This is a genomic window from Microbacterium sp. TW_SC_2 (genome assembly GCF_055361165.1).
The window spans coordinates 1,585,248-1,642,918 of the sequence record NZ_CM143952.1 but is presented as its reverse complement, the minus strand read 5'-3'; the positions used below and the strand labels follow the sequence as shown (position 1 = coordinate 1,642,918).

General features: G+C 69.1%; 51 protein-coding genes and 1 tRNA gene (2 of these 52 cut by a window edge). 50 read left to right on the top strand and 2 right to left on the bottom strand.

What is annotated here, in order from left to right:
• From ACWA14_RS07715 to ACWA14_RS07500, 44 genes are all read left to right on the top strand, one after another.
• Positions 1–838: the 3' portion of a replication-associated recombination protein A gene (locus ACWA14_RS07715; RefSeq protein ID WP_463797353.1), read on the top strand. Its footprint begins 509 nt before the window's first position; only the last 838 of its 1,347 coding nucleotides appear in the window; its start codon lies beyond the left edge, outside the window; its stop codon occupies positions 836–838.
• Positions 839–1,005: 167 nt separating this feature from the next.
• Entirely contained in the window at positions 1,006–1,635 is a 630-nt protein-coding gene (rpsD, locus tag ACWA14_RS07710; RefSeq protein ID WP_136056777.1) for a 30S ribosomal protein S4, read from the top strand.
• Positions 1,636–1,744: 109 nt separating this feature from the next.
• Positions 1,745–1,933, top strand: coding sequence for a hypothetical protein (locus ACWA14_RS07705; protein ID WP_463797351.1), 189 nt, complete (start codon positions 1,745–1,747; stop codon positions 1,931–1,933).
• Positions 1,934–1,985: 52 nt separating this feature from the next.
• The gene (alaS, locus tag ACWA14_RS07700) at positions 1,986–4,646 is read left to right on the top strand and encodes an alanine--tRNA ligase (protein WP_463797350.1); all 2,661 of its coding nucleotides are present in this window, start codon (positions 1,986–1,988) and stop codon (positions 4,644–4,646) included.
• Entirely contained in the window at positions 4,643–5,116 is a 474-nt protein-coding gene (gene ruvX / locus ACWA14_RS07695) for a Holliday junction resolvase RuvX (protein WP_463797349.1), read from the top strand. The genes alaS and ruvX overlap by 4 nt, the downstream gene beginning before the upstream one ends.
• 2 nt (positions 5,117–5,118) lie before the next feature.
• The gene (gene mltG, locus ACWA14_RS07690) at positions 5,119–6,639 is read left to right on the top strand and encodes an endolytic transglycosylase MltG (protein WP_463797348.1); all 1,521 of its coding nucleotides are present in this window, start codon (positions 5,119–5,121) and stop codon (positions 6,637–6,639) included.
• Positions 6,640–6,643: 4 nt separating this feature from the next.
• Entirely contained in the window at positions 6,644–7,456 is an 813-nt protein-coding gene (locus tag ACWA14_RS07685) for a shikimate dehydrogenase (protein ID WP_463797346.1), read from the top strand.
• A 67-nt stretch (positions 7,457–7,523) separates the two neighbouring features.
• The gene (gene aroC, locus ACWA14_RS07680; RefSeq protein WP_463797344.1) at positions 7,524–8,753 is read left to right on the top strand and encodes a chorismate synthase; all 1,230 of its coding nucleotides are present in this window, start codon (positions 7,524–7,526) and stop codon (positions 8,751–8,753) included.
• Complete coding sequence (locus ACWA14_RS07675) at positions 8,737–9,255, top strand: shikimate kinase (protein ID WP_463797342.1); 519 nt, start codon at positions 8,737–8,739, stop codon at positions 9,253–9,255. The genes aroC and ACWA14_RS07675 overlap by 17 nt, the downstream gene beginning before the upstream one ends.
• Positions 9,252–10,340 (top strand): 3-dehydroquinate synthase, encoded by a 1,089-nt coding sequence (aroB, locus tag ACWA14_RS07670; RefSeq protein ID WP_463797339.1) that lies wholly within the window; start codon positions 9,252–9,254, stop codon positions 10,338–10,340. Before ACWA14_RS07675 ends, aroB begins: the two co-directional genes overlap by 4 nt.
• Positions 10,337–10,774, top strand: a complete 438-nt coding sequence (aroQ, locus tag ACWA14_RS07665) for a type II 3-dehydroquinate dehydratase (protein ID WP_463797338.1) — start codon at positions 10,337–10,339, stop codon at positions 10,772–10,774. The genes aroB and aroQ overlap by 4 nt, the downstream gene beginning before the upstream one ends.
• Before the next feature lie 73 nt (positions 10,775–10,847).
• Complete coding sequence (gene efp, locus ACWA14_RS07660; RefSeq protein ID WP_463797336.1) at positions 10,848–11,408, top strand: elongation factor P; 561 nt, start codon at positions 10,848–10,850, stop codon at positions 11,406–11,408.
• Positions 11,409–11,411: 3 nt separating this feature from the next.
• Positions 11,412–11,822, top strand: a complete 411-nt coding sequence (nusB, locus tag ACWA14_RS07655) for a transcription antitermination factor NusB (RefSeq protein WP_463797334.1) — start codon at positions 11,412–11,414, stop codon at positions 11,820–11,822.
• A gap of 53 nt (positions 11,823–11,875) precedes the next feature.
• The gene (locus tag ACWA14_RS07650) at positions 11,876–15,184 is read left to right on the top strand and encodes a DEAD/DEAH box helicase (RefSeq protein ID WP_463797332.1); all 3,309 of its coding nucleotides are present in this window, start codon (positions 11,876–11,878) and stop codon (positions 15,182–15,184) included.
• A gap of 128 nt (positions 15,185–15,312) precedes the next feature.
• A complete protein-coding gene (locus ACWA14_RS07645; RefSeq protein ID WP_463797331.1) occupies positions 15,313–16,893 on the top strand; it encodes a Rieske 2Fe-2S domain-containing protein in 1,581 nt (526 codons plus the stop codon).
• Positions 16,894–16,971: 78 nt separating this feature from the next.
• A complete protein-coding gene (gene pyrR, locus ACWA14_RS07640; RefSeq protein ID WP_463797329.1) occupies positions 16,972–17,502 on the top strand; it encodes a bifunctional pyr operon transcriptional regulator/uracil phosphoribosyltransferase PyrR in 531 nt (176 codons plus the stop codon).
• Positions 17,499–18,464 carry an aspartate carbamoyltransferase catalytic subunit gene (locus tag ACWA14_RS07635; RefSeq protein WP_463797328.1) on the top strand — a complete coding sequence of 322 codons (966 nt, stop codon included), beginning with the start codon at positions 17,499–17,501 and terminating at the stop codon, positions 18,462–18,464. The genes pyrR and ACWA14_RS07635 overlap by 4 nt, the downstream gene beginning before the upstream one ends.
• A complete protein-coding gene (locus ACWA14_RS07630) occupies positions 18,461–19,765 on the top strand; it encodes a dihydroorotase (RefSeq protein ID WP_463797326.1) in 1,305 nt (434 codons plus the stop codon). The genes ACWA14_RS07635 and ACWA14_RS07630 overlap by 4 nt, the downstream gene beginning before the upstream one ends.
• Complete coding sequence (locus ACWA14_RS07625) at positions 19,762–20,289, top strand: PH-like domain-containing protein (protein WP_463797324.1); 528 nt, start codon at positions 19,762–19,764, stop codon at positions 20,287–20,289. The genes ACWA14_RS07630 and ACWA14_RS07625 overlap by 4 nt, the downstream gene beginning before the upstream one ends.
• Complete coding sequence (gene carA / locus ACWA14_RS07620) at positions 20,286–21,431, top strand: glutamine-hydrolyzing carbamoyl-phosphate synthase small subunit (RefSeq protein WP_463797322.1); 1,146 nt, start codon at positions 20,286–20,288, stop codon at positions 21,429–21,431. Before ACWA14_RS07625 ends, carA begins: the two co-directional genes overlap by 4 nt.
• Positions 21,431–24,718 carry a carbamoyl-phosphate synthase large subunit gene (carB, locus tag ACWA14_RS07615; RefSeq protein ID WP_463797320.1) on the top strand — a complete coding sequence of 1,096 codons (3,288 nt, stop codon included), beginning with the start codon at positions 21,431–21,433 and terminating at the stop codon, positions 24,716–24,718. The genes carA and carB overlap by 1 nt, the downstream gene beginning before the upstream one ends.
• Positions 24,715–25,557, top strand: coding sequence for an orotidine-5'-phosphate decarboxylase (gene pyrF, locus ACWA14_RS07610; protein ID WP_463797319.1), 843 nt, complete (start codon positions 24,715–24,717; stop codon positions 25,555–25,557). The genes carB and pyrF overlap by 4 nt, the downstream gene beginning before the upstream one ends.
• Positions 25,550–26,458, top strand: coding sequence for a guanylate kinase (gene gmk, locus ACWA14_RS07605; protein WP_463797317.1), 909 nt, complete (start codon positions 25,550–25,552; stop codon positions 26,456–26,458). Before pyrF ends, gmk begins: the two co-directional genes overlap by 8 nt.
• Before the next feature lie 64 nt (positions 26,459–26,522).
• Positions 26,523–26,780: a DNA-directed RNA polymerase subunit omega gene (gene rpoZ / locus ACWA14_RS07600; protein ID WP_045280265.1), complete on the top strand. Its 258-nt coding sequence runs from the start codon at positions 26,523–26,525 to the stop codon at positions 26,778–26,780.
• A gap of 90 nt (positions 26,781–26,870) precedes the next feature.
• Positions 26,871–28,064: a methionine adenosyltransferase gene (gene metK, locus ACWA14_RS07595; protein ID WP_463797315.1), complete on the top strand. Its 1,194-nt coding sequence runs from the start codon at positions 26,871–26,873 to the stop codon at positions 28,062–28,064.
• A 16-nt stretch (positions 28,065–28,080) separates the two neighbouring features.
• Entirely contained in the window at positions 28,081–30,075 is a 1,995-nt protein-coding gene (locus ACWA14_RS07590) for a primosomal protein N' family DNA-binding protein (RefSeq protein ID WP_463797314.1), read from the top strand.
• Positions 30,076–30,093: 18 nt separating this feature from the next.
• A complete protein-coding gene (fmt, locus tag ACWA14_RS07585) occupies positions 30,094–31,014 on the top strand; it encodes a methionyl-tRNA formyltransferase (RefSeq protein WP_463797312.1) in 921 nt (306 codons plus the stop codon).
• Complete coding sequence (locus ACWA14_RS07580; RefSeq protein ID WP_463797311.1) at positions 31,011–32,507, top strand: RsmB/NOP family class I SAM-dependent RNA methyltransferase; 1,497 nt, start codon at positions 31,011–31,013, stop codon at positions 32,505–32,507. The genes fmt and ACWA14_RS07580 overlap by 4 nt, the downstream gene beginning before the upstream one ends.
• 4 nt (positions 32,508–32,511) lie before the next feature.
• A complete protein-coding gene (rpe, locus tag ACWA14_RS07575; RefSeq protein ID WP_463797308.1) occupies positions 32,512–33,192 on the top strand; it encodes a ribulose-phosphate 3-epimerase in 681 nt (226 codons plus the stop codon).
• A complete protein-coding gene (locus tag ACWA14_RS07570; RefSeq protein ID WP_056417561.1) occupies positions 33,189–33,452 on the top strand; it encodes a phosphoribosyl-ATP diphosphatase in 264 nt (87 codons plus the stop codon). The genes rpe and ACWA14_RS07570 overlap by 4 nt, the downstream gene beginning before the upstream one ends.
• A 38-nt stretch (positions 33,453–33,490) precedes the next feature.
• The gene (gene hisG / locus ACWA14_RS07565) at positions 33,491–34,333 is read left to right on the top strand and encodes an ATP phosphoribosyltransferase (RefSeq protein ID WP_463797306.1); all 843 of its coding nucleotides are present in this window, start codon (positions 33,491–33,493) and stop codon (positions 34,331–34,333) included.
• Positions 34,333–35,094 (top strand): imidazole glycerol phosphate synthase subunit HisF, encoded by a 762-nt coding sequence (gene hisF, locus ACWA14_RS07560; protein ID WP_463797304.1) that lies wholly within the window; start codon positions 34,333–34,335, stop codon positions 35,092–35,094. Before hisG ends, hisF begins: the two co-directional genes overlap by 1 nt.
• Positions 35,091–35,468 carry a phosphoribosyl-AMP cyclohydrolase gene (gene hisI, locus ACWA14_RS07555; RefSeq protein ID WP_463797302.1) on the top strand — a complete coding sequence of 126 codons (378 nt, stop codon included), beginning with the start codon at positions 35,091–35,093 and terminating at the stop codon, positions 35,466–35,468. Before hisF ends, hisI begins: the two co-directional genes overlap by 4 nt.
• On the top strand, positions 35,465–36,145 hold the full coding sequence (locus ACWA14_RS07550) for a Trp biosynthesis-associated membrane protein (RefSeq protein ID WP_463797298.1): 681 nt from the start codon (positions 35,465–35,467) through the stop codon (positions 36,143–36,145). Before hisI ends, ACWA14_RS07550 begins: the two co-directional genes overlap by 4 nt.
• Before the next feature lie 47 nt (positions 36,146–36,192).
• Positions 36,193–36,438 (top strand): HGxxPAAW family protein, encoded by a 246-nt coding sequence (locus ACWA14_RS07545; protein WP_463797295.1) that lies wholly within the window; start codon positions 36,193–36,195, stop codon positions 36,436–36,438.
• On the top strand, positions 36,438–37,214 hold the full coding sequence (gene trpC, locus ACWA14_RS07540) for an indole-3-glycerol phosphate synthase TrpC (protein ID WP_463797291.1): 777 nt from the start codon (positions 36,438–36,440) through the stop codon (positions 37,212–37,214). Before ACWA14_RS07545 ends, trpC begins: the two co-directional genes overlap by 1 nt.
• Positions 37,211–38,479: a tryptophan synthase subunit beta gene (gene trpB / locus ACWA14_RS07535; protein ID WP_463797289.1), complete on the top strand. Its 1,269-nt coding sequence runs from the start codon at positions 37,211–37,213 to the stop codon at positions 38,477–38,479. Before trpC ends, trpB begins: the two co-directional genes overlap by 4 nt.
• Complete coding sequence (trpA, locus tag ACWA14_RS07530) at positions 38,476–39,279, top strand: tryptophan synthase subunit alpha (protein ID WP_463797287.1); 804 nt, start codon at positions 38,476–38,478, stop codon at positions 39,277–39,279. The genes trpB and trpA overlap by 4 nt, the downstream gene beginning before the upstream one ends.
• Before the next feature lie 10 nt (positions 39,280–39,289).
• Positions 39,290–40,330, top strand: coding sequence for a prolipoprotein diacylglyceryl transferase (gene lgt, locus ACWA14_RS07525; protein WP_463797286.1), 1,041 nt, complete (start codon positions 39,290–39,292; stop codon positions 40,328–40,330).
• Positions 40,331–40,470: 140 nt separating this feature from the next.
• A complete protein-coding gene (gene gltB / locus ACWA14_RS07520) occupies positions 40,471–44,994 on the top strand; it encodes a glutamate synthase large subunit (RefSeq protein WP_463797394.1) in 4,524 nt (1,507 codons plus the stop codon).
• Positions 44,987–46,453, top strand: a complete 1,467-nt coding sequence (locus ACWA14_RS07515; RefSeq protein ID WP_463797284.1) for a glutamate synthase subunit beta — start codon at positions 44,987–44,989, stop codon at positions 46,451–46,453. Before gltB ends, ACWA14_RS07515 begins: the two co-directional genes overlap by 8 nt.
• A gap of 62 nt (positions 46,454–46,515) precedes the next feature.
• Positions 46,516–47,967: a pyruvate kinase gene (gene pyk, locus ACWA14_RS07510; protein ID WP_463797282.1), complete on the top strand. Its 1,452-nt coding sequence runs from the start codon at positions 46,516–46,518 to the stop codon at positions 47,965–47,967.
• A 122-nt stretch (positions 47,968–48,089) separates the two neighbouring features.
• Complete coding sequence (locus tag ACWA14_RS07505; protein WP_463797278.1) at positions 48,090–48,905, top strand: alpha/beta fold hydrolase; 816 nt, start codon at positions 48,090–48,092, stop codon at positions 48,903–48,905.
• Positions 48,899–49,600: an esterase/lipase family protein gene (locus ACWA14_RS07500; protein WP_463797276.1), complete on the top strand. Its 702-nt coding sequence runs from the start codon at positions 48,899–48,901 to the stop codon at positions 49,598–49,600. Before ACWA14_RS07505 ends, ACWA14_RS07500 begins: the two co-directional genes overlap by 7 nt.
• A gap of 2 nt (positions 49,601–49,602) precedes the next feature.
• On the opposite strand, the gene ACWA14_RS07495 is transcribed toward ACWA14_RS07500, so the two are convergent.
• A tRNA-Leu gene (locus tag ACWA14_RS07495) sits at positions 49,603–49,685 on the bottom strand.
• A 100-nt stretch (positions 49,686–49,785) separates the two neighbouring features.
• Here ACWA14_RS07495 and ACWA14_RS07490 point away from each other — a divergent pair.
• A complete protein-coding gene (locus ACWA14_RS07490; RefSeq protein ID WP_045280282.1) occupies positions 49,786–50,406 on the top strand; it encodes an ANTAR domain-containing response regulator in 621 nt (206 codons plus the stop codon).
• On the top strand, positions 50,406–50,969 hold the full coding sequence (locus ACWA14_RS07485; RefSeq protein WP_463797273.1) for a GNAT family N-acetyltransferase: 564 nt from the start codon (positions 50,406–50,408) through the stop codon (positions 50,967–50,969). Before ACWA14_RS07490 ends, ACWA14_RS07485 begins: the two co-directional genes overlap by 1 nt.
• On the opposite strand, the gene ACWA14_RS07480 is transcribed toward ACWA14_RS07485, so the two are convergent.
• The gene (locus tag ACWA14_RS07480) at positions 50,944–51,372 is read right to left on the bottom strand and encodes a hotdog fold thioesterase (RefSeq protein ID WP_463797271.1); all 429 of its coding nucleotides are present in this window, start codon (positions 51,370–51,372) and stop codon (positions 50,944–50,946) included. The genes ACWA14_RS07485 and ACWA14_RS07480 overlap by 26 nt on opposite strands.
• A gap of 44 nt (positions 51,373–51,416) precedes the next feature.
• Here ACWA14_RS07480 and polA point away from each other — a divergent pair, with 44 nt between their 5' ends.
• The 4 genes from polA to ACWA14_RS07460 all read left to right on the top strand — a co-directional run.
• Positions 51,417–54,050 carry a DNA polymerase I gene (polA, locus tag ACWA14_RS07475; RefSeq protein WP_463797269.1) on the top strand — a complete coding sequence of 878 codons (2,634 nt, stop codon included), beginning with the start codon at positions 51,417–51,419 and terminating at the stop codon, positions 54,048–54,050.
• Positions 54,051–54,119: 69 nt separating this feature from the next.
• Positions 54,120–55,796, top strand: coding sequence for a DUF885 domain-containing protein (locus tag ACWA14_RS07470; RefSeq protein WP_463797268.1), 1,677 nt, complete (start codon positions 54,120–54,122; stop codon positions 55,794–55,796).
• A gap of 53 nt (positions 55,797–55,849) precedes the next feature.
• Entirely contained in the window at positions 55,850–56,884 is a 1,035-nt protein-coding gene (locus ACWA14_RS07465) for an LLM class flavin-dependent oxidoreductase (RefSeq protein ID WP_463797266.1), read from the top strand.
• A 48-nt stretch (positions 56,885–56,932) separates the two neighbouring features.
• Positions 56,933–57,671, top strand: partial view of an MFS transporter gene (locus ACWA14_RS07460; protein WP_463797264.1) — the 5' portion only. Its footprint extends 614 nt past the window's final position; 739 of the gene's 1,353 nt are visible here — the first part of the coding sequence; the start codon lies at positions 56,933–56,935; its stop codon lies off the right edge, out of view.

Sequence of the window (57,671 nt, the reverse complement as noted above, 5' to 3'; positions counted from 1 at the left end):
CGACGACATCGGGGTGCTCGTGGACCGCGCGGTGAGCGATGCCCGCGGCCTCAACGGCGTCGTGACGCTGAGTGAGGAGGCGCGATCCTCTCTCATCCGTCTCGCCTCCGGCGACGCACGTCGAGCGCTGACCGGTCTCGAGGCGGGTTCGGCGGTGGCGCTGTCGCACACGACGAAGTCGGCGAAGAAGAACGCCCCGGTGCCGGAGGTGTCGGCCGATGACATCGCCCAGGCGGTCGACCGGGCGCTGCTGCGGTACGACCGTCAGGGGGACGAGCACTACGACGTGATCAGCGCGTTCATCAAATCGATCCGGGGATCCGACCCCGACGCCGCGCTGCACTATCTCGCCCGCATGATCGAGGCGGGGGAGGATCCGCGGTTCATCGCGCGCCGGCTGGTCATCTCGGCCTCGGAAGACGTCGGCCTGGCCGATCCCCAGGGGCTCGTGATCGCTGTCGCGGCGGCCGACGCCGTGGCGTTCATCGGAATGCCGGAAGGACGGATCCCGCTCGCGGAGGCGACGGTGTACCTCGCGACGACGGCCAAGTCGAATGCCGCCTACACCGGCATCGACGCGGCGATCGCCGACATCCGCACGGGCGGGTTCGGTCGCGTCCCCCTGCATCTGCGCGACGCGCACTACCCGGGAGCCAAGCGGCTCGGCCACGGTCGGGGCTACGTGTATCCGCACGACGCCGAATACGGGATCGTCCCGCAGCAGTACCTTCCGGACGAGCTCCAGGGCCGCCAGTACTATCAGCCGAAGACGCTCGGCACCGAACGGGACATCTCCGCGCGACTGGAGCGCATCCGACGGATTCTCGGCGATCGATGACCGTCGGCCGGATCTGTTAGACTTGATCGGCTCGAAACCGTGTTTTCGGGCATCTCCTCGTTCACATCCCACCTTGACGGCGCCCCGGCGTGCGCTCCAAGGCAGAACGCGGACGATACGTCCGTGAGTCGTGAAAGACGCGACCACGTCATCGGAAGGACAGCTTCGTGACCACGAAGTCCCAGGACCGCCGCAAGGTTCGGCTCAGCCGCGCCCTCGGCATCCCGCTCACCCCGAAGGCCGCCCGCTACCTCGAGAAGCGTCCCTACGCTCCGGGTGAGCACGGCCGCACCAAGCGCAAGGCCGACAGCGACTACGCCGTCCGTCTGCGTGAGAAGCAGCGTCTGCGCGAGCAGTACGGCATCCGCGAGAAGCAGATGCGCAACACCTTCAACGAGGCACGTCGTCACGACGGCCTGACCGGTGAGAACCTGGTCGAGCTGCTCGAGATGCGTCTCGACGCGCTCGTCGTGCGTTCGGGCTTCGCCCGCACCACGGCACAGGCTCGTCAGCTCGTCGTGCACCGTCACATCCTCGTCGACGGCCAGCTCGTCGACCGCCCGTCGTTCCGCGTGAAGCCGGGTCAGCTCATCCACGTCAAGGCCAAGAGCGAGGGCACCGAGCCCTTCCAGGTCGCAGCCGCCGGCGGTCACGCCGAGGTCCTGCCTCCCGTTCCCGGCTACCTCGAGGTCGAGCTCGACAAGCTCCAGGCTCGCCTGGTCCGTCGCCCGAAGCGCGCCGAGGTCCCCGTGACCTGCGAAGTGCAGCTCGTGGTCGAGTACTACGCGGCTCGCTGAGCGAAGCACGCAATCACGCAAGAGGCGTCGGGGGTTCCCGACGCCTCTTGTCGTTTCCACCTACGATGGATACACCGCGCCTTCGCGGATACAGGGCAAGGATGGCGTCATGAAGAACATGCAGTGGTTCCTGATCGGTGTGATCGGCGGCTTCGTCGCCGCTCACTTCATGAACAAGGACCCGCGTGGACACGACATCCTCGCCGAGGTCGACGCCCGCATCAACGGGTTCACGGCGATCATCGGCGATGCCTACCGCGAGCAGGAGGCACGGCTCACGGAGCCGGGCAAGAACTGAATCCACGCCGCGCCTCGGCGCAGCATCTTCACGCAAGGACACCCGGACCCTCATGAAAACTGCGGAGATCGCGCAGCGCTATCTCGACTTCTTCGAGAAGAACGACCACGTCATCGTCCCCTCCTCCTCGCTGGTCAGCGAAGACCCGACGCTGCTGTTCACGGTCGCCGGCATGGTGCCGATGATCCCGTATCTGACCGGCGTGGTGCCCGCACCGCATCCCCGCATCGCGGATCTGCAGAAGTGCATCCGCACCAACGACATCGAAGAGGTCGGCCGGACTGCGCGCCACGGCACGTTCTTCCAGATGCTGGGCAACTGGTCCTTCGGCGACTACTTCAAGGAGGGCGCGATCCGCTACGCCTGGGAGCTGCTCACGAGCTCCGAAGCGGATGGCGGACTCGGTTTCGACGAGAAGGACCTCTGGGTCACGGTGTACGAGACCGACGATGAGGCCGAAGCGATCTGGCGCGACACCATCGGCCTGAAGCCGGAGCGGATCCAGCGACTCGGCCGCGCCGACAACTACTGGAACACCGGACAGCCGGGCCCCGGCGGGCCGGACTCGGAGATCTTCTTCGATCGCGGACCGTCGTACGGCAAGGACGGCGGCCCCGCAGCCGACGACACCCGCTTCCTCGAGATCTGGAATCTCGTGTTCATGCAGGACTTCATCGAGAACATCCGCGGCAAGACCGAGTTCGACATCGTCGGCGAGCTGCCGATGAAGAACATCGACACCGGCATGGGTCTCGAGCGCGTCGCCTTCCTCAAGCAGGGCGTCGAGAACATGTACGAGAGCGACCAGGTGCGCCCGGTCCTCGACCGTGCTGTCGAGCTCTCCGGACGTCGTTACGGTGTGGACCACCAGGACGACGTGCGCTTCCGTGTGATCGCCGATCACGTGCGCTCCTCGCTCATGCTGCTCTCGGACGGGGTCCGTCCGTCGAACGAGGGCCGCGGGTACATCCTGCGTCGCCTGATGCGCCGCTCCGTCCGTGCCATGCGCCTGCTGGGCGTCGACGAGCCGGTGTTCCCGGAGCTGTTCGCGACGTCGCGTGACGCGATGAAGTCCGCCTACCCGGAGCTCGAGAAGGACTGGCCGATCCTGTCTGCCTCCGCCTTCGCGGAAGAGGAGACCTTCCGCCGCACGCTCGCGCAGGGATCGACCATCCTCGACCTCGCGCTCGACGAGACGAAGAAGGGCGGCGGCACGACCCTCAGCGGGCCGGAGGCCTTCCTCCTGCACGACACCTACGGCTTCCCGATCGATCTCACGCTCGAGGTCGCCGAGGAGGCCGGGCTGGATGTCGACCGCACCGCGTTCGACTCCCTGATGCAGGAGCAGCGCTCGCGCGCCAAGGCCGACGCCCTGGGTCGCAAGCGCCAGCTCGCCGATGTCTCCATCTACCGCGATCTGCGTGCACTGGGCGAGACCGGTTTCGACGGGTACACCGCTCTCGAGGTCGAATCCCGCATCCTCGGCATCCTCGTCGACGGGCTGCCGGTGCGCAGCGCCGCGGAAGGCCAGATCGCGGAGGTCGTGCTCGCGGAGACGACGCTCTACGCCGAGTCCGGAGGACAGGTCGCCGACAAGGGCACCATCGTCGGTCCCGGTTTCGAGCTCGAGGTCCTCGACGTGCAGCGCCCCGTGCCCGGACTCATCAGTCACACCGTCGAGGTCAGCCGCGGCAGCGTCGCTGTCGACGATGCCGCCACCACGGTCGTGGACGCCGCGAACCGCCGCGCCGCACGCCAGGCGCACTCCGCGACGCACCTCGTGCACGCGGCCCTGCGCGACACGCTCGGACCGACCGCGACGCAGGCCGGTTCGCTGAACCGCGCCGGCTACATGCGCTTCGACTTCAACTGGTCGCAGGCGCTGTCGGGGGAGACGCGTTCCGAGATCGAGGAGATCACGAACCGCGCGGTACAGGACGCCCTCGAGGTCACCACCCGCGTCATGTCCCTGGACGAGGCCAAGGCCGCCGGCGCGATGGCCCTCTTCGGCGAGAAGTACGGCAGCGTCGTGCGGATGGTCGACATCGGAGGTCCCTGGTCCCGAGAGCTCTGTGCAGGCACCCATGTGGGGTCCAGCGCCGAGATCGGGCTGGTCAGCGTGGTCGGCGAGTCGTCGGTCGGCGCGTCCAACCGGCGCATCGAAGCCCTCGTCGGCGCGGACGCCTTCCGCGACCTCGCCGCCGAGCGCGCACTCGTCTCGCAGCTCTCCAGCTCGCTGAAGACGCCGCGCGAGCAGCTGCCGGAGCGCATCGCCGACCTGGCCGCGAGTCTCAAGGCGGCCGAGAAGCGCATCGCTCAGTTCGAAGCCAAGGAGCGCGCAGGTCAGGTCCCCGCCATCGCGGAGGCCGCGGCTCGCGTCGGAGCCTTCCGAGTCGCGTCGCAGTCGCTGGGTGACGTCGCTTCGGCCGACGACGTGCGCGAGCTGGTCCTCGGCGTGCGCGAGCGTCTCGGCTCGGATGCCGCCGTGGTGGCTCTGGGAGCGATCGTGAACGGCCGACCGGTCGTCGTGATCGCGACGAACGACGCCGCACGCTCCGCCGGGGCGAAGGCCGGCGCGCTCGCGAAGCGGGCCGCCGGAGTGCTCGGAGGTGGAGGCGGCGGTCGCGACGACGTCGCCCAGGGCGGCGGGACGGATTCGGCGGCGCTGTCGGCGGCGCTGGATGCCATCGCCCAGGAGCTGCGCGCAGCGTGAGCGGATTCCGCCGCGGAGTGCGGCTCGGAATCGACGTGGGTCGTGCGCGCGTCGGGGTCGCCCGCTGCGACCCCGACGGCATGCTCGCCGTCCCCGTCGAGACGGTGCCGCGCTCGGAGACCTCGATCGATCGTCTGCTGGAGCTGGCGCGTGAGTACGAGCCGCTCGAGTTCGTGGTCGGGCTTCCGGTCAACATGAAGGGCAGCGACACCGCGTCGACGGTCGACGCGCGCGATTTCGCGCAGGAGATCCAGACGCGCTCGAAGGTCCCGGTCCGGCTCGTGGACGAACGTCTGAGCACGGTGACCGCGCACGCCGCACTGAGATCTTCCGGGAGATCACAGAAGAACTCTCGTAGCATTGTGGATCAGATCGCCGCTGTCGTCCTTCTGCAGCAGGCGATCGACACGGAGAAGAGCACCGGGAACCCGGCCGGTGCCACGATTCCGCCAGACGAGGAGCTCGCCTGAACATGGCCGAACGCGAGGGCGATCCCGCCCAGAACGACGCAGATTCCCGCCTGGGCGATCTGTTCTCGAATCTTCCCGACCCGGTCCTGCAGAGTCCGACGGTCGACAACAGCGAACCGACTCCCGGATCGCGCCGTGCGGCGCGCGAGGCGGCCGGTGCGCGGCAGACTCCGCCCGCTGCGGCGGACCAGCAGGTGCCGACGCCGGGCGAACCCGACCGGAGTCTCCCCGTCGCCGACGCACAAGAGGGTGAGTCCACCCCGCGGGCGACGCCCGCGGTGCCGTCGACGTCGAGCGGATCCGCTGCGGCGGACGACGCCAACCCCTTCGTCGTGGGCGCTCCCGCGACGACGGCCTCGGCCACCTCGGCAGCCTCTGCCGGGCCGGTGCTCGGCGGCGGCCTCGACGAGCTCTTCGTGGCTCCGGACGAGGAGCGCAACCGCGCCCGCGCGCCGAAGAGGCGTCGTACCGGATGCCTGATCGGGCTGATCATCGTGCTCGCCGTGCTCGGCGGCATCGCGGCGGGCGGCGCGTGGGTGTGGAACACCTACGGCGACCGGATCAGCGATGCGCTCGGCTGGGGCGAGCCCAAGGACTGGGAGCCGGGCATGGCGACGGGCGAGGCGCTCGTCACGATCCGGTCGGGCGACACGGGTGCTCCGGTCTCGACGACGCTCTTCGAGGCGGGCGTGACGAAGACCGAGGACGTCTTCTACGACTACCTCGTCGCGGAGGACCCGACCGCCGTCTTCTACCCCGGCGTCTACAAGCTCCAGCAGAAGATGACCGCGGCCGACGCTCTCGCCGCGCTGCAGAACGAGGACAACAGGCTCGCGAACACGGTGTCGATGGGGGAGGGCGCCACCATCGCATCCTCGCTGTCCGGCATGGCGGAGACGCTCGGCATCCCGGTGGAGGACTTCGAGGCCGCCGTCGCCGACCCGGCCGCCTACGGCGTCACGGCGCAGAGCCTCGAGGGATGGCTGTTCCCGGCGGTCTACGAGTTCGATCCCGAGGTCACGGCGACCCAGGTCATCCAGCGCATGGTCGATCGCACCCGGGAGTCGCTGGCCGCCGCCGGGGTCCCCGAGGCCGACGCTGAGCGGATCCTCACGATCGCATCGATCATCCAGCGCGAGGGACGCACGGACGACTTCGCCAAGGTGTCGCGAGTCATCCAGAATCGCCTCGACATCGACATGATGCTGCAGATGGACTCCACCGCGCAGTACGGCTACGGCTCGCTGCACGAGGGCGTGGTCTCCAGCTCCGCCGAGGCGCTCGCGGACCCGAACCCGTGGAACACCTATGTCAACACCGGCCTTCCCGTGACGCCGATCGCGAGCCCGAACGACGCGGCGATCGACGCGGCGATGCATCCGGCGGACGGCCCCTGGCTGTACTTCGTCACGATCGATCTCTCGACCGGAGAGACCCAGTTCTCCGAGACGTACGAGGAGCACCAGGCGGGAATCGAGAAGTGGCAGGCGTGGTGCCGGGAGAACCCGGATGCCGGATGCTGACGCCGTGAGCCGGTCTCGTCTCGCGGTATGGGGCGACCCGATCGCCCACTCGAAGTCGCCGGCCCTGCATGCCGCCGCCTACGCGGTGCTGGGACGGGACTGGACATACGAGCGACGCCGGGTGGCGGAGTCGGAGTTCAGCGCGGCCCTCGGATCGCTGGGCGACGACTGGCGCGGGTTGTCCCTCACGATGCCGCTCAAGGAGCAGGCCTTCCGCGCCGCGATGACGCGGGACCGACATGCCGAGCTCACGGGCGCGGTGAACACGCTGCTGCTGGGACCGGTGATCGCCGGCTTCAACACGGATGTCGGCGGCATCGTCGATGCTCTCGGCGAGGCGGGAATCTCGACGGCGCCCTCGGTGCGGATCCTCGGCGCCGGCGCGACCGCGGCCTCGTCCTTGGTCGCCGCGGCGGAGATGGGCGCCTCGCACGTCGAGGTCCGCGCCCGTCGGCCGGAACGTGCCGCCGGTCTCGCCGACCTCGGTCCGCGCCTCGGAGTCACCGTCACCACCGCACCGCTCGACGCGCCCACTGAGGCCGTCGATCTCACGATCGCCACACTCCCGAGCGGAACCGCGTTGGACCCCGACGTCGCCGATCATCTCGCGGCAGCCGGGGGAGCGCTGTTCGACGCCGCCTACGCGCCCTGGCCGTCCGCACTGGCCACCGCCTGGGGCGCAGGCCCCGTCATCTCCGGGCTCGGGATGCTGCTGCATCAGGCGGTGCGCCAGATCCGCATCTTCCATCAGGGCGACCCCGACGCGGCGTTGCCCGACGAGGCAGGCGTTCTCGCGGCGATGCGCGCGGCTCTCTGAGCGCACCGCCACCTCCCACGGCGACATGCGGCGCGGCACAGCGCCCCGGGCATGGGAGACTGGAGCAATGCTCCGCGTGCTCACGGCCGGCGAATCGCACGGCCCAGAACTCATCGCCGTCATGGAGGGTCTGCCCTCCGGCGTCCCCGTCTCGTCCGAGGCCATCCAAGCCGACCTCGCCCGGCGCAAGCTGGGCTACGGTCGCGGTTCTCGCATGAAGTTCGAACAGGACCAGCTCACGATCTCCGGCGGCGTGCGCCACGGCAAGACGCTGGGCAGCCCGGTCGCCCTGCGCATCGGCAACACCGAGTGGCCGAAGTGGATCGAGGTCATGAACCCCGAACCCATCGAGATCACCGACAAGTCGCGCGGCCGCAGTGCTCCGCTGACGCGTCCGCGTCCGGGCCACGCCGATCTGGTCGGCATGCAGAAGTACGACTTCGACGAGGCGCGGCCGATCCTCGAACGGGCCAGCGCTCGAGAGACCGCCGCCCGCGTGGCGCTCGGAGCGATCGCGCGCTCGTTCCTCTCCGAACTCGGCATCCGCCTCGTCAGCCACACGCTGTCCATCGGTCCCGTCCGCGTGCCCGACGGCGCGGCGCTCCCGACCCCGGACGACGTCGACGCCCTCGACGCCGATCCGCTGCGCTGCTTCGACGCGGCGACCTCCGCCCGGATGGTCGCCGAGGTGGACGACGCGAAGAAGGACGGCGACACGCTCGGCGGCATCGTCGAGGTGCTCGCCTACGGTCTTCCGCCGGGACTCGGCTCGCACGTGCACTGGGACCGCCGTCTCGACGCGCGTCTCGCGCAGGCGCTGATGAGCATCCAGGCGATCAAGGGCGTCGAGGTGGGTGACGGATTCGAGACCACGCGCCGCCGCGGTTCGGCCGCCCACGACGAGCTCTTCGCGACCGACGGCGGCATCACGCGCGGCTCGGATCGCGCCGGCGGCACCGAGGGCGGCATGTCCACGGGGACCGTGCTGCGGGTCCGCGCCGGGATGAAGCCGATCGCCACCGTCCCGCACTCTCTGCGCACGATCGACGTCTCGACGGGCGCCGATGCCACAGCGCATCATCAGCGCTCCGACGTGTGCGCGGTACCCGCTGCAGGTGTCGTCGCCGAGGCGATGGTCGCGGTCGAGCTCGCGAACGCGGTCCTGGAGAAGTTCGGTGGCGACAGCATCCGCGAGACGCGTCGCAACCTCGAGGGGTACCTCGCCGGTATTCCGGAGGAGCTGCGCACGACCCCGGCGTCCGAGGCAGCGCTCATCGCGCATGACGAGCGCGGCTGACCCGCTCACGCTGGTGCTCGTCGGCCCGATGGCCGCGGGCAAGACCAGTGTGGGACGACGCGTCGCCCGACGACTCGGCGTGCCCTTCATCGACACGGACAAGCGAGTCGCCCGGGAGCATGGTCCCATCGCGACGATCTTCGCCGAGCACGGCGAGGAGCACTTCCGTCGCCTCGAGCGTGCGGCCGTGGCGGCGGCTCTCGAAGAGGGCGGTGTGATCTCGTTGGGCGGGGGTGCGGTCACGGACGCAGGCACCCGAGAGCTGCTGCGGGCGCACCCGGTGGTGTTCCTCACCGTCTCGCCGGACGCCGTGGCCGATCGGATCCGCGGGGCGAGTCGCCCGCTTCTCGCCGGCGACGACCCGATCGCGCAGTGGAAGAAGATCTTCGCGGAACGCCGCGACTGGTACGACGAGGTCGCATCCGCCACATTCGACACCTCGCGGCTGCCGATGCAGCGCATCGCCGCGGACATCGTGACATGGAGAGAAGAGCAGGGATGAGCACCACCACCATCAGCGTCACCGGGAACGACCCGTACGACATCACGATCGGACGGGGGATCCTCGACCAGGTGTCGGCGTCGCTGTCCCCGGGCGTGCGCAAGGTCCTCATCGTGCACCCGCCCACCCTGGCCGTGCGAGCGGCGGAGCTGCGTGATCGCCTGCTCTCCGACACGGGCTCCGGAGCCCGCGAGGTCCTCCTCGCCGAGATCCCGGATGCCGAACAGGGCAAGCGCATCGAGGTCGCGGCCTTCTGCTGGCAGGTCATGGGCCAGGCCGACTTCACCCGCACCGATGCCGTGGTCGGCTTCGGTGGCGGTGCCGTGACCGACCTCGCCGGATTCGTCGCGGCGACCTGGCTGCGCGGCATCGAGGTGGTGCACGTGCCGACCACGGTGCTCGGGCTCGTGGACGCGGCCGTGGGCGGCAAGACGGGGGTGAACACCGCGGAGGGAAAGAACCTCGTGGGGGCCTTCTGGGCGCCGCGTGCCGTGATCGGCGACCTCGACGAACTCGCCAGCCTCAGCCCGAACGAGGCCACCGCAGGCTACGCCGAGGTGGTCAAGGCCGGTTTCATCTGGGCGCCGGAGATCCTCGACATCATCGAGGCCGACCCCGTGCGGGCCGTCGATACCACGACCCCCGAGTTCCGCCGCGCCATCGAGCTCGCGATCGACATGAAGGCGCAGGTGGTCTCCAGCGACTTCCGCGAGGCCGGACAGCGGGAGATCCTCAACTACGGGCACACGCTCGGTCACGCCATCGAGCACGCGGAGCGCTACCGCTGGCGCCACGGAGCGGCGATCTCGGTCGGCATGCTGTTCGCGGCCGAGCTGTCCCGGCTCGCGGGACGGTTGTCCGATGACGCCGCCCTCCGGCATCGCTCGATCCTGGAGTCGCTGGGGCTGCCCACGTCCTACCGGGCCGGGGCCTGGCCGCAGCTGCTCGCGACCATGCAGCGCGACAAGAAGAGCCGTGGCGGCATGCTGAGGTTCATCCTGCTCGACGACATCGCGAAGCCCACGGTGCTGCAGGCGCCCGACGAATCGCTGATGTTCGCGGCCTACCAGGAGGTCGGCGAGTGACGCGCCGCATCCTGCTCGTCAACGGACCCAATCTCAACCTGCTCGGCACGCGGGAGCCCGAGGTGTACGGCACCGCGACCCTGGCGGATGTCGAGGCGCTCACCGCGTCGGCCGCCGCCGAGTTCGACGTGGAGGTGCGGGCGATCCAGAGCAACCACGAGGGCGTGCTGATCGATGCGATCCACGCGGCGCGCGAGGACTGCCTCGCGATCGTGATCAACCCCGGCGGTCTCACGCACACCTCGGTCTCCTTGCGGGATGCCCTCACCGGGGTCGCGCTGCCGTTCGCCGAGGTGCACATCTCCGACGTGTACGCGCGTGAGGACTTCCGCCATCACTCGTACCTGCACGACGTCGCGCGGGTGCGCGTGATCGGCGAGGGCGTCGAGGGGTATGCGAGCGCCGTGCGTCGGCTTCTCGCCCTCATCCCGTAGAATCGACTGTCGGCCGTGCCTGAGTCTGTCTCCGGGCGCCGAGAAAACCACACACGAACGGAACCAGCAGCGCATGGCATCTACCGCAGACATCAAGAACGGCGTCGTCCTCAGCATCGACGGGCAGCTTTGGAACGTCATCGAGTTCCAGCACGTCAAGCCCGGCAAGGGTGGCGCGTTCGTGCGGACGAAGCTCAAGAACGTCGTGTCGGGCAAGGTCGTCGATCGCACCTACAACGCCGGCGCCAAGATCGAGATCGAGAACGTCGACCGCCGCGACTACACGTACCTGTACGCCGACGGCGAGAGCTTCGTGTTCATGGACACCTCGGACTACGACCAGATCACCGTGGGCGCGGCGACCGTGGGCGATGCGAAGAACTTCCTCCTCGAGAACCAGCAGGTCACGATCGCGCTGAACAACGGCAACCCGCTGTACATCGACCTCCCGGCATCCGTCATCCTCGAGGTGACCTACACCGAGCCCGGTCTGCAGGGTGACCGCTCGTCCGCCGGCACCAAGCCCGCGACCGTCGAGACCGGATACGAGATGCAGGTTCCCCTGTTCGTCGAGACCGGCACGAAGATCAAGGTCGACACCCGCACCGGTGACTACCTCGGTCGCGAGAAGTAAGGCGTGAGCGCCCGGACGAAGGCGCGTAAGCGCGCTCTCGACATCCTGTTCTCCGCCGATGTGCGCGGCGACGAGCTCACCGTGACGCTGGCGGCGGAGGCGAAGCGCGCGGCGAGCGAGCCCGCCCGCGAGGCCTCCTGGCTGTACGCCCGCGAGATCGTCGACGGAATCGTCGATCACCGCGACGAGGTCGACGAGCAGATCACCACGCACAGTCGCGATTGGAAGATCGATCGCATGCCGGCGGTCGACCGAGCACTGCTGCGCATCGGAGTGTGGGAGCTGCTGTACAACGACGAGGTTCCGACCGCCGTCGCGATCGACGAAGCCGTGGAACTCGCCAAGGAGTTCTCGACCGACGACTCCGGTGCATTCGTGCACGGAGTCCTGGCCAGGGTGGCCCGCTCCGCCTGACCGTTCCGTCCGAGTCGCTGCTCCGTGTCGGATGCCGCGGGAAGGATGCCTGCATGCCCGCACCTCACGTCGCCCTCCGCGATCTCCTGCAGATCACAGACGCCGGTGGGTACGCGCGCGGTCTGGCGTACTTCCGCGAGGGCCATGTGCGCGAGGTCTTCTGGGATGAGGATCGGCAGGAGCTCGAAGGCCGGGTGACCGGAAGCAACGACGCGGAGTACCTCGTCGAGGTCGGCTTCGTGTCGTCGAACGGCGCGCGGCACGTCCGTTCGACCCGGTGCTCGTGTCCGGTGCGCACCGGGTGCAAGCATGTCGTCGCCGCGCTGCTCGCCTCGAACGTGCAGGAATACGCCCAGCAGGCGGGTGCGCGGGCATCCGATTCCGCGTCGGCGCCGATCGTCTCCCCGCGGCCGTCCACGATCGCGGAGCCGGTCGTACCCTCCTGGCGAGCCCTGGTCGATCCGGGTGCGACCGCGCAGAAGCGCTCCCTGGCCCTCGGGGTCGAGCTCCGCCATCGGGAATCCCGCGGGGACAACCACTGGGCACCGCGGGCCGTGCGTCCCGCGACCCCGCGAGACCTCGCGCGCTCGACAGGAGAGCTGCTGCTGGCGATCCGCCCGCTGATGCGCAGCACCCAGACCGGCTCGTGGATCCAGGGGAACGTGACCTGGGATGCGGTGCGACGGGATGCCTCCCAGTACGGACGCGCGCAGACCCGCTGGTTCAGCGACCTGCTCAGCATCTCGCGCGACTCGCTGCTCTCGGGCAACGCCGGCGATTGGCTGGTCGTGGATCAGATCGAGTCCGGACTGCTGTGGGGACACCTGCGCGCCGGCGCCGCGCTCGGCATCCCGCTCGCGACCGTGCAGAAGAGCGCCGACGTCCGGCTGGCCGACTCGGCGGAGATCTCGGCGCGGATCGCCCGCGACGACCAGGGCGCCCTGACGGTCGCTGCCGCCGCCACGATCGACGGCCAGGAGGTCGCCGCGTCCGATGTGCACCCGATCGGACGCAGCGGGGTGTATTCCGCCGTCCTGAGCGGCAGTCGTATGCGGATCACGCTCGCGGAGGTCCCGCTGAGCCCGCAGGTCCGCGCCCTGGTCGACGCGAAGCGGCCGCTCTCAGTGCCCGCGGACGAGGAAGAGGCGTTCATCGCCGAGGCCTATCCCGTGCTCGCCCGACGGACCGTCGTGCAGACGTCCGGAGACGTGTCCCTCCCGGAGATCCCGGCGCCCGAGCCGTTGCTGAACCTCGCCTTCGAGCGCGGCGACGTCGTCCGCTACTCGTTCGCCTGGTCCTATCGCGGATTCGGAACGACCCCCTTCGCGGCCGGTGCGCAGGCCGTGCGCGATCCGGGGGCGGAAGCCGTGCGCCGTGCCGCGCTCGAGGAGGTGTGGGAGGAGCATCTGACGCGCCGGTTCACTCCGACGGGTTCGTTCCACGACACCGACGCCGCGTCGTTCGTGGCCGACGTGGTGCCGGCGTTCGAGGCGATCGGGGTGACGGTCGTCACCACCGGCGCCCGCAAGGAGTACCGCGAGCTCACCGGCGTCCCGGAGGTGACCGTGTCGACCGTCGAGACGGCGGACTCGGACTGGTTCGATCTGGGCATCATCGTGACGATCGACGGCAGGAACATCCCGTTCGGGCCGCTGTTCACGGCGCTCAGTCGGGGGAAGAAGAAGCTCCTGCTCTCGGACGGCGGCTACTTCACGCTGGCGCACCCGGCTCTCGATCGCCTCCGCGAACTCATCGACGAGGCGGGAGCGCTCGACGAGTGGGAGACCGGTCCACGGATCAGCCGCTATCAGACCGACCTCTGGGAGGAGTTCGAGGATCTCGCCGACGAGGCTCTGCCCGCGGTGAGCTGGCGCTCGACCGCCGAGGGGTTGCGGCAGGCGACAGGTGTGCCGGAGACCCCGGTACCGGTATCGCTGCGCGCCGAGCTGCGGCCGTACCAGAAGTCCGGATTCGACTGGCTCGCCTTCCTCTGGAAGCACCGTCTCGGCGGGATCCTCGCCGACGACATGGGTCTGGGCAAGACGCTCCAGCTGTTGACGTTCGTGCAGCACACGCGCGACGCCGGCGAGAGCCGTCCTTTCCTGGTGCTGGCGCCGACCTCCGTGCTGAGCACGTGGAAGACCGAGGCGGCGCGATTCACCCCCGAGCTCCGCGTCGCCGTCGTGGAGAGCACGAGCGGAACCCGACGCGGAACGCTGGCGGGTGCGGCATCCGGTGCGGACATCGTCGTGAGCTCGTACACGGTGGCGCGACTCGACGAGAAGGAGTTCGGGGAGGTCGAGTGGGCGGGCCTCATCCTCGACGAGGCACAGTTCGTCAAGAACCCGAAGACGAAGCTGCATCGCGCGATCTCGACGTTCCACGCCGATGTCACGTACGCCGTCACCGGCACCCCGATGGAGAACAGCCTCTCCGATCTGTGGTCGCTGCTGAAGCTGGCCGCGCCCGGACTGTTCCCCTCGGCGCGGAAGTTCCGGGAACGGTATATCCAGCCCATCGAGAAGGGCAAGGTCCCCGAGAACGAGGAGGGCGGGGAATACCGCCGCCGCCGACTCACCCAGCTGCGGCGTCGCATCCGTCCGCTGATGCTGCGGCGCACGAAGGAGATCGTCGCCTCGGACCTGCCGCCGAAGCAGGAGCAGGTGCTCGAGGTCGAGCTCAGCCCCGAGCATCGCGCGCTCTACGACGTCGTGCTGCAGCGCGAGCGGCAGAAGGTGCTGGGACTGCTCGACGATCTCGATCGGAACCGCTTCATCGTCTTCCGTTCCCTGACCCTGCTGCGCATGCTGAGTCTCGCCCCCGGCCTGGTCGATGAGGACGACGCCGACATCGGATCCCGCAAGCTCGACACGCTCGTCGAGCGCGTCGTCGAGCTGCAGGCCGAAGGCCACCGGGCTCTCGTTTTCAGCCAGTTCACGTCCTTTCTCGACCTCGCGGCCGCTCGCCTGCGGGACGCGGGCATCCCGTATGCGCACCTCGACGGGTCGACCCGGCGCCGACAGGACGTCGTGGACGGGTTCCGGGCGGGTGAACAGGTGGTGTTCCTGATCAGTCTGAAGGCGGGTGGGTTCGGTCTCACGCTCACGGAAGCCGACTACGTGTTCCTCCTCGACCCCTGGTGGAACCCGGCGGCCGAGGCCCAGGCGATCGATCGCACGCACCGCATCGGCCAGACCAGTCAGGTCTTCGTGTACCGCATGATCGCGGCGGGCACGATCGAGGAGAAGGTCCGCGACCTGCAGCAGCGCAAGGCGCGCCTGTTCACGGCGGTGATGGACGACGAGGCGTTGTTCGCCCAGTCGCTGACCGCCGCGGACATCCGCGGACTGTTCGACGACTGAGCACCGCAGGGGAGCGGGACCCCTTTTCCCCGGCCGGTCAGACCGGCCGTCCAGAGAGGCGTCGGTAGACTCGAACCGTCCACAGCAAGCGTCGAACAGGCGCCGGAGGATGCACCAGGAGGAGCGCAATGCGGATCACGGGACTCGGCCACGCCGGGATGTTCATCGAGACGGTCGGCGGCAACATCATCTGCGACCCCGTGCTCGGTCCCTCGTTCTTCGGATCGTGGTTCCCGTTCCCCGACAACCGCGGTCTCGATTGGGAGCGCTTCGGCCGCGAGGCGGACTTCCTCTACATCTCGCACCGCCACCGCGACCACTTCGATCCCGCCCTGCTGCAGCGGTACATCCGCAAGGACATCGAGGTGCTCCTGCCGGAATACCCGATCGACGACCTCGAGCGGGACATCCGCGCCCTCGGGTACACGAACATCACCTATGCCCCGGCCGGCGAGGTCATCGAGCGCGGCGCGCTGAAGATGATGATCACCCCCCTGCGTGCGCCGAGCGACGGTCCGATCGGCGACAGCTCGCTCAGCGTCGACGACGGCACCGGCTCGATGCTGAATCAGAACGACTCGCATCCGCTCGACCTCGAGAAGCTCCTCGACTTCGGCACCCCCGATGCGTACTTCACCCAGGTTTCCGGCGCGATCTGGTGGCCGATGGTCTACGACCTGCCGCTCGATGCCAAGCAGAACTTCGCCCGCCTCAAGCGGGAGGCGCAGAACAAGCGCGCGATGTACTACATCGAGAAGGTCGACGCCCCGCACGTGTTCCCGATGGCCGGGCCGCCCATGTTCCTGCGCGATGATCTGTTCGACTTCAACGGACTGGGGAAGAACGGCGAGTCGATCTTCACGGACCAGAAGCAGTTCCTGGCCCACATGAAGGAGCTCGCGCCGCAGTACGACGGTCAGCTGTTCGTGCCGGGGACGGTCGTCACGGTCGAGGGCGGACAGGTCAGCAGCGAGCAGTCGCTGTACACCGAGGCGGAGCTCGCGCACATCTTCGACGACAAGTGGGACTACCTCGAGTCGCAGCGGGCGAGTCGTCAGCAGGAGATCCGCGATGAGGAGGCCTCTCGCGCGGAACCGCTCCCGCCCGAGGAGATCCTCGCGGCGCTGAAGGAGTGGTGGGAGCCGCTGCTGAAGAAGTCGCGCACGATCCGGCTCGGTGTCGGCGGGAGCGTCCGCTTCCGCATCGGCGAGCTCGACATGGTCGTCGACTTCCCGCGGGCGAAGGTGCGCGAGTACGCGGGGGAGGAGTGCGTCTACTGGTACACGATCCCCGCAGATCTGGTGTCGACCAACATCCGCGATCACGAGATCGACTGGTCGAACTCGATCTTCCTCTCGCTGCAGTTCCAGGTGGGGCGCAGCGGCAAGTTCAACGAGTTCCTCACGACGTTCCTGAAGTGCCTGTCGGTGGACCGCATCGAGTACGTCGAGAACTGGTATCAGGAGCAGACGGACCAGACCGAGGATGCCGAGATCGGCGAATGGACCGTGCAGCGCCGCTGCCCGCATCTGCGCGCCGACCTCACGCGCACCGGAACGGTCGACGAGGACGGCGTGCTCACCTGCAGCATGCACGACTGGAAGTGGGACCTGAAGACCGGTCGCTGCCTCTCCACCAGCGGACACCCGATCCGTTCCTCGAAGACCGTCGACGGCGTGACGGAGGAGGCGCTCGCCCCGGCGAGCTGAGTTCCCCCGCCACTCCGATAGACTGGGGAGGCAAGCAACCTTTAACACCGTCCTGTGAGGCGGAGAAGGGAGCGGTCGATGAGCACACGCACTGTGCTGCATGACGCCGATATCTCGCGGGCACTGACCCGTATCGCGCACGAGATCCTCGAATCGAATCGGGGCGCGGAGAACATCGTCCTGCTGGGCATTCCGACCCGCGGCGTGACTCTCGCCCGTCGTCTCGGCACGCTGATCAGCGACATCGCCGGCGTGCCCGTGGCCGTGGGCGCTCTGGATGTCACGCTGTTCCGCGATGATCTCGCCCAGCACCCGACGCGGTCGCCGCGGCCGACCGACATCCCCGACGGCGGGATCGACGGCAAGGTCGTCGTGCTGGTCGATGACGTGCTGTTCTCCGGACGCAGCATCCGCGCGGCGCTCGACGCCATCCAGTCCATCGGTCGACCCTCGGCGGTGCGGCTGGCGATCCTGGTGGACCGCGGCCATCGCGAGCTCCCGATCCGCCCGGACTTCGTCGGCAAGAACATCCCCTCCGCGCGCACGGAGCGCGTCAACGTGCGGCTCGTCGAGGACGACGGGTCCGAGGAGGTGACGATCGGCGCATGAGGCACCTTCTCGACACTCACACGCTCAGCCGCTCGGCAGCGCTGCGCATCCTCGATGTGGCCGAGGACATGGCCGACACGCAGTCCCGCGAGGTGAAGAAGCTCCCCACCCTTCGTGGCAAGACCGTGGTGAACCTGTTCTTCGAGGATTCGACGCGCACGCGCATCTCGTTCGAGGCCGCGGCGAAGCGGCTCTCGGCCGACGTCATCAACTTCGCCGCCAAGGGCTCCAGCGTCTCGAAAGGCGAGAGCCTGAAGGACACGGCGCAGACGCTCGAGGCGATCGGCGCGGATGCCGTCGTCGTGCGTCACCCCGGCTCGGGCGCCCCGCAGACCCTCGCGACGAGCGGATGGATCTCCGCCGGCGTCGTGAACGCCGGAGACGGTACGCACGAGCACCCGACTCAGGCGCTGCTCGACGCGTTCACGATCCGCAAGCGCCGCTTCGGCGCCGACAGCCGCGGACGGGATCTCTCCGGCGTGCGGGTGGTCATCGTCGGAGACGTGCTGCACTCCCGGGTCGCGCGTTCGAACGTCTGGCTGCTCGCCACCCTCGGCGCTGAGGTCACGCTCGTGGCACCGCCCACACTCGTGCCGCAGAACGTCTCACTCTGGCCGGCCCATGTCGTGTACGACCTCGACGCGGCACTCGCGGAGGGACCGGACGCGGTCATGATGCTGCGGATCCAGCTGGAACGGATGAACGCGGCGTATTTCCCGACTGAGCGGGAGTATTCCCGGCGGTGGGGACTCGACGCGCGGCGCGTGGCGGGGCTCCCGGACGGTAGCATTGTGATGCACCCCGGGCCCATGAACCGCGGTCTGGAGATCTCCTCGGAAGCCGCCGATTCGCACCGATCCACGGTGCTCGAACAGGTGGCCAACGGGGTGTCCGTGCGCATGGCGGTGCTGTACCTGCTGCTGGCAGGAGAACGAGACGACGAACGAGGGGGAGACCTGTGAACGAGACCCTCGTCATCACCGGTGCACAGCTGGTGGGCGCGGAGAGCGCCGACATCATCATCGACGACGGCGTGATCGTCGAGATCGGAACGGGCCTGAGCCGCGCGGGTGCCCGCGTCATCGATGCCGCCGGGCTCGTCGCCCTGCCGGGGCTCGTCGACCTGCACACGCATCTGCGCGAGCCGGGGTATGAGGCGTCCGAGACGATCCTGACCGGAACGCGTGCAGCGGCGTCCGGCGGCTTCACGGCGGTGTTCGCGATGCCGAACACCTCGCCGGTGGCCGACACGGCCGGCGTCGTCGAGCAGGAGCTCGCGCTCGGTGAGGCCTCCGGGTACGCCGCGGTGCAGCCGATCGGCGCCGTGACCGTCGGGCAGAAGGGCGAGCGCCTGGCCGAGTTGGGCGCGATGGCCACTTCCCGCGCGCAGGTGCGGGTGTTCAGCGATGACGGCTTCTGCGTGTTCGATCCGCTGATCATGCGACGCGCGCTCGAATACGTGAAGTCGTTCGGCGGAGTCATCGCGCAGCACGCGCAGGATCCGCGGCTCACGGAGGGCGCCCAGATGAACGAGGGCGTCGTCTCGGCCGAGCTCGGTCTGACCGGGTGGCCCGCCGTCGCGGAGGAGTCGATCATCGCGCGCGATGTGCTGCTCGCCGAGCACGTCGGCTCGCGCCTGCACGTCTGCCATCTCTCCACGGCCGGATCGGTCGACATCATCCGCTGGGCCAAGAAGCGCGGCATCGCCGTGACCGCCGAGGTCACCCCGCATCACCTGCTGCTCACCGACGAGCTCGTGCGCGGCTACGACGCCCGGTTCAAGGTGAACCCGCCCCTGCGGCGGGAGGAGGACGTGCGGGCGGTGCGCGAGGGTCTCGCGGACGGCACGATCGACATCGTCGCCACCGATCACGCGCCGCACCCGAGCGAGAGCAAGGCGTGCGAGTGGCAGGCGGCCGCGAACGGCATGGTGGGCCTGGAGAGCGCGCTGCGCGTGGTGCACCAGTCGATGGTGCAGACGGGGCTCATCGGATGGGCCGACGTCGCCCGTGTGATGAGTGCGACTCCGGCGCGCATCGGTCAGCTGTCCGGCCACGGCACTCCGCTCGAGGTCGGTCAGCCCGCGCACCTCACGCTGTACGACGCCTCGATCGACGGCGTCTTCACCGAGGCCGACCTGCACGGACGCAGTGTGAACTCGCCGTACCTGGGACGCGCGCTGCCCGGACACGTGGAGTTCACGGTCTTCGGCGGCACGCTCACGGTCGACGCCGGCACCCTGGTCGAGGGGCTGAACGCATGAGCCCGCGCGACACCGCGATCGCGATCACGATCGCTGCGGCGCTGCTGGTGCTGCTCGTGATGTTCCTGTCGTGGCGCCGCCGTCTGCGCCGCGACTCCGGCATCTCCGCTCCGCTCGGCGTGCCCGAGCACGCCGAGGTCGTGCGGCGCGACGAGGTGCTCTACGTCTCCACGACGCGGCACGACGAGCCGCTCGAGCGCCTCGCGGTCGCGCCGCTGGCGTACCGTGCCCGGGGCGAGCTCGCGGTCACGGATCGCGGCGTCGCGCTGTGCCTCGACGGAGCGCCCACGGTGTTCCTCGCCTCGTCCCGACTCGTGGGGGTCGACCGCGCGACCGTCACGATCGACCGCGTCGTCGAGCCCGGCGGGTTGATCCGCATCGCGTGGAACGCCGACGACGACACGATCGTCGACTCGTACCTGCGACTCGCCACCGGCGACCCGACGAACCTCCTCTCCGACCTGCAGGGACTCGTCCCCGCATCCCCCGACACGGCCGCCCCCGACACAGGAGCCACACGATGACCGCCCTGCCCGAAACCGCCGTTCTCGTCCTGGAAGACGGGACCCGCCACGTCGGCCGCGCCTACGGTGCGCGCGGCACCACGCTCGGCGAGGTCGTCTTCTCCACCGGCATGTCCGGATACCAGGAGACGATCACCGACCCGTCCTACGCCGGACAGATCGTCCTGCAGACCGCCCCGCACATCGGGAACACCGGGATGAACGAGGAGGACACCGAGTCCCGTCGCATCTGGGTGGCCGGCTACATCGTCCGCGACCCTTCCCGCGTGGTGTCGAACTGGCGGGCCACGACGTCTCTCGACGCCTCACTCGAGGAAGACGGCATCGTCGGGATCAGCGGCATCGACACGCGCGCGATCACACGGCACATCCGCTCGGCCGGCTCGATGCGCGGCGGGATCTTCTCGGGCGCGGATGCCGCGCTCGACGCCGAGGAGCAGGTGCGCATCGTCCGCGACGCGCCCGAGATGGCCGGTCGCAACCTCTCCGCCGAGGTCTCGGTCGACGTCGCGACCGTCACCACCGCGGTGGGGGAGAAGGTGGGGAACCTGGCGGTCCTCGACCTCGGTGTGAAGCAGGCCACGATCGACAACCTCGCCGCTCGCGGCTTCGAGGTCTTCGTGCTCCCGCAGGACTCCACGATCGACGACATCCGGGCCATCGACCCGGTCGCGGTCTTCTACTCGAACGGCCCCGGTGACCCCGCGGCATCCGACCGTCATGTCGACCTGCTCCGGTCGGTGCTCGACGACGGACTGCCGTTCTTCGGCATCTGCTTCGGCAACCAGCTGCTCGGCCGCGCTCTCGGCCTCGGCACCTACAAGCTGCCGTTCGGACACCGCGGCATCAACCAGCCGGTGCTCGACAAGACCACGGGCCGCGTCGAGATCACGGCGCACAACCACGGCTTCGCGGTCGAGGCGCCGCTGGACGGCCCCTTCGCGAGTCCGAACGGCTACGGACAGATCGAGGTCAGCCATGTCGGTCTGAACGACAGCGTCGTCGAGGGTCTCCGCGCCCTCGACATCCCCGCATTCTCCGTGCAGTACCACCCCGAGGCCGCCGCCGGCCCGCACGATGCCAACTACCTCTTCGACCGGTTCCGCGACCTGGTCGTCGCCAGCAAGAAGGACGCCAACTGATGCCCAAGCGTGACGACATCTCCTCCGTCCTCGTCATCGGCTCCGGCCCGATCGTCATCGGCCAGGCCTGCGAGTTCGACTACTCCGGCACCCAGGCGTGCCGCGTCCTCCGCGAGGAGGGCGTACGCGTCATCCTGGTGAACTCCAACCCCGCCACGATCATGACCGACCCCGACTTCGCCGACGCGACGTACGTCGAGCCGATCACGTGGCAGGTCATCGAGACGATCATCGCCAAGGAGCGCCCGGACGCGATCCTTCCGACACTCGGCGGCCAGACCGCGCTGAACGCCGCGATCGAACTGCACAACCACGGCATCCTCGAGAAGTACGACGTCGAGCTCATCGGCGCGAGCTTCGAGGCCATCAACAAGGGCGAGGACCGCCAGATCTTCAAGCAGCTGGTGCTCGACGCCGGCGCCGACGTCGCCGACTCCCGCATCGCCCACACCATGGACGAGGTGCTCGCCGCCGCCGAGGAGCTCGGCTACCCGCTCGTGGTCCGCCCCAGCTTCACCATGGGCGGCCTCGGTTCCGGCTTCGCCTATGACGAGAGCGACCTCCGCCGCATCGCCGGCGCCGGGCTGCGCGACTCGCCCACCACCGAGGTGCTCCTGGAGGAGTCCATCCTCGGCTGGAAGGAGTACGAGCTCGAGCTCATGCGCGACACCGCCGACAACACGGTCGTCGTCTGCTCGATCGAGAACGTCGACCCCGTCGGTGTGCACACCGGCGACTCGATCACGGTCGCTCCCGCCCTCACGCTCACCGACCGCGAGTACCAGAAGATGCGCGACATCGGCATCGACATCATCCGCGCCGTCGGCGTCGACACGGGTGGCTGCAACATCCAGTTCGCGGTGGATCCCTCGAACGGTCGCATCATCGTGATCGAGATGAACCCTCGGGTCTCGCGGTCCAGCGCCCTCGCCTCGAAGGCCACGGGTTTCCCGATCGCGAAGTTGGCGGCCAAGCTGGCGCTGGGCTACCGCCTCGACGAGATCCCGAACGACATCACGGGCGTGACGCCCGCGAGCTTCGAGCCGACACTCGACTACGTCGTCGTGAAGGTGCCCCGGTTCGCATTCGAGAAGTTCCCGGCGGCGGATGCCACGCTCACGACGACCATGAAGTCGGTCGGCGAGGCGATGGCGATCGGCCGCAACTACGCGACCGCGCTGCAGAAGGCGCTCCGGTCGCTCGAGAAGCGCGGTTCGAGCTTCCACTGGGGCCGTGAGGACCGCTCGGTCGAAGAGCTCCTCGAGATCTCCAAGACCCCGACCGACGGCCGCATCGTCGTCCTGCAGCAGGCGCTGCGCAAGGGCGCGACGATCGAGCAGGCCTTCGACGCGACGGCGATCGACCCCTGGTTCCTCGACCAGATCGTCCTGATCAACGAGGTCGCCGAGATCGTCCGCACGGCGCCCGAGCTCGACGCCGCGACGCTGCGCTACGCCAAGGAGCACGGCTTCTCCGACGCCCAGCTCGCGGAGATCCGCGGCGAGAAGGAGGGGGAGATCCGCGAGGTGCGTCACGGCTTCGGGATCCGTCCGGTGTACAAGACCGTCGACACCTGCGCCGGCGAGTTCCCCGCACTCACGCCGTACCACTACTCGAGCTACGACTTCGAGTCCGAGGTCACTCCGTCGGAGCGCACGAAGGTCGTCATCATCGGCTCCGGACCGAACCGTATCGGTCAGGGTGTCGAGTTCGACTACTCCTGCGTGCACGCGTCGTTCGCGCTGTCGGATGCCGGATTCGAGACCATCATGGTCAACTGCAACCCCGAGACCGTCTCCACCGACTACGACACCTCCGACCGCCTGTACTTCGAGCCGCTGACGCTCGAGGACGTGCTCGAGGTGCTCGATGCGGAAGCCGCCAGCGGCACGATCCTCGGTGTCGTCTGCCAGCTCGGCGGTCAGACGCCCCTCGGACTGGCCAAGGGCATCCAGGACGCCGGCTACACGGTGCTGGGCACCAGCCCCGAGGCGATCGACCTGGCGGAGGAGCGTGAGCTCTTCAGCGGCATCCTCGATGCGGCCGGTCTCCAGGCCCCGCGTCACGGAACCGCGATCGATGTCGCCGGTGCCGTCCGCATCGCCGAGGACATCGGCTACCCGGTGCTCGTCCGCCCGAGCTTCGTGCTCGGCGGCCGCGGCATGGAGATCGTCTACGACTCCGAGAGCCTGCGCGAGTACTTCGTGCGCACGGCCGGCGAGGTCGTCATCGAGCAGGGCAAGCCGCTCCTCGTCGACCGCTTCCTCGACGACGCGATCGAGCTCGACGTCGACGCGCTCTACGACGGCACCGAGCTCTACATCGGCGGCGTCATGGAGCACCTCGAGGAGGCCGGGATCCACTCCGGCGACTCGAGCTGCACGCTGCCCCCGATCTCGCTGGGCCGCTCCGACATCGACCGCGTGCGCATCGCGACCCTCGCCATCGCGAAGGGTGTGGGGGTGCGCGGGCTGCTGAACGTGCAGTTCGCGATCAGCGCCGGCGTGCTCTACGTGATCGAGGCGAACCCGCGCGCCAGCCGCACGGTGCCCTTCGTCTCGAAGGCGCTGGGCATCCCGCTCGCGAAGGCGGCCAGCCGCATCATGACCGGCTCCACGGTCGCCGAGCTGAAGGCCGAAGGCATGCTGCCGCCGAGCGACGGCTCCCGTGTGCCGCTGGGCGCACCCGTCGCCGTCAAGGAAGCCGTGCTGCCGTTCAAGCGCTTCCGCACTGCCGAGGGCAAGACCGTGGACTCCATCCTCGGCCCGGAGATGCGCTCGACCGGTGAGGTCATGGGCATCGACCGCGACTTCCCGACCGCGTTCGCGAAGAGTCAGGCCGCGGCCTACGGCGGCATGCCGACCTCCGGCACGGTGTTCATCTCCGTCGCCGACTCCGACAAGCGTGCCGTCATCCTGCCCGCGCACCGCCTGCAGCAGCTCGGCTTCACGATCGTCGCCACCGAGGGAACGGCCGAGATCCTCTCGCGCAACGGCATCGCCGTCACGGTCGTGGAGAAGTACAGCGAGACGCAGGAGAGCGGCGCGCGCAACATCGTCGACCTGATCAACGACGGCGAGATCGACATCGTCGTGAACACGCCCTCGGGCGGTACGGCGCGAGCCGACGGCTACGAGATCCGTGCGGCAGCGGTCGCCGCGGACAAGGCGCTGTTCACCACCATGGCCGTGCTCGGCGCCGCCGTGAGCGGGATGGACGCCGCCGACGAGGGCTTCGAGGTCAAGAGCCTCCAGGAGTACGCCCTCGACCGGAAGGCGACGGTGTGAGCCAGAGCTTCGGCGAGCGGGTCAGGTCGGCGCTCGCGTCGGCCGGCCCGCTCTGCGTCGGCATCGACCCGCACGCGGCGTTGCTCGACGACTGGCACCTCGGGCAGGACGCCGGCGGCGCGCGCGAGTTCGGACTGCGCACGGTGGATGCCGCGGCGGGCCGCGTCGCGATCGTCAAGCCGCAGGTGTCGTTCTTCGAGCGCTTCGGCTCCGCGGGGATCGCGGCACTGGAAGACGTGTTGGCCGCGGCACGAGCAGCCGGCCTGATCGTGATCGCGGATGCCAAGCGCGGCGACATCGGGTCGACCATGGATGCCTATGCGGCCGCCTGGCTCACGCCTGGCGGGCCCCTGGAAGCCGACGCGCTCACGGTGAGCCCCTATCTGGGGGTGGGCGCGCTGGACGGCGCGGTGGAGCTCGCGACCGCACACGGCAAGGGGCTCTTCGTGCTTGCCGCGACGAGCAACCCGGAAGCCGCCGGTCTGCAGGGATCGCAGGGGCCGGACGGTTCCGTCGCCGCCGGTGTGATCGCGGAGATCTCGGCGCGCAATGCCGCACAGCACGGGGCGGACGAGTGGGGGAGCGTCGGTGTCGTGATCGGGGCGACCGTCGACTGGACGCAGGCCGGGATCACGCCGTTCTCTCCGGGCGCTCCCATCCTCGCGCCCGGTTTCGGCGCGCAGGGCGCCGAGCCCGGAGACCTCCGCGCGCGGTTCGGCATCATGTCCGCCTACGTCATCGCCAGCGAGAGCCGCAGCATCCTGCGCGCCGGCCCCGACCGGATCGCCTCGGCGATCGATGCGCGCGTCGCGCAGTACCAGGAGGCCGCACGTGGCTGAGACACGAGTCGTACCCGAGGTCGACCGCGCGGCCGCCGCGCGCAAGGCCGTCGAGCGTCGTCGGGCGCGGGCATCCCTCAAGCGCGATCTGACCACCCGCGTGGTCTCGCCGCAGTCCGTGCTGCATCGGGCCATCGCGGACCCCGATTCGGTCGAGGGCTCGATGCGCATCACCGACTTCCTGCTCGCGCTTCCGGCCATCGGCGCGGGAAAGCGGGACCGCGTGCTGGAAGACCTGCACATCTCGCCGGTCAAGCGACTCGGCGGTCTCGGCGCACGCCAGCGCACCGTGCTGGAGGCCTGGCTCGACGGGCGCTTCCCGGTGCTGCGTCCCCGCGGTGCACGCAGCCGCCTGCTCGTGCTCGCCGGCCCCACCGCGGTGGGCAAGGGGACGGTCGCGGCGCACATCCGCGAGAACCACCCCGAGATCCACCTGTCGATCTCCGCCACGACGCGCCCGGCACGCCCGGGCGAGATCGACGGGGTCCACTACTACTTCGTCGACGACGCCGAGTTCGATCGGCTGATCGCCGAGGACGAGCTCCTCGAGTACGCGGTCGTGCACAACCGTTCGCGCTACGGAACCCCCCGCGCTCCCATCGACGCCGCGTTGGCCGAGGGCAGGACGGTGCTGCTCGAGATCGATCTCCAGGGTGCGCGGCAGGTCCGCGCGGCGGAGCCGGACGCGACGCTCATCTTCCTGCTGCCGCCGAGCTGGGACGAACTGGTGCAGCGGCTGGTCGGCCGCGGCACCGAAGAGGCCGAGGAGCGGGCCCGACGGCTGCGCACCGCGAAGGTCGAACTGGCCGCTCAGAACGAGTTCGATCACCTCATCGTGAACGAGAACGTCGCCGATGCCGCCGCCGAGGTCGTAGAATTGTCTTCGAGCTCTGCACGCTGAGTTCTTTCGCGTGCCCGCAGCACCGTCTTCGCGACGATCCCGTCGCCTGATCAGGAGGTCCACCATGGCCGGACACCACAACAAGGGCATCATCGATCCCCCCATCGACAACCTGCTGGATCGAGTCGACTCCAAGTACGAGCTCGTGATCTACGCGTCGAAGCGCGCGCGTCAGATCAACGACTACTACTCCGACCTGCACGAGGGCAACCTCTTCGACAACGTGGGTCCGCTGGTCGACTCCTCGGTCGAGGACAAGCCGCTGACGATCGCCCTGCACGAGATCAACGAGGACAAGCTCCGCCTGCGTCACGCGGAGTGATATTCGGGACCGCGCCGCCGCTGTGTCGGAGGCGCGGTCCAGAATGGGCATACCCGCCCTTTCCCTGTCTCACCCCGTTCTGGAGCACCGATGAGCGCCCTGCGTCTGTTCACGTCCGAGTCCGTCACCGAAGGGCACCCGGACAAGATCTGCGACCAGATCTCGGACAGCATCCTCGACGGTCTGATCGCGAAGGACCCCGGTTCCCGGGTCGCGGTCGAGACGCTCGTCACCACCGGCCTCGTGCATGTCGCGGGTGAGATCCGTACAGAGGCGTACGTCGACATCCCCACGATCGTCCGACAGGTCGTGAACGGCATCGGGTACACCTCGAGCGACACCGGCTTCGACGGCGCCTCGTGCGGTGTGAGCGTCTCGGTCGGCGAGCAGTCGACCGACATCGCGCACGGGGTGGACAACGCACAGGAGCACCGCGACGGCTCCTCGATCGATCCACTCGACAGCCTGGGCGCCGGCGATCAGGGCGTCATGTTCGGTTTCGCCACCGATGAGACCCCTCAGCTCATGCCCATGGCGGCCTGGACCGCGCACCGCATCGCGGAACGCCTCACCGAGGTGCGTCGCAGCGGTGTCCTGCCGTTCCTGCGCCCGGACGGCAAGACGCAGGTGACGCTCGGCTACGACGGCTTCGTCCCGAAGTCCGTCGATGCGGTCGTCGTGTCCACGCAGCACCACCCGGACATCGCGCAGGACGAGCTCAAGGAGCTCGTGCGCGAGCACGTCATCGCCCCGGTGCTCGAGACCACGGGACTCGATCTCGACGAGGTGACGTACTACATCAACCCTGCGGGGCCCTTCGTCACGGGCGGCCCCAAGGGAGATGCCGGCCTCACCGGCCGCAAGATCATCATCGACACCTACGGCGGCGCCTCCCGGCATGGCGGCGGCGCCTTCAGCGGCAAGGACCCGTCGAAGGTCGACCGCTCCGGGGCCTACGCGATGCGCTGGGTCGCGAAGAACGCGGTGGCGGCGGGGCTCGCCGAGCGTCTCGAGGTGCAGGTCGCGTACGCGATCGGCGTCGCCCGCCCGGTCGGACTGTACGTGGAGACCTTCGGTACCGGCACCGTCTCGGACGACGTGATCACACGAGCGATCAACGAGGTGTTCGATCTGCGCCCCCAGGCGATCATCGAGCAGCTCGATCTGCTCCGTCCCATCTACGCTCGGACCGCGGCGTACGGCCACTTCGGGCGTGAGCTGCCGGAGTTCACGTGGGAGCGGACGGACCGCGTCGAAGAGCTGCGCCGCGCTGCCGGGCTCTGACGAGGCCCCGGTTTCCGTGAGCACGGAGCTGCCCACCGACGCAGCGGGTGCCGCGGCCGGTGAGAGCCGTCGCATCGCACGCGTCCTTCTGGATTCGCCGCTGCCCCAGCTGGATCGCCTGTTCGACTACGCGCTTCCCGCGGAATTCGGTGCCGTGCCGCTCGGTGTGCGCGTCCGCGTCCCGTTGCGCACCGCGGGACGCGTGATCGACGGCTATGTCATCGAGATCGACACCGAGGACGACGCGGATCGTCCGCTCTCCGAGGTCGAGAGCGTCGTCTCCGAGGTTCCGGTCCTGCCGGAGCGCCTGCACCGCCTCGCGCGCCGCGTGGCGGACCGCGCGGCCGGTTCCGAGTCCGACATCCTGCGGCTGGTCATCCCGAAGCGACAGGTGCGGGTCGAGAAGGCGTGGACGGCCGACAGCCCGGTGATCAGCCCCGACGACGAGCTGTTGACCGAGGTCGACGACGTGATCGGGCACTACGCCGGCCTCTCCGAGGTGCTGGCCGACAGCGAGCGGGCCGCGGTCGAGGCCATCCCCGCGTTCCGCGACGATGTGCCGGCCTGGGCGGCACTGCTCGCGGCCAGCGCGACCCGGGTGCTCGCCGAGGGACGCTCGTCGATCCTGGTGGTCCCCGATCACCGCGACCTCGACCGACTGCTCGTCGCGCTCGAACGTCTGACGCCGCCGGACTCCGTGGTGCGCTACGACTCCCGCCGCTCGAATCCCGATCGCTACCGGTCGTTCCTGCGCACGCTGGAGGACGCGCCCTGCATCGTGGTCGGCAACCGCTCGGCCGTCTACGCGCCGGTCTCGGCGGGGCTCATCGCGCTCTGGGATGACGGCGACTCACTGCTGAGCGAGCCGCTGGCGCCGTACGTGCATGCCCGGGATGCGGCTCTGCTGCGCCAGGAGCAGGAGGCGTGTGCGCTGCTCTTCGTGGGGCACACGCGCACCACCGATGTCGAGCGTCTCGTGGCGCACGGCTGGCTGAAGGACGTGCGTGCCGCCCGGCGCGTGCTCCCGCGTGTGGTGCTGAGCACGCCGCACGAGATGGAGCAGCCGACCGCGCAGCGGCTTCCCTCCACGGCCTTCCTCGCCGCGCGCACCGCCTCGGCGGAGGGGCCGGTGCTCGTGCAGGTCTCGCGTCCGGGGTTCTCGCCCTCACTCGTGTGCGCGGAGTGCCGCGCACCCGCCCGATGCCCGCACTGCGGCGGGCCCCTGGGCGCGCGTCACCGGGGAGCGGTGCCGGTCTGCGGCTGGTGCGGTCGCGGAGCGAGCGCCTGGACCTGCCCTGCGTGCGCGTCGACGAAGGTGCGACTCGCGTCGTCCGGCAGCGAACGCACCGCCGACGAGCTGGGTCGCGCTTTCCCCGGAATCCGGGTGATCGTGGCCGACAGCGCCCATCCGGTCGAGCGCGTCGACGCCAAGCCCGCACTGGTGGTGGCGACCCGCGGTGCCGAGCCCGTCGCGGAGGGCGGTTACCGGGCGGTCGTGCTGCTGGACGGCCCGCGGATGCTGCAGGCGCCCGACCTGCGGGTCGGGGAGTCGTGTCTGCGGTGGTGGTCGAACGCCGCCGCGCTGGCGGCTCCGGGGGCACCGATCCATCTGGTGGGCGTGGACGGCGAGACCGCTCGTGCACTGGCGACCTGGAATCACGCGGGCTATGCGCGGTCCGAGCTGGAGAGCAGGGCGCCCCTGCACATGCCGCCCGTGGCGCGCGTGGCGGTGGTCGAGGGATCCGCGGCGGCCGTCTCCCGCGCCCTGATCATGATCGCCGAGCTCGCCCTGCCTTCCGACGCCGTGCTCGGCCCCGTGCCGGTCGACACGGATGACGTGCCTCCGCGCGTCCGCGCACTGGTGCGCTTCGACTACGCCTCGGGCGCGCGGGTCGCGGCGACCCTGCGGGCGGCGGTCGTCGCCGAAGCCGTGAGCAGTCGCCGTGGCCGCGGCCGCAATCCTCGCAGCACTCTCGCGGTGCGCCTCGATATCCTCGATCCAGAGCTCTGACCCTTCCGGAGAACCTTCATGCGCCTCGTCTTCGCCGGCACACCCGATGCCGCCGTCCCCACCCTCCACCGCCTCGCGTCCGAACACGACGTCGCGGCGGTGATCACCCGCCCCGATGCGCCGCTGGGCCGCAAGCGCGTGCTGACGCCGTCGCCCGTGGCGCGTGCCGCCGAGGAGCTCGGTCTCCCCGTGCTCAAGGCCGCGCGTCTCGACGAGGAGGTCACACTCCGCATCGCCGCGCTCCGGGTCGACCTGGGCGTGATCGTGGCCTACGGGGGGCTGGTGCGCGAACCGCTGCTGTCCACTCCGACCGCGGGGTGGATCAACCTGCACTTCTCCCTGCTTCCCGCGTGGCGCGGGGCTGCTCCCGTGCAGCGGGCGCTGATCGCGGGTGACGCGCAGCTCGGCGCCAGTGTGTTCCAGCTCGTGCCGGAGCTCGACGCGGGCGACGTCTTCGCGGCGCGCGTGGTGGAGGTGCCTGCCGGAGCGACGGCGGACGTCGCGCTCCGCACCCTCGCCGCCGACGGCGCGGGACTGGTCTCCGAGGTCGTGTCGGGAATCGCCGACGGTTCCGCGGTGGCGACGCCCCAGCAGGGGGAGCCGACCTCTGCGGCGAAGCTCACGCTCGAGGACGGCATCCTCGACTGGAGCGAGTCCGCGGAGACGCTGTTCGCCCGTTTCCGCGGAGTGACCCCCGAGCCGGGTGCGCACACGACGATCGACGGGCAGCGGCTCAAGATCCTCGAAGCGATACCCGCGACCGATGCCGAGGCGCTCGCGCCCGGTGTGATCACCGGGACGAAGACCGCCGTGCTCATCGGCAGTGCCACGACCCCGCTCGCGGTGACCCGCGTGCAACCGGCTGGTAAAGGGGCGATGAGCGCCGCAGACTGGTGGCGCGGCCAGCGGAACGAAGAAGGGCTGCGTGCAGGATCATGACCGAGGGACAGCAGCGACGACCGCAGCGACGACAGCAGTCGGGCGCACGCCCGGGTGCACCCACCTCGTCCGGCGGCGCGGGCGGTCGGCGCCCGGCCGACGGGCAGCGCGGGCCCGTCCGGACCGTGCAGCCGGCTCGACGGGTGGCGTTCGACGTGCTGCGTGCCGTGTCCGAGGTCGAGGCCTACGCGAACCTCGCCCTCCCCGGAGCGATCGCCGAGGCGGGTCTCGATCCGCAGGACGCGGCTCTCGCCACCGAGCTGACCTACGGCACGCTGCGTCGACGCGGCACGTATGACGCGATCATCGCGGCCGCGGCGGAGCGCGATGTCGAGAGCATCGATCCGGTGGTGCTCGATGCGCTGCGCCTCGCCGTGCACCAGCTGCTCGCCACCCGGGTCGCCCCGCACGCCGCCGTGAACGAATCGGTCAACCTCGTCGCGACCCTGGTCGGACGCGGCGCCTCGAGCTTCACCAACGCCGTGCTCCGCCGCATCTCTCGTGACACTCCCGAGTACTGGGAGGAGCGCATCGAACAGGATGCACGCTCCGACGACGAGCGCCTCGCTCTGCGCACGGCCCACCCGGTCTGGGTGATCCGGGCATTGCGCCGGTCGCTCGCCGCCGAGGGACGCGTGGAGGAGCTGGAGGCACTGCTCGAGGCCGACAACGCCTCACCCGAGGTCACGCTCGTCGCCCTGCCGGGTCTGGCCGACCCGGGGGAGCCGCGGCGTCCCTACGCCGAGACGGCGTTCGCCTCGCCGGGCGGCGATCCGCATCGCATCGTCGCCGGTTCCGGGGGCACCGTACGCGTCCAGGACGAGGGCTCGCAGCTGGTCGCGCTCGCTCTGACCGCGGCTGCGCCCATCCGCGCGGGAGAGCGCTGGATGGATCTGTGCGCGGGCCCCGGCGGGAAGACCGCGCTCCTGGCATCGATCGCCCGTCAGCACGACCGGGTGGTGCTCGAAGCGAACGAGGTGGTACCGGCGCGCGCAGGTCTCGTGCGCACGGCGCTGCGGGCGGTTCCGGGCGAGGTCGTCGTGCATCAGGACGACGGACGCGCGATCGGAGCGCGAGCGGGGGAGTTCGACCGCATCCTCGTCGATGCTCCGTGCACCGGACTCGGCGCCCTGCGTCGCCGGCCCGAGGCTCGCTGGCGCAAGACTCCGGCCGATGTCGCAGAACTCGTGCCCCTGCAGGTCGAGCTCCTCACCGCAGCGGTCGAGGCACTGGCGCCGGGAGGCATCGTGGCGTATGTCACGTGCTCGCCGCACCTCGCCGAGACCACCGGGGTGGTCCAGGACGTGCTCCGCTCCCGTGCCGACCTCACCGAACTCGACGCGAGAGCGGTCGTCTCGAACCTCAGCCGGTCGACGATCGATCTCGCGGACGACGAGCGATCGGGGTCCGGCTCGGTGCAGCTCTGGCCGCATCGCCACGGCACCGACGCCATGTTCCTCGCGCTGCTGCAGCGCGCCCCGAAGGAGAGCTGATCCCATGGACCTGCCCCGCGCACCGCGCATCAATCCGAGCATCCTCGCCGCCGACTTCGTGAACATGCAGGCGGACCTGGCCCGGATCGCCACGGCCGATTACGCCCATGTCGATGTCATGGACAACCACTTCGTGCCGAACCTCACCTTCGGTCCGCAGATGGTCGAGCGCATCCAGGCGACCAGCCCGATCCCGCTCGACGTGCATCTGATGATCACCGAGCCGGACCGGTGGGCTCCCCAGTACGCCGAGATCGGCGCCGCGAGCGTCACCTTCCACCTGGAGGCCGCAGCGGATCCGATCTCGCTGGCCCGGCGCCTCCGCGACATCGGAGCGCGCGCCGGAGTCGCGATCAAGCCCGGTTCGCCGGCGGACAGCCTGTATTCCGTGCTCGACGAGTTCGATCAGATCCTCGTGATGACGGTGGAGCCGGGCTTCGGCGGACAGGGCTTCATGCCCGAGACCATGCCGAAGCTCCGCACGCTGGCCGAGGAGGCCCGTCGCCGCGGATCCCAGGTGTGGTTGCAGGTCGACGGGGGCATCTCCGACAGCACGATCGAACAGGCTGCCGCCAACGGGGCCGACACCTTCGTCGCCGGATCGGCCGTGTACGGCTCCGACGACATCGAGGCCGCGGTCACCCGGCTCAAGGACCGCGCGCGAGCCGCTAGCCTTGAACTGTGAAGACTTTCGACGAGCTGTTCGCTGAACTCAGCGTCAAGGCGGAGACCCGACCCGAGGGCTCCGGCACGGTCGCGGAACTCGACGGCGGTGTGCACACGATCGGCAAGAAGATCGTGGAGGAGGCCGCCGAGGTCTGGATGGCGTCGGAGTACGAGTCCGACGACGCGGCCGCCGAGGAGATCTCGCAGCTGCTGTACCACGTGCAGGTGATGATGATCGCGAAGGGTCTCAGCCTGCAGGACGTCTATCGACATCTGTGACGCGCTCCGTTCTCATCCCTTCGAACTGAAAGCCGTTCATGCTGCGCATCGCTGTTCCCAACAAGGGCTCGCTCTCCGAGACCGCCGCCGAGATGCTCGCGGAGGCCGGATACGCCGGTCGGCGCGACCCCAAGACCCTTCATGTCGTCGACGTCGAGAACGACGTCGAGTTCTTCTTCCTCCGTCCCAAGGACATCGCCACGTATGTGGGCTCCGGCGCGATCGATGTGGGCATCACCGGACGCGACCTGCTGCTGGACGCGCGGATGCCCGGCGCGCGGGAGATCGAGGCGCTCGGTTTCGCGGGTTCCACGTTCCGATTCGCCGCCCCGTCCGGCCGTTACTCCGACGTGTCCGAGCTCGACGGTCTGCGCATCGCGACCTCGTACCCGGGGCTCGTCGACGCGTTCCTCGACGAGCGCGACATCGCAGTCGACCTGGTCCCGCTCGATGGAGCCGTGGAGTCGGCTGTGCGCCTGGGCGTCGCGGACGCCGTGGCCGACGTCGTGGAGACCGGAACGACGCTGCGCCAGGCAGGGCTGGACGTCTTCGGACCCGTGATCCTGCAGTCGGAGGCCGTCCTCATCGCGGGGCCGGTCGACGCGGAAGGTTCCGAGACGCTGCTGCGCCGTCTGCGCGGGGTCATGGTGGCTCGCCGGTTCGTCATGATCGACTACGACCTGCCGCTCGCGCTGCTCGATGACGCCGTGAAGATCGCGGGAGGTGTCGAGTCGCCGACCGTGTCGCCGTTGCGCGATCCGGAGTGGGTCGCGGTGCGGGTCATGGTGGCGCGGTCGCGGGTGAACAACGTGATGGACCAGCTGTACGCGCTCGGCGCGCGGGCCATCCTCGTCACGGCGATCCACAACGCGAGGCTCTGATGACGCTCGCCAGCCGGGTCATCCCGTGTCTCGACGTGGCGGAGGGTCGCGTCGTCAAGGGCGTGAACTTCGAGAACCTGCGCGACATGGGCGATCCGGTCGCGCTCGCCCGGCACTACGCCGCTCAGGGGGCCGATGAGATCACCTTCCTCGACGTCACCGCGACCGTGGATGCCCGCGCCACGACCTACGACGTGGTGCAGCGCACCGCGGAGCAGGTCTTCGTGCCGCTGACCGTCGGGGGAGGCGTGCGCACCGTCGAGGACGTGGCCCGCCTGCTCGCCGTCGGGGCGGACAAGGTCGGGGTGAACTCCGCCGCCATCGCGCGCCCCGCCCTGATCGGGGAGATCGCGGACCGCTTCGGCGCACAGGTCCTCGTGCTCTCGCTCGACGTGAAGCGCGCCGACACCACCGCGTCCGGCTTCGTCGTGACCACGCACGGAGGACGCACCCAGACCACCCTCGACGCCCTGGACTGGGCGCGCGAGGCCACAGAACGCGGCGCGGGGGAGCTCCTGGTCAACTCGATCGATGCCGACGGCACACGCGACGGCTTCGACCTGGAGCTCGTGCGCCTCATGCGCGAGGTCTCCGCGGTTCCCGTGATCGCCTCGGGTGGTGCCGGTGCGGTCGAGCACTTCGCTCCGGCGATCAAGGCGGGGGCGGATGCCGTGCTCGCCGCGAGTGTGTTCCACACCGGCGCTCTCACCGTGGGCGATGTGAAGCAGGCGCTGCGCGCCGAAGGAGTGATCGTCCGATGAGCGGAGCAGACGCGGTGACCGACCTCGACGCGCGTGTCGCGCAGGTCGCCTGGAACGCGGACGGGCTCGCTCCCGTGATCGTGCAGCAATGGGACACGCGCGAGGTCCTGATGCTCGCCTGGGTCGACGCCGAGGCGCTGCGACGCACTCTCACATCAGGACGGGCGACCTACTGGTCGCGCTCCCGTCAGGAGTACTGGCGCAAGGGCGACACCTCCGGTCACATCCAGGTCGTGCACGACGCGCGTCTGGACTGCGACGGCGACGCGATCCTGCTGCGTGTCGACCAGACGGGGCCCGCCTGCCACACCGGCACGCGCACCTGTTTCGATGCCACCGACCTCGAGGCCGTCGCGGGGAGTGCCTCGGCATGAACATCGCCCGCCGCGGACGCTCCCTCTCGGTGAGCGGATTCCTGCTCGCCGGTGCCATCGGCATCATCTCCTCCACACAGACCTGGCTCACGGTCGAGCGGGCGGATGCCGGAGAAGCCATCCTGGTCCCCGGCGCTTCGGCCTCGGTGCTCCTGGCTCCGCTGAGCCTCGCCGTGCTCGCCCTCGGCGCGGCCCTCGCGATCTCGGGTCCCGTCTTCCGCCTCGTGTTCGGCGTGTTGGCCGGAGCGTGCGCCGTGTTCCTCGGCTGGACGACCGTGCAACTGCTGATCTCCGTACCGGAGTCCGCGATCGGACCGACCATCACCGAGATCACCGGGCTGGCAGGCGCCGGCGCGATCTCCGAGGTCGCGCGCGAGGTCGTCCCCACGGCGTGGCCGGTGATCGCTCTCGTCGGATGGGTGATCCTGCTCGGCTCGGCGCTGCTGGTGCTCGCGACGTGGCGGCGATGGAAGAGCGGCGGCCGTCGTTACCGCACCGCGTCGGACGCGGCGGCCCCAGCCCCGTCCGGGTCGACCGCGGGAGGATCCGCTGCGGAGGAGGCCTCCACACCGCGGTCGCCCGTGTCCGACGCCGACGACACGACAGAACCCGAAGGGTCCGTGGACGCGATCGATTCCTGGGACGACCTGTCCCGTGGCACCGATCCGACGCGCTGACCCCGATAGACTGACATCTGATCCCGCAGTCGTCCCCGGAGGAGAACATGACCAACCCGATCGCTGATCCCGGCCACGGACACTCGCCGGCAGCATGGACCGCCGTGATCATCATGCTCTTCGGTTTCACGCTCGGCACCGTGGCGTTCTGCCTCGCCGAGTTCAGCCCGGTGTGGGTCGCCCTCATCTGGGTGGGTGCGGCGATCGTTCCGGTCGGTGCCCTCGTCGGCGTGGTGCTCGCCAAGGCCGGATACGGTGTGAGAGGCCCCAAGTACTCGCCGAAGGCCCACTAATGGTCCTCGCCGACCTGACGGCCGGCGCTGTCGCAGACGCCGAGCGTCGCCTCCTCACGCGGCCCCTGGCCGTCGTCGAACGTGAGGCGCTCGCGCGCCCCGCCGCTCAGGACGCACTGGCCGCCCTCGCGCCCGCGGATCGCGTGAAGATCATCGCTGAGGTCAAGCGCGCGAGCCCGTCCCGTGGTGCTCTCGCGTCGATCCCCGACCCTGCGCTCCAAGCCTCGCTCTACGAGACCGGGGGAGCATCCGCGATCAGCGTGCTCACCGAGGAACGACGCTTCGGCGGCAGCCTCGCCGATCTCGAGGCCGTCACCGCGCGCGTCTCCCTGCCGGTGCTGCGCAAGGATTTCATCGCGACGCGCTATCAAGTCCTCGAGGCGCGCGCCGCGGGTGCCGACCTCGTGCTGCTGATAGTGGCGGGGCTCGAGCGCGACGTGCTGACGGACCTCTTCGGATTCATCCGCGAACTCGGCATGACCCCGCTCGTGGAGACCCACTCCGCCGACGAGCTCGAGGTCGCGATCGACCTCGGCGCTCCGCTGATCGGGGTCAACGCCCGCGACCTGACGACGCTCGAGCTCGACCGCGATCTGTTCGCGCGTCTGTCCGATCGCATCCCGGACTCCGCGGTGAAGATCGCCGAGTCCGCCGTCCTGACGCCCGCCGACGTGGTGCACTATCGCTCCGCCGGCGCGGACGTCGTCCTGATCGGCGAGGCGCTGGTCACCGGCGACCCCGTCGTCACCCTCAAGAGCTTCCTGGAGGCATCGTGAGCCTGCGCGACCAGCACGGACCGTACTTCGGCGACTTCGGCGGTCGGTACATGCCGGAGTCCCTGGTCGCCGCGATCGACGAGCTGACCGTCGCCTACGAGGCGGCGGTCGCCGATCCCGCGTTCCGCGCCGAGCTCTCCGAGCTGCTGCGGTCCTACGCCGGACGGCCCTCCATCCTCACCGAGGTGCCGCGGTTCGCCGAGCACGCCGGGGGAGCGCGGATCTTCCTCAAACGCGAGGACCTGAACCACACCGGCTCGCACAAGATCAACAACGTGCTCGGACAGGCGCTGCTCACCAAGCGACTCGGCAAGACGCGCGTGATCGCCGAGACCGGTGCCGGACAGCACGGCGTCGCGACGGCGACCGCCGCGGCACTGTTCGGCCTGGACTGCACGATCTACATGGGCGAGGTCGACACCGAGCGCCAGGCGCTCAATGTCGCCCGCATGCGGCTCCTCGGAGCCGAGGTCGTCGCGGTGACCTCCGGATCTCGCACGCTCAAGGATGCGATCAACGACGCGTATCGCGACTGGGTCGCGTCCGTCGAGACGACGAACTACATCTTCGGCACCGCGGCGGGCCCGCATCCGTTCCCGGCGATGGTGCGTGACTTCCAGAAGATCATCGGCGAGGAGGCCCGCGCTCAGCTGCTCGAGGAGGTCGGCCGGCTCCCGGACGCCGTGATCGCGTGCGTCGGCGGCGGATCGAACGCGATCGGCATGTTCGATGCGTTCCTCGACGACCCCGACGTCGCCCTCTACGGGGTGGAGGCCGCCGGCGACGGCGTCGACACCCCCAAGCACGCGGCCTCGATCGAGCGCGGACGGCCCGGTGTGCTGCACGGGTCGCGGACCTATGTCCTCCAGGACGAGGACGGCCAGACCGTCGAATCCCACTCGATCTCCGCCGGCCTCGACTACCCGGGCGTCGGACCGGAGCACGCCTGGCTCGCCGACATCGGGCGTGCCTCGTACATCCCGGCCACCGACGACGAGGCGATGCAGGCGTTGCGTCTGCTGAGCCGCACCGAGGGGATCATCCCCGCGATCGAGACGGCGCACGCTCTCGCGGGCGCGCTGCGCATCGGTCGGGATCTCGGCCCGGATGCCGTGCTCGCGATCTGTCTGTCGGGCCGGGGAGACAAGGACATGGACACGGCGGCGCGCTACTTCGAACTGTACGACGAGGCCGCTCGTGAACACGATGTGACCGAGGAGACGCCTTTCGAGGACGCGGCCTCGAAGGGGGAGCCTCAGCTATGAGCCTGGTCGAGGCAGCGATCCAGAAGGCACAGGCCGATGGCCGCAGTGTCTTCGTCGGCTATCTCCCGGTCGGCTTCCCCGATCTCGAGACCAGCATCCAGGCGGCCATCGCCCTGGCGGAGAACGGCGTCGACATCATCGAGCTCGGACCGCCCTACAGCGATCCGGTCATGGACGGCGCCATCATCCAGGAGGCCACGACGGCGGCACTGGCCAACGGGTTCAAGATGAAGGATCTGTTCACGGCCGTCCGCACGATCACCGCGGCCACCGATGTGCCGGTCCTGGTCATGACGTATTGGAACCCCGTGATGCAGTACGGCGTCGACCGCTACGCCGACGACCTGCTCGCCGCCGGTGGCGCCGGGCTCATCACGCCCGACATCACCCCGGAGGTCGCGGGCGAGTGGATCGCGGCGAGCGAGCGCACCGGGCTCGACCGCGTGTTCCTCGCGGCACCCACCTCCTCCGACGAACGTCTCGAGCTCGTCGTGAAGTCGTCGACCGGCTTCGTCTACACGGTCTCCACCATGGGCATCACCGGGGAGCGCACGGAGCTCGACCGCGCGGCCCGCACCCTGGTCGATCGCCTCCGCGCGCTGGGGGCCAACCGTGCGTGCGTCGGCATCGGCATCTCCACCGCCGAGCAGGTCGCCGGTGTCTCCGAATACGCCGACGGCGCGATCGTCGGCACCGCCCTGGTCCGTGCCCTGCGCGACGGCGGGATCCCCGCCCTCGCGGAAGTGACCCGCTCCCTGGCCGCCGGCACCGCGTCGGCACGTCCTCGTCCCTCGAACTAGAATCGCACTCATGTCCCTCGCGCTTCCCAGCAGCATCACCGGCGTGCTCACCAGCATCCCGAGCCCGCCCGTGTCCTTCATCGACCTCGGCCCGCTGCGCATCCACTTCTACGCGCTCTGCATCATCGCGGGAATCATCGTGGCCGTGTTCCTCACGAACCACCGCCTGACCAAGCGCGGTGCGGAGCCGTGGGTCGTGATCGACATCTGCATCCTCGCTGTGCCGATCGCCATCATCGGCGCGCGGATCTTCCATGTCCTCACGCACCCGAACTTCTACTTCGGTGAGGGCAAGAACACCTGGAACCCGTTCGAACCTGGATCGGTCTGGGCGATCTGGGAGGGCGGCATCGCCATCTTCGGCGCACTCATCGGCGGCGCGATCGGCGCCTACCTCGGGTGCCGCTGGACGGGCATCCGCTTCTGGACCTTCGCCGACGCCGTCGCTCCGGGCCTGCTGCTCGCACAGGCGATGGGCCGCTTCGGCAACTGGTTCAACCACGAGCTGTTCGGTCTGCCGACGGATCTGCCCTGGGGCCTCGAGATCGAGTCCACGAACTCGGCGTTCCCTCCCGGCCTACCCGAGGGAACGCTCTTCCACCCGACCTTCCTCTACGAGGTCCTCTGGAACGGGCTCGGCGTGATCGTGCTGCTGTGGCTGAGCCGCAAGCTGTTCTTCCAGTGGGGCCGCCTGTTCGCGATCTACCTCATCTGGTACAGCGCCGGCCGCGTCGTCTGGGAGTCGATCCGCATCGATCCGAGCGAGATCATCCTGGGTCTGCGCAGCAATGTGTGGGCGGCGATCTTCGGCATCCTCGTGGGTCTCGCCATCCTCGCGGTCCAGAGTCGGCGCCACCTCGGACTCGAGCCGTCGCCGTACCGGCCGGGACGCGCGCGGAAGGACGTGGACCCTGATGTACAATCGCAGGACAATCCCCTCGATTTCGTGGACGTGAGTGAGCCTCCGTCCGAGGAACTCACCGCAGGAGCCACTGCCACAAGCACTGCTCCCACACGCACCGCTCCGTCGAGCGAGGCCGGTTCCCGATAAGCCGCCCCTCGTGGCGGAGAACATGTACTGAACGAGCGGGCCGACGTCGTCCCCGGTGTCACTTGAATATCTGAGGACGGTAACTGGTGTACTTCCAGCCACCCCACGGCGCGTCAGGCGCCTACCCGCCGAAGCAGGGCATGTACAACCCCGCGTTCGAGAAGGACGCCTGCGGTCTCGCGATGGTCGCGACGCTGCGGGGAACCGCGGGCCACGACATCATCTCGCTCGCGCTCGAGGCGCTGCGCAACCTCGAGCACCGCGGTGCGATCGGTTCGGATGCCGGCACCGGGGACGGCGCCGGCATCCTCACCCAGATGCCGGATGAATTCCTGCGCGCGGTCGTCGGCTTCGAGCTGCCGCCGGTGGGGGAGTACGCGGCCGGTCTGGCCTTCCTGCCTCGCGACTCGAGCCAGCGTCGCCAGCAGAAGGCGGGCATCGAGCGGATCGCCGAGTCCGAGGGACTCCGCGTCCTGGGCTGGCGTGACGTCCCCACCGTCAACGAGCACCTGGGCAAGCTGGCCGACGAGGCGCGCCCCGCCTTCGAGCAGCTCTTCGTGAGCGCGGGCGGCGCGACGCACTCCGACGCCCCGCTCACCCACATCGCGCTCGACCGCGTCGCCTACCGTCTGCGCAAGCGCGCCGGGCACGAGCTGGGTGCCTACTTCGTCTCGCTGTCCAGCCGCACCCTCGGGTACAAGGGCATGGTCACCACGCTGCAGCTCGAGCCGTTCTACCCCGACCTGCAGGACGAGCGCTTCGCTTCCGAGCTCGCGGTGGTCCACTCGCGCTACTCCACGAACACGTTCCCGTCCTGGCCCCTGGCACAGCCGCTGCGCATGCTCGCGCACAACGGCGAGATCAACACCGTGGGCGGCAACCGCAACTGGATGCGTGCACGCCAGTCGCAGCTCGAGTCCGAGCTGCTCGGCGACGTCGCCCCGCTGCTCCCGATCTGCACCGACGGGGCCAGCGACTCGGCATCCTTCGACGAGGTGCTCGAACTGTTGACCCTCACCGGTCGCAGCCTGCCCCACGCCATCATGATGATGGTTCCCGAGGCCTACGAGAAGCAGTCCGACATCACGCCCGAGCTGCGCTCCTTCTACGAGTACCACTCGAACCAGATGGAGCCCTGGGACGGACCCGCCGCGCTCATCTTCACCGACGGCACGGTCGTGGGCGCGACCCTCGACCGCAACGGCCTGCGCCCGGGGCGATGGACCGAGACCACCGATGGCCTCGTCGTCATCGGGTCGGAGACCGGGGTGCTGCACTTCGAGCCCGAGCGCATCAAGCGTCGCGGACGTCTGCAGCCCGGGAAGATGTTCCTGGTCGACACCGCTCAGGGGCGGATCGTCAGCGACCAGGAGGTCAAGCAGGATCTCGCGACCATGCACCCGTGGCAGGAATGGCTCGACGCCGGTGCCGTGCGCCTCGCCGATCTTCCCGAGCGCGAGCACATCGTGCACCCGCCGGCATCGATCACCCGCCGCCAGCGCACCTTCGGCTACACGGAGGAGGAAGTGCGCATCCTGCTGACCCCGATGGGGCAGACGGGCGTCGAACCCCTCGGCGCGATGGGCTCGGACACGCCGATCGCGGTGCTGAGCAAGCGACCGCGCCTCCTGTTCGACTACTTCACGCAGCAGTTCGCGCAGGTGACGAACCCGCCGCTCGACTCGATCCGCGAAGAGGTCGTCACGAGCCTCAAGCTGGGGCTCGGTCCCGAGCGCAACCTGCTCTCCTGGGGGCCGGAACACACCCGCACGGTGTCGCTCGACTTCCCGGTGATCGACAACGACGAGCTCGCGAAGATCCGGCATATCGACAAGGCGCTGCCCGATCGTTCCAGCGTGACCATCAAGGGCCTCTATCACTTCGACTCGGGACCCCAGTCGCTGCAGGAGCGGCTCACCGAGATGTGCGACGAGGTCGACCAGGCCATCGCCGCCGGCTCGGAGTTCATCATCCTGTCCGACCGGGACTCCAACAAGGACCTCACGCCGATCCCCTCGCTGCTGATGGTCTCCGCCGTCCATCACCACCTGATCCGGCGCGAGAACCGCATGAAGGTCGGTCTGATCGTCGAGGCCGGAGACGTGCGCGAGGTGCACCACGTCGCGACGCTGATCGGGTACGGCGCCTCCGCCATCAACCCCTATCTCGCGATGGAGACGGTCGAGCACCTCGTGCGCACCGGCTACATCACCGGCATCTCCACGGAGAAGGCCGTCAAGAACCTGATCTACGCGCTCGGCAAGGGCGTGCTGAAGATCATGTCGAAGATGGGCATCTCGACGGTCTCCTCCTACGCCGGTGCGCAGGTGTTCGAGGCCGTGGGCCTCGGCCAGGAGTTCATCGACGCCTACTTCACCCGCACCGAGTCGAAGCTCGGCGGCATCGGGATCGAGGAGATCTTCGCCGAGAACCAGGCTCGTCACGACTACGCCTACCCGGAGGACGCCGCAGCGCGCGCCCACGAACGGCTGTGGACCGGCGGCGAGTACCAGTGGCGCCGCGACGGCTCGCCGCACCTGTTCAACCCGGAAACGGTGTTCAAGCTGCAGCACGCGACCCGCACACGGCGCTACGACATCTTCCGTGAGTACACGAAGATGGTCGACGATCAGGCGGCGGAACTGAAGACCCTTCGCGGGCTGTTCCAGTTGCGCACCGGCACCCGCAGGCCCGTCCCGCTCGACGAGGTGGAGTCGGTCTCCGACATCGTGAAGCGCTTCTCGACCGGCGCCATGAGTTACGGCTCGATCTCGCAGGAGGCGCACGAGACGCTCGCGATCGCCATGAACCGCATCGGCGGCAAGTCGAACACGGGTGAGGGCGGCGAGGACGCGGACCGTCTGGTCGACCCGCAGCGCCGCAGCGCGATCAAGCAGGTCGCGTCCGGTCGGTTCGGGGTCACCAGCCTCTACCTCACGGAGGCCGACGACATCCAGATCAAGCTCGCGCAGGGTGCCAAGCCCGGCGAGGGTGGGCAGCTGCCCCCGACGAAGGTCTATCCGTGGGTGGCGCGGACGCGTCACGCGACCGCGGGCGTGGGGCTCATCTCGCCGCCCCCGCACCACGACATCTACTCGATCGAAGACCTCAAGCAGCTCATCTTCGACCTGAAGCGCGCGAACCCCGAGGCCCGCATCCACACCAAGCTGGTGAGCCAGTCGGGCATCGGTGCGGTCTCGGCCGGTGTCGCGAAGGCGCTCAGCGACGTCATCCTGGTCTCCGGGCACGATGGGGGCACGGGCGCCAGCCCGATGAACTCGCTCAAGCATGCCGGTACGCCGTGGGAACTCGGTCTCGCCGAGACACAGCAGACGCTGATGCTCAACGGCATGCGCGATCGCGTCGTGGTGCAGGTCGACGGTCAGCTCAAGACGGGCCGTGACGTCATCATCGGCGCGCTGCTCGGCGCGGAGGAGTTCGGGTTCGCGACCGCACCGCTGGTCGTCAGCGGCTGCATCATGATGCGCGTGTGCCACCTCGACACCTGCCCGGTCGGCGTCGCGACGCAGAACCCCGCGCTGCGGGAACGCTTCACCGGCAAGCCGGAGTTCGTGGTCAACTTCATGGAGTTCATCGCGGAAGAGGTGCGCGAGCTCCTCGCCGAGCTCGGCTACCGCTCGATCGACGAGATCGTCGGCCGCGCCGACCTGCTCCAGGTCAACGCCGCCGTCGAGCACTGGAAGACCGAGGGCCTCGACCTCACCCCGATCCTCGAGGGACCCGCGTTCCCTGCCGGTGAGCCGCGGCGGAGCGCCCGTACCCAGGATCACGAGCTGGACAAGCACTTCGACGTGCAGCTCATCGACATCGCGGCGGGTGCGCTTCTCAACGGGGAGCCGGTCGTGGCCGAGCTCCCGATCGCGAACACCGAGCGCGCCGTGGGCACCATGCTGGGTCACCAGGTGACCTCGCGTCACGGAGCCGCCGGCCTGCCGCGCGGAACGATCGATGTGACGCTGCACGGCACAGCCGGGCAGTCGCTGGGAGCATTCCTGCCCTCGGGCATCATCCTGCGACTCGAAGGCGACGCCAACGACTACGTGGGCAAAGGCCTGTCCGGTGGCGACATCACGATCCGTCCGCCGCGCAGCTCGACGATCGCCCCGGAGGAGAACGTGATCGCCGGGAACGTGATCGGCTACGGCGCGACCTCCGGCACGATGTTCATCTCGGGCGTCGTGGGCGAACGGTTCCTCGTGCGCAACTCCGGCGCCACGGCGGTCGTGGAAGGCGTGGGCGACCATGCCCTGGAGTACATGACCGGCGGGCTCGCCGTGATCCTCGGATCGACGGGACGCAACTTCGGTGCCGGCATGTCCGGGGGAGTGGCCTATGTGCACGCCCTCGACACGGCCAAGGTCAACGCGCAGTCGCTCGGCAGTGGCGAGCTGCTGCTCGAGCCCCTCGACCGCGCCGACCTCGAGGTCCTTCGCGGTCTGCTCGTCGAACACAGTGAGCTGACATCCTCTCCGTTGGCCTCCGATCTGCTCGCGCGGTTCGAGACCACGGCATCCGAATTCGTGAAGGTGCTTCCCCGTGACTTCGCCGCCGTGCGGAGCATGCGCGAGGAAGCCGTCGCCGAGGGGATCGACCCCGACGGCGACATCGTCTGGAACCGCATCCTGGAGGTGACCGGTGGCTGATCCCAAGGGTTTTCTGAAGGTGACCGAGCGGGAGCTGCCCGCGCGGCGCCCCGTCCCGGTCCGCATCATGGACTGGAAAGAGGTCTACGAGCCGGGAGACCAGGCGGTCCTGCGCCGTCAGGCCGGTCGCTGCATGGACTGCGGTGTGCCGTTCTGCCACTCGGGATGCCCGCTGGGCAACCTGATCCCGGAGTGGAACGACCTCACCTGGCGCGGCGAGGGACGCGCGGCGATCGAGCGTCTGCACGCGACCAACAACTTCCCCGAGTTCACCGGTCGTCTCTGCCCCGCTCCCTGCGAGAGCTCGTGCGTGCTGGGCATCAATCAGCCCGCCGTCACGATCAAGCAGATCGAAGTGTCGATCATCGACGAGGCCTTCGCCAAGGGGTGGGTCGAGCCCGAGCCGCCCGAGCGACTGACCGGCAAGACCGTCGCGGTGGTCGGCTCCGGACCCGCGGGTCTGGCGGCGGCCCAGCAGCTCACCCGCGCCGGCCACACGGTCGCGGTCTTCGAGCGCGACGACCGCATCGGCGGTCTGCTGCGCTACGGCATCCCGGACTTCAAGATGGAGAAGGGACACCTCGAGTCGCGTCTGCGGCAGATGCAGGAGGAGGGCACTCGCTTCCGCGCCGGTGTCGAGATCGGTCGGGACATCTCCTGGTCCGATCTGCGCGCCCGTTACGACGCGGTCGTGATCGCGACGGGTTCGACCGTTCCGCGCGATCTCTCGATCCCCGGCCGCGACTTCGACGGCGTGCACTTCGCCATGGAGTACCTGGTCGAGTCGAACCACGCGGTGGCCGGTGACAAGGTCTCGGAGCAGATCACCGCCGAGGGCAAGCACGTCATCGTCATCGGCGGCGGTGACACCGGTGCCGACTGCATCGGCACCGCCCACCGTCAGGGCGCGCTGAGCGTGACCAACCTCGCGATCGGCAAGCAGCCGAGCACCGAGCGTCCGGAGCACCAGCCGTGGCCCATGATGCCGAATCTCTTCGAGGTCGCCTCCGCGCACGAGGAGGGCGGTGAGCGGATGTTCCTCGCCTCGACCGTCGAGTTCCTCGCGAACGAGGTGGGCGAGGTGCGCGCGCTGCGCGTGGCCGAGACCGAGTACATCGACGGCCGGCGTGTGCCCAAGAGCGGCACCGAGCGCGAGATCCCCGCGGATCTGGTGCTGATCGCGATGGGCTTCACCGGCCCCGAGCAGGAGGGCTACACGGAGGAGACTCTCCCGCAGCTGACCGATCGCGGAGCATTCCAGCGCGATTCCTCGTACGAGTCGACGGTTCCGGGCGTGTTCGTCGCCGGCGATGCCGGTCGCGGACAGTCGCTCATCGTGTGGGCCATCGCCGAGGGCCGTGCGGCGGCCGCGAACGTGGACCGCTTCCTCATGGGCAGCACCGTGCTGCCCGAGCCGGTGCGTCCGAGCGATGTCGCGCTGGGCCTCCAGCCCGCGTAGGCTGAGCCGCGGCACCCTCGCCTGAATAACCTTTCCCCCACTTCTATCCCTGGAGATTCCTGTTGAGACGCGCGAAAATCGTCGCCACCCTGGGTCCTGCGACTTCCACCTATGAGACAGTGCGTGCACTGATCGACGCCGGTGTGGACGTCGCCCGCCTGAACCTCAGCCACGGTGACTACTCCGTGCACGAGAACAATTACGCGAACGTCCGCCGCGCCGCGGACGACGCGGGCCGCGCGGTCGCCATCCTGGTCGACCTCCAGGGCCCGAAGATCCGCCTCGGCAAGTTCGAGGACGGTCCCTACGATCTCGCGGTCGGTGACATCTTCAAGATCACCACCGAGGACATCATCGGGAACAAGGACATCTGCGGCACGACCTTCAAGGGTCTGCCGCAGGACGTGAAGCCGGGCGACTTCCTGCTCATCGATGACGGCAAGGTCCGCGTCCAGGTCCTCGAGACCGATGGCGTCACCGTCACCACGAAGGTCATCGTCGCCGGTGCCGTCTCCAACAACAAGGGCATCAACCTGCCCGGCGTCGCCGTGAACGTCCCCGCACTGAGCGAGAAGGACGAGGACGACCTGCGGTGGGGTCTGCGCATCGGTGCCGATCTGATCGCCCTGTCCTTCGTTCGCAACGCCTCCGACGTGACGCGCGTGCACGAGATCATGGCCGAGGAGGGCGTGCGCGTTCCCGTCATCGCCAAGGTCGAGAAGCCGCAGGCGGTCGACGCGCTCGAGGAGATCGTCGACGCCTTCGACTCGATCATGGTCGCCCGAGGCGACCTGGGTGTGGAGCTTCCCCTGGAGGCCGTGCCGATCGTGCAGAAGCGTGCGGTCGAGCTCGCGCGCCGCATGGCCAAGCCGGTCATCGTGGCGACGCAGATGCTCGAGTCCATGATCAACAGCCCCGTCCCGACCCGCGCGGAGACCTCCGACGTCGCGAACGCCGTGCTCGATGGCGCCGACGCCGTGATGCTCTCGGGTGAGACCAGCGTGGGAGACTACCCGGTCGGGGTCGTCGAGACCATGGCCCGGATCATCGAGTCGACCGAGGAGCACGGACTGGAGCGCATCGCGCCGCTCACCACGAAGCCGCGCACGCAGGGCGGGGCGATCACGCTCGCGGCTCTCGAGGTCGCGGAGTTCGTCGAGGCGAAGTTCCTCTGCGTCTTCACGCAGTCGGGCGACTCCGCTCGTCGTCTGTCGCGCCTGCGCTCGCGGATCCCGATGCTGGCGTTCACGCCGGAGCCCGACATCCGTCGCCGCATGGCGTTGACCTGGGGCATCCAGTCGACCCTCGTCGACATGGTGCAGCACACCGACCTGATGTACCTGCAGGTCGACGACTATCTGCTCAGCAACAAGCTGGCCGAGGTGGGGGACAAGGTCGTCGTGATCTCCGGCTCCCCTCCCGGAATCGTCGGCTCGACCAACGACATCCGCGTCCACAAGGTCGGAGACGCCGTCAACGGCGCCGCCCCGATCTACAAAGAGGCGACCGTCTGACCCGACGGTGTCAGGGAAGAGGGACGGAGCTCCGGCTCCGTCCCTCTCTCCTGTCGAGGGGGTGCGATAGCCCCGCGTCAAGCCGGTAGCGGCTCGCTCTGCGGTCGGCTTACAGTTCACGGATGACATCTCTCCTCCACCGCCACGTCGTCATCGAGGGATGCACGTTCCGTCTCGGCGAGAGCCCCGGCCCACCGGACTCGCCGTGTGCGACGTACGTGCTCGTGCACGGCATCGGAATGTCCCATCGTTCGCTCGCTCGTCTGCACGACGCGCTGTCCGGCTCTGCTCCGGTGATCTCCGTCGATCTGCCGGGCTTCGGCGGGGTTCCGAAGCCGCCGCGCGACCTGGACGTGCGGGAGATGGGTCGTCTCCTCGCGGGCGTGCTGACCGGCGTGGGAGAGAGACCCGTCATCCTGGTCGGACATTCGATGGGCGCGCAATGGGTCGTCGAGGCGGCCCGTCGCATCTCGGTCTCGCAGGTTCAAGGCGTCGTGTTGATCGGACCGGTCGTCGATGGACGGCGGCGGACCGTGAGCGCGCAGGCCCGAGCACTTGCGCTGGACACCCTGCTCGAATCGCCGCTGGCCAACGCGCTCGTGTTCGTCGACTACCTCCGCTGCGGGGTCGCCTGGTATCTGGCTCAGTCCCGGCACATGATGGCGTACTCGACAGAGGAGGGAGTGCGGGAGCTGCAGATGCCGGTCCTCGTGGTGCGTGGTGCCCATGATCCTGTCGCGGGCCGGTCCTGGAGCCGTCGTCTGCGAGATATCGCGCGGCAGGGGCGCCTGATCGACGTGCCCGGCCACCACCATGTCGTCCCCTTCACGGCGCCGCTGGCGGTCGCGGACGCCATCATGAGCGTCACACGGGACACCCGGCCTGCCATCGACGACATCCGCGCCATCCACGGACGGAGCTCGCCATCGGGATGCTGAGAAGGGCCGCCTGGTGGTGGCTCGACTACGCCTACGCCGCCTACTGGCAGGTGCGGGCCGCTTTCGACCGTCGCGATGCGGATTCGTTCGTCGAGGGCGACGGCGTGCCGATCGTCATCCTCCCCGGTGTCTACGAGACCTGGCGGTTCCTGCAGCCGCTCGTCTCCGCTCTTCACGCACGCGGACACCCCGTGTACGTCGTCGAGTCGCTGCAGCGCAATCAGCGGCCCGTGGTCGAGATGGCCGAGAAGGTCGCCCAGTTCCTGGAGGCCCGCGACGTGAGCGGGGTCATCCTGGTCGCGCACAGCAAGGGGGGACTCGCCGGCAAGCTCGCGATGACCGGGCGCGCCGCCGGACGCATCCGGTCGATGCTCGCGGTGGCGACTCCGTTCGGCGGATCCCGCTACGCGCGACTGATGCCTGTGCGCAGCCTGCGAGCCTTCTCGCCCGAGGATCCCTCGATCGTGAGCCTCGGCGAGCAGATCGACATCAATGAGCGGATCGTCTCGGTCTACGCGGCCTTCGATCCGCACATCCCGGAGGGCAGCGAGTTGCCGGGGGCGAAGAACGTCCGGCTGGACACCGGCGGGCATTTCCGTGTGCTCGCCCACCCCCGAGTGCTCGGAGAACTCGCCGCTCTCGTCGAGGTGCAGGACTCAGCCGGCCCGGACCGGAACGCAGGCCCCTCCTCGTGATGTGCCGGCGGTGGGACTCGAACCCACACGCCCTTTCGGACAAAGCATTTTGAGTGCTCCGCGTCTGCCATTCCGCCACGCCGGCTCGTGATCTGCGTCTTCGACTTTAGCGCAGGCGCGGTGCCGCCTCGGCCGTCGCGACACCCGGTGGCCGATGCGGAGAGCCTCTCGACTAGGATGGACCCGTGACCGAGCAAGAACAGGCAGTCGAGCAGCCCACGTCATCCGCACCCCGACGCGTCGTCGTCGCCGAGGACGAATCGCTGATCCGTCTCGACATCGTCGAGATCCTCCGCGACAACGGCTTCGATGTCGTCGGTGAGGCTGGTGACGGAGAGACCGCCGTCGCCCTGGCGACCGAGCTGCGCCCCGACCTCGTCATCATGGATGTCAAGATGCCGCAGCTCGACGGCATCAGCGCGGCCGAGAAGCTGCACAAGGGCAACATCGCACCGGTCGTGCTCCTCACGGCGTTCAGCCAGAAGGAACTCGTCGAGCGCGCGAGCGAGGCCGGCGCGCTGGCCTACGTCGTGAAGCCCTTCACGCCGAACGACCTGCTGCCCGCGATCGAGATCGCACTGGCACGTCACGAGCAGATCATCACGCTCGAGGCCGAGGTCGCCGACATGGTCGAGCGGTTCGAGACCCGCAAGCTCGTCGACCGCGCCAAGGGTCTTCTCAACGAGAAGATGGGCCTGAGCGAGCCGGAGGCCTTCCGCTGGATCCAGAAGGCGTCCATGGACCGTCGTCTGACCATGCAGGACGTCGCCAAGGCGATCATCGAGCAGCTCGCACCCAAGAAGTAGTGTTCGCGCTCGACGCCGAGCACATTCTGCGTCCGATTCGCGAGGGAGACGGGGCCGGACTGGCCCGGGCGTACTCCGCGAATCGTGAGCACCTGGCCCCCTGGGAGCCGACGCGCGATCCGGTGTTCTTCACCGCCGGCTGGCAGGAGGACGACGTCGGTCGCTGCGTGGCGGATGCCGCGGACGGACGCAGCGCGCGGTTCGTCGTCGAGTCGGATGACGGTGAGATCCGCGGACGGGTGAACCTCAACAACGTCGTGCGCGGCGCCTTCCGCAGTGCCGATCTCGGCTATTGGATCGATGCGTCCCGGCAGGGACGCGGACTGGCGGCGTCGGGCGTCTCCGCGGTCCTCAGGTTCGCGCGGCATGAGCTGGCTCTGCACCGGGTCCAGGCGGCGACTCTGGTCCACAACGCAGCCTCGCAGCGCGTGCTCGCTGCGTCCGGCTTCGAGCGGATCGGCCTCGCGCCGCGCTATCTGCGGATCGCCGGCAGCTGGCAGGACCACCTGCTCTTCCAGCGTCTGCTGGACGCGGAGATCACGACCCCGTCGGGACGTCCTTGATCATGTTCGTGATGCGGATCGTCGAGCAGCGCCGACCCTGATCATCGGTGACGACGATCTCGTGCACCGCGATGCTGCGTCCCAGGTGCACCGGTGTGCAGACGCCGGTGACCACACCGGACGTGGCCGACCGCGTGTGCGTGGCGTTGATGTCGACGCCGACGGCCAGGCGGCCGGGTCCGGCGTGCAGGTTCGCGGCCATGGAGCCGAGCGACTCGCCGAGCACGACGTAGGCGCCGCCGTGCATGAGTCCGACCGGCTGCGTGTTGCCTTCGACCGGCATGGTCGCGACCGAGCGCTCGATGCTGAACTCGGTGAACTCCATGCCCATCTTCTCGGCCAGGGCGCCCATCCCGCGGGCCGTGGCCCAGTCGAGTCCTTCGCTCATCGCGACGTCGCTCATGATCCTCCTCAGCGGGTGTCTGTCGTCCTCGTTAGGCTGACAGGGTGACGGACTCCGCAAAGCCTACCCTCATGGTCATCGACGGCCATTCGCTCGCCTATCGCGCCTTCTTCGCCCTTCCGGTCGAGAACTTCACGACCAAGGACAACCAGCACACGAACGCCATCTACGGCTTCCTGTCCATGCTGGTCAACCTGATCAAGGCCGAGCAGCCCACGCACATGGCGATCGCCTTCGACACCTCGCGGCACTCGTTCCGCACCGACGAATACCCCGAATACAAGGCCACGCGCTCCGAGACCCCGCAGGAGTTCCGCGGGCAGATCCCGTTGCTGCAGGATTGCCTGGCGGCCATGTCGATCCCCGTGCTCACCCAGGAGGGCATCGAGGCCGATGACATCCTGGCGACGCTCTCGACGCAGGGCGCCGCGCAGGGGTACGACGTGCTGGTCGTCTCGGGAGACCGCGACTCCATCCAGCTGGTGACCGACGACGTCACCTTGCTCTACCCCTCGGTGCAGGGGGTCTCGCAGCTCAAGCGTTACGACCCGACCACCGTGCAGGAGCGGTACGGCGTGCGCCCCGAGCAGTACCCCGACATCGCGGCTCTGGTCGGCGAGACGAGCGACAACCTCCCCGGAGTGCCGAAGGTGGGGGAGAAGACCGCGGTGAAGTGGCTCACCCAGTTCGGCACTCTCGACGAACTGCTCGATCGCGCCGGCGAGATCAAGGGTGTGGTGGGCGGCAATCTGCGCGATCACATCGACGACGTCCGTCGCAACCGCAAGCTGAACCGTCTGCTGACCGACGTGGAGCTGCCGCTCGCTCCCTCCGACCTCGCGGTGGCCCCGATCGATGCCCAGGCCGTGCGCGACATCTTCGCGCGCCTGGAGTTCCGTACGCTGCTGCCCCGCGTGTTCGAGGCCGTCGGCGCCGGAGAGGTCGCCGACGATCCCGCATCCGTGGTCGTCCTGCCCGAGCCGGCGCAGGTCTCCGCCGACGAGTTCGTCGCTTGGGCATCCGCGCTCGACGGCGACGTCGCCGTGCGTGTCGTGGTGCAGGGGGGCGTTCCTGTCCGCATCGGCGCCGCCACCGAGACCGAGCTCCGTGAGGCGGACTGGCCGACCGTCGACGCTGATGCCCTGCGCTCCTGGCTCTCTTCAGACGCGCCGAAGGTGCTGCACGACGCCAAGCCGCAGGTGAAGGCGCTGCTGCGTCAGGGCGTGCAGCTGGGCGGCCTGGCGTACGACACCAGCCTCGCCGGGTGGATGCTGCGCCCGAGTTTCCCGGACAAGACGCTGGGTGATCTGGTCGAGCGCTATCTCGGCGAGAAGCTCCCGGAGGCCGACCCCACGCAGCTGGTGCCCGAGACCGAGGGTGCGACGCCCTCGCAGGAGGCCTGGTTCATCCTGCGCGTCGCGGCGGCGTTGCGCGAGGACATCCCCGAGTCCGTGGCGAAGGTCCTGGTCGACATCGAACTGCCCACCCTGCTCACCCTCGCCGACATGGAGGTCGCCGGCGTGGCGGTCTCCCACGAGGTGCTGTCGACGTTCTCCGGCGAACTCGCGACACGCGCCGAGGGCCTCGCCGCCGAGGCGTTCTCGGTCGTCGGACGCGAGTTCAACCTCGGGTCACCGAAGCAGCTCCAGGAGGTCCTGTTCGAAGACCTCCAGCTCCCCAAGACCCGCAAGACGAAGACCGGGTATTCGACGGATGCCGCTGTGCTCGCCGACCTGCAGGAGAGCCACCCCCACCCGTTCCTGAGCCTCCTGCTGCAGCATCGCGAGGCGACCAAGCTGCGTCAGATCATCGAGTCCCTCGATTCGGCGATCGGCGAAGACCACCGCGTGCACACCACCTACGTGCAGACCGGCAGCCAGACCGGACGGCTCTCGAGCACCGACCCGAACCTGCAGAACATCCCGGTGCGCACCGAGGAGTCCCGACGCATCCGCAGCGCGTTCCAGGTGGGCGAGGGGTACGAGGCGCTTCTCACCGCGGACTACTCCCAGATCGAGATGCGCATCATGGCGCACCTCTCAGGCGATGAAGGGCTCATCGAGGCGTTCAACAGCGGCGAGGACCTGCACCGCTTCGTCGGCGCGCGCGTGTTCGGCGTCGAGCCGAGCGACGTGACACCGGCGATGCGCACCAAGGTCAAGGCGATGTCGTACGGCTTGGTCTACGGGCTCTCCGCCTTCGGCCTGTCCAAGCAGCTGCGGATCGAGCAATCCGAGGCGAAGCAGTTGATGGTGGAGTACTTCGCTCGCTTCGGCGCGGTCCGCGATTACCTGCGCGCCTCCGTGATGGCGGCGAAAGAGGTCGGCTACACGGAGACGATCTTCGGGCGTCGTCGACCCTTCCCTGACCTCGCGAGCCCGAACCGGGTGCTGCGTGAGAACGCCGAGCGCGCAGCGCTCAACGCGCCGATCCAGGGCAGTGCCGCCGACATCATGAAGATCGCACTCCTCCACATCCACGCCGACCTCCGTTCGGAGGGACTCACCTCACGCGCCCTGCTCCAGATCCACGATGAGCTCGTGGTCGAAGTCGCGCCGGGGGAGTGGGATGCCGTGGAGCGGATCGTGCGCGCTCGCATGGGCGATGCCGCCGATCTCACGGTTCCGCTCGACGTGCAGGTCGGGCGGGGGAAGGACTGGAACGAGGCCGCGCACTGAGCCCCGTCGGCGCGCCCGGCATATCGGATCGCCCGACCACGGCGGAGGGGGATCACTAGGGTGGAGTCCATGACTTCAGCCCCCCGCACCCCCTCTGCCATCGACAAGGTCGCCGAGGAGTGGGTCGACACCATCTCCGTGCTCGCCCCGACGCTGGGCACCTACATCGGTCGCAGCGAGGTGAACGACCGCTTCGGCGACCTGAGCCCGGAGGGCCACGAGCAGCTCGCTGCGGCGACGCGCACAGCCCTCGACGCACTCACGGCGCTCGAGCCCGTCGACGCGATCGACGAGGTGACGCAGACGGATCTCAGTTCGGAGCTGCGTCTCGACCTCGAGTTCCATGAGGCTCGGTGGCACCTGCGCGACGTGAACGTGATCGCCTCGGCGGCCCAGGACGTGCGCTCCGCGTTCGACCTCATGCCCACGGCGACCACCGACGACTGGTCCGTGATCGCGACCCGCCTGGGCGACGTACCGCGCGCGCTGCGCGGCTACACGGAGACGCTGCGTGCGGGCATCGCCGAGGGGGTGACGCCCGCTCGTCGACAGGTCACGGAGGTGGCCACGCAGATCACCCGCTACATCGCCGACGACGGCTTCTTCGCCGAGTTCGTCGCCGAAGCCGCCCCCGAGGAGGGGCAGCTGCCGGCCTCCCTCGCGCGCACGCTCGCCGACAAGTCCGCGGCCGCCCGGGTCGCCTACGGAGATCTGCGGCGATTCCTGGTGGAAGAGCTCGCTCCCGCCTCGCGCGAGGAGGACGCCGTGGGCCGCGATGTCTACGCCCTCCACTCCCGTCGCTTCCTGGGCGCCACCATCGACCTCGACGAGACCTACGAGTGGGGTCGTGAAGAGCTGGCGCGCATGGTGGAGGAGCAGACCGCGATCGCTCACGAGATCCTCCCCGGTGCGTCGGTGGAGGAAGCAGTCGCCCACCTCGAGGCCGACCCGAGTCGCAAACTCGTGGGTACCGATGCGCTGCAGCGCTGGATGCAGGAGACGAGCGATCGTGCTGTCGCCGAGCTCGGAGAATCGCACTTCGACATCCCGGAGGCGATCCGCACGCTGGAGTGCATGATCGCTCCTACGCAGGAGGGCGGGATCTACTACACCGGGCCGACCGACGACTTCTCCCGGCCCGGCCGGATGTGGTGGTCGGTTCCCGAGGGCGTGACCGAGTTCGACACCTGGCGCGAGCTGACCACGGTCTACCACGAGGGCGTTCCCGGACATCACCTGCAGATCGCCCAGGCCGTGCACAACCGCGGCGAGCTGAACTCCTGGCGTCGGCTGCTCGCCGGCACTTCGGGGCACGCGGAGGGCTGGGCGCTCTACGCCGAGCGCCTCATGCAGCAGCTCGGCTACCTCGACGATCCCGCCGACCGACTCGGGATGCTCGACGGACAGCGCATGCGTGCGGCGCGCGTGGTGCTCGACATCGGTGTGCACCTCGGCAAGCCCCGTCTCGACGGCGACGGGATCTGGGACGCCCCGTATGCGCTCGACTTCATGCGCAGGAACGTCAACATGTCGGACCAGTTCGTGCAGTTCGAGGTGAACCGCTACCTCGGCTGGCCGGGCCAGGCTCCCTCGTACAAGGTCGGCCAGCGCATCTGGGAACAGGTCCGCGATGCGGTGCAGGCGGCCGAAGGCGACGCATTCTCGTTCAAGGGGTTCCACAAGCGCGCGCTCGACTTGGGCGGCGTCGGACTCGACACGCTGCGCACCGCGCTTCTTCCGCGATGAGGGAATGCCGCAGCTCGCGCGTGTGTTCATTCATCTGAATGGAAAGGGCTGACATGGCTATCGAGTTCGGACTGGACACTTTCGGCGACATCACGCGCGATGCCGACGGAGAGCTGGTGAGTGGAGCGCAGACGATTCGCAACGTCGTCGCGCAGGCGGAGATGGCCGACGCCGTCGGCGTCGACTTCTTCGGGGTGGGGGAGCACCACCGCACCGAGTTCGCGGTGTCGGCACCGGAGATCGTGCTCGCCGCGATCACAGGACGCACGAAGAGCATCCGTCTGGGCACCGCGGTCACCGTGCTCTCCTCGGACGACCCCGTGCGTGTCTTCGAGCGCTTCTCCACGCTCGACGCCGTCTCCGGGGGCCGCGCCGAGGTCGTGCTCGGGCGCGGATCGTTCATCGAGTCATTCCCGCTCTTCGGATACGACCTCCGTGATTACGAGGCCCTGTTCGAGCAGAAGCTCGAGCTGTTCGTCGAGCTTCTGAAGGAGCAGCCCGTCACCTGGTCGGGGACCATGCGTGCTCCTCTGGAGAACGCGAACGTCTTCCCGAAGACCGAGAACGGTCTGCGCACCTGGGTCGGCGTCGGGGGGAGCCCGGAGTCGGTCGTGCGCGTGGCGCGGCACGGACTCGGGCTCATGCTCGCCATCATCGGCGGTTCGGCGGCGCGATTCCGCCCCTTCGTCGATCTCTACCACCGGTCCGTCGCGTCCTTCGGCACGACGTCGCATCCCATCTCGGTGCACTCGCCCGGGCACATCGCCGACACCGACGCCGAGGCGTGGGACGCCGCATACTCCGGCTTCGAGGCCATGAACAACACCATCGGCCGTGAGCGCGGATGGCCGGCGTACAGCCGCGCGCGGTTCCAGAACGACATCGGTCCGGAGGGCGCGATCTACGCCGGTTCGCCCGACCGGGTCGCCGCCAAGATCGCCGACACCATCACCACGCTCGGGCTGGGTCGCTTCGATCTCAAATACGCGACGGGCACGCTTTCCCACGAGGCGATGATGCGGAGCATCGAGCTGTACGGCACCGAGGTCATCCCGCGGGTGCGGAAGCTGCTGGACGCGGATTCCTGATCCGCCACCGCGCGGGCGCCGCGCCCTCGCCGTTCTACGATGAGAGGCATGGCCCACACCGCCCTGCCCAGCCGCGCATCGCTGGCAGCCCGTCTCGATGATCTCCCCTTCACGCGGCGGCACTTCCGCCTCCTGACCGGTTCCGGGGTCGGCTGGGCGCTCGATGCCATGGACGTCGGTCTCATCTCGTTCATCCTCGCGGCGCTGACGCAGCAGTGGGGTCTGACCAAGGGCGAGGCGGGCTGGATCGCCTCCGTCGGCTTCATCGGCATGGCGCTGGGCGCGACCCTCGGCGGTCTGCTGGCGGATCGGCTCGGGCGCCGGCAGGTCTTCGCCCTGACCCTGCTGATCTACGGCGTGGCGACCGGAGCGAGCGCCCTCGTGACCGGAGTGGGAGCGTTGCTCCTGCTGCGGTTCCTGGTGGGCCTCGGCCTCGGCGCCGAGCTCCCCGTCGCATCGACATACGTCAGCGAGTTCGCCCCGGCCCGGATGCGCGGCCGACTGATCGTGATCCTCGAGGCGTTCTGGGCACTCGGATGGACCGCGGCGGCCTTGATCGCCTTCTTCGTGATCCCGGCCTCCGAGAACGGATGGCGCTGGGCCTTCGCGCTCGGTGCGATCCCCACGGTCTACGCCCTGATCGTGCGCTGGGGGCTGCCCGAGTCGCCCCGGTGGCTGGCCTCGAAGGGGCGCATCGCTGAAGCCGATCGCATCGTCTCGGCGTTCGAAGCCGACGCGGGTATCGTGCACGGTGCGGCGATCCGCCGCGAGCCGCAGTCGCGCCCGA

Coding starts and splice junctions, on each gene's coding strand:
- ACWA14_RS07705 (WP_463797351.1), top strand. CDS start 1,745: ATGAAGAACATGCAGTGGTTCCTGATCGGTGTGATCGGCGGCTTCGTC.
- alaS (WP_463797350.1), top strand. CDS start 1,986: ATGAAAACTGCGGAGATCGCGCAGCGCTATCTCGACTTCTTCGAGAAG.
- mltG (WP_463797348.1), top strand. CDS start 5,119: ATGGCCGAACGCGAGGGCGATCCCGCCCAGAACGACGCAGATTCCCGC.
- aroC (WP_463797344.1), top strand. CDS start 7,524: ATGCTCCGCGTGCTCACGGCCGGCGAATCGCACGGCCCAGAACTCATC.
- ACWA14_RS07675 (WP_463797342.1), top strand. CDS start 8,737: ATGACGAGCGCGGCTGACCCGCTCACGCTGGTGCTCGTCGGCCCGATG.
- aroB (WP_463797339.1), top strand. CDS start 9,252: ATGAGCACCACCACCATCAGCGTCACCGGGAACGACCCGTACGACATC.
- efp (WP_463797336.1), top strand. CDS start 10,848: ATGGCATCTACCGCAGACATCAAGAACGGCGTCGTCCTCAGCATCGAC.
- ACWA14_RS07650 (WP_463797332.1), top strand. CDS start 11,876: ATGCCCGCACCTCACGTCGCCCTCCGCGATCTCCTGCAGATCACAGAC.
- ACWA14_RS07645 (WP_463797331.1), top strand. CDS start 15,313: ATGCGGATCACGGGACTCGGCCACGCCGGGATGTTCATCGAGACGGTC.
- pyrR (WP_463797329.1), top strand. CDS start 16,972: ATGAGCACACGCACTGTGCTGCATGACGCCGATATCTCGCGGGCACTG.
- ACWA14_RS07635 (WP_463797328.1), top strand. CDS start 17,499: ATGAGGCACCTTCTCGACACTCACACGCTCAGCCGCTCGGCAGCGCTG.
- ACWA14_RS07625 (WP_463797324.1), top strand. CDS start 19,762: ATGAGCCCGCGCGACACCGCGATCGCGATCACGATCGCTGCGGCGCTG.
- carA (WP_463797322.1), top strand. CDS start 20,286: ATGACCGCCCTGCCCGAAACCGCCGTTCTCGTCCTGGAAGACGGGACC.
- carB (WP_463797320.1), top strand. CDS start 21,431: ATGCCCAAGCGTGACGACATCTCCTCCGTCCTCGTCATCGGCTCCGGC.
- rpoZ (WP_045280265.1), top strand. CDS start 26,523: ATGGCCGGACACCACAACAAGGGCATCATCGATCCCCCCATCGACAAC.
- metK (WP_463797315.1), top strand. CDS start 26,871: ATGAGCGCCCTGCGTCTGTTCACGTCCGAGTCCGTCACCGAAGGGCAC.
- fmt (WP_463797312.1), top strand. CDS start 30,094: ATGCGCCTCGTCTTCGCCGGCACACCCGATGCCGCCGTCCCCACCCTC.
- ACWA14_RS07580 (WP_463797311.1), top strand. CDS start 31,011: ATGACCGAGGGACAGCAGCGACGACCGCAGCGACGACAGCAGTCGGGC.
- rpe (WP_463797308.1), top strand. CDS start 32,512: ATGGACCTGCCCCGCGCACCGCGCATCAATCCGAGCATCCTCGCCGCC.
- hisG (WP_463797306.1), top strand. CDS start 33,491: ATGCTGCGCATCGCTGTTCCCAACAAGGGCTCGCTCTCCGAGACCGCC.
- hisF (WP_463797304.1), top strand. CDS start 34,333: ATGACGCTCGCCAGCCGGGTCATCCCGTGTCTCGACGTGGCGGAGGGT.
- hisI (WP_463797302.1), top strand. CDS start 35,091: ATGAGCGGAGCAGACGCGGTGACCGACCTCGACGCGCGTGTCGCGCAG.
- ACWA14_RS07550 (WP_463797298.1), top strand. CDS start 35,465: ATGAACATCGCCCGCCGCGGACGCTCCCTCTCGGTGAGCGGATTCCTG.
- ACWA14_RS07545 (WP_463797295.1), top strand. CDS start 36,193: ATGACCAACCCGATCGCTGATCCCGGCCACGGACACTCGCCGGCAGCA.
- trpC (WP_463797291.1), top strand. CDS start 36,438: ATGGTCCTCGCCGACCTGACGGCCGGCGCTGTCGCAGACGCCGAGCGT.
- trpA (WP_463797287.1), top strand. CDS start 38,476: ATGAGCCTGGTCGAGGCAGCGATCCAGAAGGCACAGGCCGATGGCCGC.
- lgt (WP_463797286.1), top strand. CDS start 39,290: ATGTCCCTCGCGCTTCCCAGCAGCATCACCGGCGTGCTCACCAGCATC.
- gltB (WP_463797394.1), top strand. CDS start 40,471: ATGTACAACCCCGCGTTCGAGAAGGACGCCTGCGGTCTCGCGATGGTC.
- ACWA14_RS07505 (WP_463797278.1), top strand. CDS start 48,090: ATGACATCTCTCCTCCACCGCCACGTCGTCATCGAGGGATGCACGTTC.
- ACWA14_RS07500 (WP_463797276.1), top strand. CDS start 48,899: ATGCTGAGAAGGGCCGCCTGGTGGTGGCTCGACTACGCCTACGCCGCC.
- ACWA14_RS07480 (WP_463797271.1), bottom strand. CDS start 51,372: ATGAGCGACGTCGCGATGAGCGAAGGACTCGACTGGGCCACGGCCCGC.
- ACWA14_RS07470 (WP_463797268.1), top strand. CDS start 54,120: ATGACTTCAGCCCCCCGCACCCCCTCTGCCATCGACAAGGTCGCCGAG.
- ACWA14_RS07465 (WP_463797266.1), top strand. CDS start 55,850: ATGGCTATCGAGTTCGGACTGGACACTTTCGGCGACATCACGCGCGAT.